The sequence below is a fragment of the Amycolatopsis sp. MEPSY49 genome (genome assembly GCF_051337345.1).
Classification (GTDB): Bacteria; Actinomycetota; Actinomycetes; order Mycobacteriales; family Pseudonocardiaceae; genus Amycolatopsis.
Genome location: NZ_JBDLYJ010000006.1, coordinates 491,419 through 544,672, shown reverse-complemented (window position 1 = coordinate 544,672; position 53,254 = coordinate 491,419). Strand labels below are relative to the sequence as shown.

Below are 53,254 nucleotides of genomic sequence, written 5' to 3'. Positions count from 1 at the left end.
TCTCGACAAAGACCCGAAGTCAGTCATTCACAGGGTCAGACCCCGGCGGGAGGTGCTCACCCACATCCTCTCTGTCATTCACGTCGTTCAGGGCGCGCCGCGGTAGGTGCCGATCGTCCAGGAATTGCCTTCGGGGTCGCGGAGGCTGAAGGTGTGCGAGCCGTACTCGGTGTCCGTCAGTTCGGCCGTGATCTCCGCGCCCGCCGCCCGCACGCGGTCGTGGATCTCGTCCACCTTGTCCGACACCACGTACACCGCGCCCGTGCCCGGCTTCATCGCGTCGTGGACGCCGTCGGGCGGCCGGACGCTGCCCAGCATCACCGCGCCGCCCTCGGGCCAGCGCAGCTCGGCGTGCGCGATCAAGTCGCCTTCGGGCACCACCAGCGTCTCGGTGAAGCCCAGGACGTCGACGAGGAAACGGACCGCCGCCGGGGCGTCGTCGTAGCGGAGGGCGGGCCACACGTTCGGTTCAGGAGTCATGCCCGGGAGTCTTGCCCCGCCGCCACCTCCCCGTCTTGGAGGAACGGGAGCTCCTCGGCGATCCACGTCCCCGGCGTGCACCCCGCCAGCGCGCGCCACTCGTTGGTCAGGTGGGCCTGGTCGTAGTAGCCGCACTCGACGGCCAGCACGGCCAGGTCCGTGCGGCCCCGCCGCAGCAACCGGCCGGCCCGCTCGAACCGCAGGACCCGCGCCGCCTGCTTCGGGGCCAGGCCCAGTTCCGCCCGGAACCGCTCCCCCAGGTGCCGGCGGCTCCAGCCGACCTCGCCCGCCAGGTCCGTGACGCGCACCTGCCCGTCCGCGCCCCGCATCCGGCGCCACGCCTCCCCCAGCTCGGGTGGCGGCGTCACCGGTTCGACGGCCCGCGCGGCCAGGACGTCGTCGAGCAGCGCGAACCGCTCGCCCCATGTCGGCAGCTCACGCAGGCGATCCGGCAGCGACCCGAGGCCGAACTCCGCGAGGTCTGCCACGTCCCCGCTCAGCTCCGCCGCCGTGACGCCGAAGAGCGTGCGCACGCCCAGCGGGTCGAGCTCCAGCTGCAGCCCTTCCTGCGTCCGGTCCTGCCGGATCAGCACCGCGCTCGTGTGCAGGCCACCGATCAGCGCCTGCAGGCTGTGCCCGGCCATCCGCACCGGCCCGGCGAGGCTGATGACGAGCGTCACATGCCGGGACGGCAGCCCGCGGTGGACCGGCAGCGTCACCTCGCTCTGCGCGTACCCGACATAGCGCGTGACCAGGGGCCGCACCACCGGGTGCGGCTCGTGGACGGCCCAGGTCACGCTCACGAATGCCAGCGTAAACGTCACCACCGACAGTTCCCGATCTGCTAACACGGAGAGGCGACCGCAGGGCGGAAGGAACCCCGATGACGATCCAGGAGCAGGCGCAGCAGCTGGAGCTGCTCGCCGACCAGGTGCCCACCGGCATCGCGCTCGCCACCAAGAGCGACCTCGAAGACCTGCAGGCGCAGGTGCTCGGCCTGCTCGGGGAGACGTCGACCGCGACCGCGATCCAGGGCGCCATCCAGCTGGCCTCGCAGCAGATCGACGAGGTCGCCGCCGCGCTGGAGAACGTCCGGCTGCAGATCCGCGACGCCGCCCAGCACCACCTGCAGGGCTGAAGACGCGCTGAAGCCCTCCTCACCTTCGCGGTGAGGAGGGCTTCAGCGGAACAACTCAGCCGGCGGTGACGACCGGCGCGCCCTCGCCGAGGGTCTCGCCCGCCTCTTCGGCGATGCGCATGGCTTCTTCGATGAGGGTCTCGACGATGGCGTGCTCGGGCACGGTCTTGATGACCTCGCCCTTGACGAAGATCTGGCCCTTGCCGTTACCCGACGCCACACCCAGGTCGGCCTCACGGGCCTCCCCCGGACCGTTCACCACGCAACCCATCACGGCCACCCGCAGCGGGATCTCCATGCCCTCGAGCCCGGCGGTGACCTGCTCGGCCAGCGTGTAGACGTCGACCTGCGCGCGCCCGCACGACGGGCAGGAGACGATTTCCAGCTTGCGCGGCCGCAGGTTCAGCGACTGCAGGATCTGCGTGCCGACCTTGACCTCTTCCACCGGCGGCGCGGACAGCGAAACGCGGATCGTGTCGCCGATGCCCTGACGCAGCAACGCACCGAACGCCACCGCCGACTTGATCGTGCCCTGGAACGCCGGGCCCGCCTCGGTCACGCCGAGGTGCAGCGGGTAGTCGCACTGCTCGGCCAGGATCTCGTACGCGCGCACCATGACCACCGGGTCGTTGTGCTTCACCGAGATCTTGATGTCGTGGAAGTCGTGCTCGGCGAACAGCGACGCCTCCCACAGCGCCGACTCGGCCAGCGCTTCCGGGGTCGCCTTGCCGTACTTGTCCATGATCCGCTTGTCCAGCGAACCCGCGTTGACGCCGATCCGGATCGGCGTGCCGTGGTCCTTCGCGGCCTGCGCGATCTCCTTGACCTGGTCGTCGAACTTCCGGATGTTGCCCGGGTTCACCCGCACCGCCGCGCACCCGGCCTCGATCGCCGCGAAGACGTACTTCGGCTGGAAGTGGATGTCCGCGATGACCGGGATCTGCGACTTGCGCGCGATCGCCGGCAGCGCCTCGGCGTCATCGGCCGACGGGCACGCCACGCGGACGATGTCGCAGCCCGCGGCGGTCAGCTCGGCGATCTGCTGCAGGGTCGCGTTGACGTCGGAGGTGAGCGTCGTCGTCATCGACTGGACGGAGATCGGGAAGTCGCTGCCGACGCCGACCGGGCCCACGTGCAGCTGGCGGGTCTTGCGGCGCTCGGAGAGGACGGGCGGGGGCAGGGCTGGCATACCGAGTGCGACGGTCACGCTTCCAGCGTACCTACCCCGACCGGGCCACCTTCACCATGTCAACCGTCACGGTGAGCAGCGTTACGGCCCGTGTGGCGCGCCACGCAGGGGCCGGAACCCCTCCGTGGCGCGTCGCTACTGCAGGCGGATCGGGTTGACGATGTCCGCGGTCACCGTGAGTAGCGTGACCGCGCCGCCGATGAGCACCAGCACCATCGTGATCCCGGACAGCTTCGTGTAGTCCACCGGACCGCCGGCCGCCTTGCCGCGCAGGCCGCGGATCCAGTCGCGGACGCGCTCGTACCAGACCACCGCGATGTGCCCGCCGTCCAGCGGCAGCAGCGGCAGCAGGTTGAACACGCCGATGAAGAAGTTCAGGCTGGCCAGCAGGAAGAAGAACAGCACCCAGATGCCCTGTTCGACGGCTTCGCCGCCGATCCGGCTCGCGCCGACGACGCTGACCGGGGTGTTCGGGTCGCGCTCGCCGCCGAAGATCGCGGTGACGACGGCCGGGATGCGCTCGGGGAACTCGACGAGCCGCTGGGCCGTCTCGGCGAACATCGTGCCGGTGAAGCTGAAGGTGGCGCCGATGGCGGCGACCGGGCCGTACTGCGTGGTCAGCGCGGGCGGCTGGGCCGAGGCGCCGATCATGCCGACGGTCTTGACGCCGGTGCTGGTCCAGCGCTGCACCTTGGGCACGTCGACGGTCAGGTTGAGCGTCTGGCCGTTCCGCAGCACCTGGAACGCCGTCGGGCCGCTGGTGGCCTGCACGGCGGCGAGCATCTCGTCCCAGGTCGCGACCGGCTTGCCGCCGACCGAGAGAACCTTGTCGCCGACCTGCAGGCCCGCGGTCTTCGCCGGGGTCGGCGCGCCCGGCGGGCAGCTGGTGTCCTTGGCCTGCTCCTCGGTCGTCGTCGACCGGGCGCAGGAGGTCGCGGCCAGCACCGGCTCGGTCTGCGTCGGGGCCAGGTTCGGCAGGCCCATCGTGACGGCCATCAGGTAGAGCACGACGAAGCCGAGGATGAAGTGGGTGATCGACCCGGCCGACATCACGACGGTGCGCTTCCAGGTCTTGAACCGCCACATCGCGCGCGGCGACTCCTCCGGCGTGACCTCGTCGAGCGCGGTCATGCCGGCGATGTCGCAGAACCCACCGAGGGGGATCCACTTGAGGCCGTATTCGGTCTCCCCGCGGCGCCACGAGAACACCGTGGGCCCGAAGCCCACGAAGTACCGGCGGACCTTCATGCCGAAGGCCTTGGCGGTGACCATGTGGCCGGCCTCGTGCAGCGCGACGGAGACGCAGATCCCCAGCGCGAAGAGCACCACACCGATGATGTAGGCGAGCACCCGCTACTTCCCCTCGATGATCGAACGGGCCCGCGCACGAGCCCAGCGCTCGGCGGCGAGAACGTCATCGACGTCGCGCGGTTCGCGACGCCACTCGTCGGCGGCTCCCACCACCTCGGAAACAGTGTCCACTATCGACGTGAAGCCGGTGTTCTGCGCCAGGAACGCCGCGACGAGCTCCTCGTTCGCGGCGTTGTAGACGGCGGGTAGGCAGCCGCCCACCGTGCCGCAGTGCCGGGCCAGCTCGACGGCCGGGAAGGCCTCGTCGTCCAGCGGCTCGAACGTCCAGGTCGCGGCCCGGTCCCAGGTGCACGCGGCGGCGGCGCCGGGCACGCGGTCGGGCCAGTGCAGCGCGAGCGCGATCGGCAGCCGCATGTCGGGCGGGCTGGCCTGGGCGATCGTCGAGCCGTCGGTGAAGGTCACCATCGAGTGCACGATCGACTGCGGGTGCACGGTGACGTCGATCCTTTCGGGCGCGATGCCGAACAGCAGCGCCGCTTCGATCAGCTCCAGGCCCTTGTTGACGAGGGTCGAGGAGTTGATCGTGATCAGCGGGCCCATCGACCAGGTCGGGTGCGCCATCGCCTGCTCGACGGTGACGTCCGCCAGTTCGGCGCGCTTGCGGCCGCGGAACGGGCCGCCGGAAGCGGTGAGGACGAGCCGGGCGACCTCGTTGTCCTTGCCCGCCCGCAGCGCTTGGGCGATGGCGGAGTGTTCGGAGTCGACGGGCACGAGCTGCCCGGGCTTCGCGGCGGCGAGCACGAGCGGCCCGCCGGCGATGAGGGACTCCTTGTTCGCGAGGGCGAGGGTGGCGCCGGTGGCGAGCGCTCTGAGCGTCGGCTCGAGGCCGCGGGAGCCGGGCAGGGCGTTGAGGACGGTGTCGACCTGCACCGCGTCGATCAGTTCGGTGACGGCGTCGGAGCCCGCGAAGAGGCGCGGGAGCTTGAACTCGCCCTGGGCGTAGCCGCGCTTCTGGGCCTCGGCGTACAGCGCGAGCTGCACATCTTCGGCGGCGGTGGCCTTGGTCACGGCGACGGCCTCGACACCGTGTGCGAGCGCCTGCGCAGCGAGCGCGGCCGGATCGGCACCGCCCGCCGCGATGCCGGCCACCCGGAAGAGGTGCGGGTTGCGCGCCGCGACGTCCAGGGCCTGCACGCCGATGGACCCGGTGGAGCCGAGCACGAGAACGCTTCGCGAGGTAGTCATCGCGGGTCATTGTCGCGCGGGGCGGTTCCGCAGCGCACCCGGAGGTTCCCTCGGTGACGGGGGCTCTGGCGAGTGGCCGGCACCACGCGGGCCGTCTCCGCGGCGCGCCCGCTGGTGTGGGATCATCGGCGCGTCCGTGGTTCATGGGTCTTGAGGAGTTCATCGTGGCAGGCAAGGCGGTCGAGAAGCGGCGTCCCGAGGTCGACCCGCGCGACGAGCCGTCGGCGGCCTGGGGCTGGCACGGCTCGTTCCCGAAGGCCACCCGGATCGCCGGCTGGGTCAGCGCGATCATCCTGCTGGTGATGATCAAGGGCAACCACGAGAACAACACCGAGAACGTGTGGCTGGTCGGCCTGGCGCTGTTCCTGGTCCTGCTGCTGGTCCTCGACATCCGCAAGCAGCGCACGGCCTGGCGCAAGTAGTTCGTCATTCGCTAACGTCCCCGGCATGAAGCTGCGCTGGGGTCTGGCTCTCGTCGGTGTTCTGGGTGCGCTGCTGGTCGCTCCGGCTACGGCTTCGGCGGCCCCGGTGGTCACGCGGTGCGAGTTCACGCCGACCCCTTCGAACCCGGCGGCTCGCCCGGTGGTGCGTCCACTGCCGTTCGCGTTGACGCGCGGGACGATCGACGTGACGTTCCGCTTCAACTACGGACCGGTGACGGTGCGGCTGAACCGCGCCGGAGCGGCTCCGTGCGCGGTCCACAACATGGTTTCGCTGATCCTGCAGCGGTTCTACGACCGTTCGCAGTGCTGGCGGCTTTCGAACTCTTCCCGGCTCGGGGTGCTCCAGTGCGGGGACATCTACGAGGTCGAAAAGGGCGGGCCGGGGTACAAGTTCCCCGACGAGGTCACCGGCGCGGAGACGTATCCGCGCGGGACCGTGGCCATGGGGAACCAGGGGCCGGGGACCAACGGGTCCGAGTTCTTCATCGTGCATTCGTTCGCGAACATCCCGGCCAATTACTCGGTGCTGGGCCGCGTGGTGCGGGGCATGGAGGCGCTCGACCACATGGTGGCGGACGGGATCATCCCGACCGACCCGAACGGGCCGCTGGACGGGGCACCGGCGCACCCGGTGAAGATCCAGCGCGCGACCGTCGGCTGGTAGCTCACCAGCCGGTTCCACCGAGTACCCCGCGTCCCCCTGCTCGAGGGTTTCGTCGCGTCAAGCAGGCCACCACCGGCCCAAACGTCCGATACGTCACCCCAACGAGTGAATACTCTCCGCGCCCGTTTACATTGAGCGAGCTGTGAGCAGGCTGTGAGGGGGACTCGTGATCACACACGACCAATACCTGGCCACCCGAAGATTCGGCGCCCTCGACGGGGTCCGGGCCATCGCCGCCGTGCTCGTCGTCGTCTTCCACTACGGGGGGCCCAACTGGGTGCGCGCCAACGGCTGGATCGGCGTGCACCTCTTCTTCGTCCTCTCCGGGTTCCTCATCACCACCCTCGCCCTGCGCGAAGAGGCCCGCAACGGCCGCGTCTCGCTGGCCGAGTTCTACATCCGGCGAGCCTTCCGGATCCTGCCCGTCTACTACGTCGTCATCGGCGTGGTCGTCGTCTTCGCCTACTACCGGGGCATGGGGCTGCGGCACAGCGGCATCGTCGACGCGCTGCCGTGGAACCTCGCCTTCCTCGGCGAGTTCCACCAGATGGGCCTGTTCGGCCAAGCCTGGACGCTCGGCGTCGAGCAGAAGTTCTACCTCGTCTGGCCGCTGCTCGCGTTCGGCGTCGGCGCGCTCGGGTTCGTCAAGCGGCTGAGCCTCTCCCTCGGGCTGGTCGTCCTCATGCTCGCGCTGATCCCCTTCATGCCCTACGCCGGCGCGTACTCGCCGATCCTCATCGGCTGCACGCTGGCGATCGTCCTGCACCACCGCAAGGGCTTCGCCGCGCTGCGCGTCTTCACGCACCCCGCCGCCGGCCTGGTGGTCGCCGCCGCGCTGGTGGCAGTCCAGACCATGTTCGGCGAGATCGCCGCGCTGCTGAACGACGAGGGCGGCTCGATCACCGGCACCCTCTACGTCGTGCTCGCGGCGCTGCTGGTGCCGTCGCTGGTCGCCGGCGGCGGGCCGCTGGCCCGGGTGCTGGCGCTGCGGCCGATGCGGTTCATCGGCGAGCGGTCGTACTCGCTTTACCTGATGCAGGGCGTCGTCGCGGTGGCGCTCGCCGGCGCGATCCCGCAGTTCGCCCCGCACCGGACGCTGACCGCGGTCGCCGTAACGGTCGTGGGGCTGCTCGCCGCCGACCTGCTCTACCGCTGGGTCGAGGTGCCGATGATCGACGTCGGCCGCCGGGTCATCGCGCGGCGCCGGGCGAAGAAGACGATGCCGGTGGCCGAGGTCGCCGAACCCGCGCTGGTCACGGCCTGACGCGCACGGCGGCCAGCGCGGCCTCGACGATCGCGACGAGGGGCTCGGTGAAAAGCGGATCCGAACGGCCGCGGTCCAACGCGGCGGTGAGGTACTGGGCGGCGTCCGGCGACGGGAACGACGGCACCAACGCGGCGTACTTCCCGAAGCTCTTCCAGTAACGGGTGGCGAGGTACTTCTCCAGCCCGGCCACGAGACCGGCCGGCACGTCGGCGACGCCCGCCTCGAGCAGCTCGGCGACCTTCTCATGCGGCTCCGGAAGCGTCCCCAGCACGATCGCGTCGAGGCGCGACCACGCCGGTGCGTCCGAGGCCGGGGACGCCTTGGGCCGCGCGACGCCGAAGCAGGCGATGACCCGGCCGAAGTCCGGCGTCAGGAACACCTCGAAGAAGTGGCCGCCGCGCGAGCGGTCGTCGATCTGCGCCCGCGCGAGCACCTCACCCGGGTACGCGCCCAGCGCACGCAAGGCCACTTCGAAGTCGACCGAGCCCTGTCCGGCCCGACGGCTCGAGTTCTCCCGGCGGCCGTAGAGCGTGCGAGTCGTCGACGTCGGCTGGACCTTCTCCCAGACGTCGGTTGCGGCGCCCGCCGCCAGCGCCTCCCGGGCCAGGGCGGACGCCCGCGTGCCGGCCGCGCCCAGCAACTCGGCGATGGCGTCCTCACGAACCATCTCCGCTCCCCCACGACGTGAAAAGCCGGGTGCCGCGCAAGTGCGGCACCCGGCTTCGGAAACTACCGTCAGCGCTCGACGGACGGCGACACCAATTCGCTCGGCCCGCCGCTCGACTCGCCCGCCACGGCGGCCAGTTCCTCGCCCACCGACTCGCGGTCCTTCGGGCGCGCGTCCTTCGTCAGCAGTGACGCCACCGCGCCGATCAAGCACACCGCGATCGCGAAACCGAACGCGACCGCCAATCCCGACTGGAACGGCCCCGAAATCAAGTTCGGGAAGAAGCTGCGGCCCGTCAGGAACGACGCCTGGTCCGGCGGCAGCGCCGCCAGCTGGCCGCCCAGCAGCTGCTGGATCGGGTTGTAGCCCAGGAACGCCGCGAACAGCACCGCCACCGCCGGGAGGTTCGCCACCTGGGATGCCGCCGCCTCGGGGACGCCGTGGGCGACCAGGCCGTCGTGCATCGTCGACGGGAGGCTGCTCGACAGGCCCGAAATGATCAGGCTGAAGAAGAAGCCGATCGACAGGACCATCGCCGCGTTCTGGAACGTCGTCATCATGCCCGCGCCGGAGCCACGCGCGTCCGCCGGGAGGCTGTTCATCACCTCGGCGCGGTTGGGCGAGGAGAACATGCCCATGCCGATGCCGTTGATCAGCAGGATCGCCGCGAACGCCCAGTAGTCGAAGTTCACCGGCAGGATGATCAGCAGCAGGAACGTGATCGCCGTGATCAGCAGGCCGCTGGAGGCCAGCAGGCGGCTGCCGATGCGGTCGGCGAGGATGCCCGACGTCGGCGCGGCCACCAGGAACCCGACCGTCATCGGGAGCATGTAGATGCCCGCCCACAGCGGCGTCTGCTCGAACGTGTAGCCGTGCTGCGGCAGCCAGATGCCCTGCAGCCAGATGATCAGGATGAACTGCAGGCCGCCGCGGCCCAGCGACGCCGTCAGGTTCGCGATGTTGCCCCAGGTGAACGAGCGGATCCGGAACAGCGACAGCCGGAACAGCGGGTTGTCGACCTTGGTCTCGATGACCACGAACGCGATCAGCACCGCGACGCCGCCGATCAGGCAGCTGAGCACCATCGGGCTGGTCCAGCCGGTCTGCGACGTCCCGTAGGGCTGGATGCCGTAGGTGATGCCGACCAGCACCGAAATGAGACCCACCGCGAAGGTGATGTTCCCCCACCAGTCCATCCGCGCGTGCTTGCGGACGCCGGTGTCGTGCAGCTTGAGGTACGCCCAGATCGTGCCGATCACGCCGAACGGCACCGAGACGAGGAAGATCAGGTTCCAGTCGACCGGGGCGAGCACGCCGCCGACGACCAGGCCGAGGAACGAGCCCGCGATGGCCGCGACGCCGTTCATGCCGAGCGCGAGGCCGCGCTGGTTGGCCGGGAAGGCGTCGGTGAGGATGGCCGAGGAGTTCGCCATCAGGAAGGCGCCGCCGACGCCCTGCACGATCCGCCAGCCGATCAGCCACAGCGCGGCCGCGTCGCCGTCGAACCAGGTGACGGCCAGCATGATGGAAGAAACGGTGAAGACGGCGAAGCCGAGGTTGTACATCCTCGCGCGGCCGTACATGTCGCCGAGCCGGCCGAAGCTCACCACCAGCACCGCGGTGACCACGAGGAAGCCCATGATCATCCACAGCAGGTAGCTCGTGTTGGCCGGTTCGAGGGGGTTGATGCCGATGCCCTTGAAGATGTCGGGCAGCGCGATCAGCACGATCGAGGAGTTGATCGTGGCGATCAGCATGCCCAGCGTCGTGTTGGACAGCGCGATCCACTTGTACCGCGGCCCCAGTTCCGCGATCGAATACGTCCGGCGTTCCGCCACTGTGCAACCCTTCTGCTCGCAAAGTCCCTTAGCTAGGCTAAGCAAGTTGCTTGCGTATGGCAACCAAGTTCGCGAATCGCCTGCGAGAGCATGATCACACTCGCTTGACTGTCCTTTGTGGAGTCTTTACCCGGGGGCGCGTGTAGTGAATGACTCATTCATGTCGTCTGGTGACCGGGCTGCGGCAAAGTCAGGTCAGCGCAGCCGATCCGGTCGCCCATNGCTTGACTGTCCTTTGTGGAGTCTTTACCCGGGGGCGCGTGTAGTGAATGACTCATTCATGTCGTCTGGTGACCGGGCTGCGGCAAAGTCAGGTCAGCGCAGCCGATCCGGTCGCCCATATGTCATGAAAGGGTCGTTCACCTCGTCAGACGACATGAACGACCCTTTCATGACATCGCCGCGACGCCGGGCAGACCGCGCGGCCACGACTTTGCCGGAGCCCTGTCGTCGGATGACATGAATGAGTCATTCACGTCGTCCGGGGCCGGGCCGGCGCGCGGAGGCTGTGGACAACTCGGCCGCGCGGGCCCGGAATTGTCGGTGCTCGCCGGTAACGTCGAAACCGGGGGTCCCCCTCACGCGCGCGGGCGCGAAAGGGGGCGGGCGCGAAAGCCGGGGTCAACGAACCAGACGGCCGAGCAGCTCGACCCCTTCCGCGATCTCCGTCGCCGTCCGGGCCGCGTAGCCCAGGACCAGCCCCGGCGGCCCCGGGAGCTGCCGGTGCCACGACAACGGCTGCACCTTCACCCCCTCCGCCAGCGCGGCCGCCGCCACCGCCACGTCGTCGACTTCGAACCCGAACGTGATCGTCAAATGGAGCCCCGCCGCCGCACCGTGGACCTTCGCCGAAGGCAGCGAAGAAGCAACCGCGCGGATCATCGCGTCGCGACGACGGCGGTGCCGCGCCCGGACCACCCGCAGCTGACGCTCCAGCTCGCCGGTCTCCATCAGCCGCGCCAAAACCAGCTGGGCCAGCACCGGGTTGCCCAGGTCCGCGAACCGCTTCGCCGCCACCAGGTCGTCGAAGAACCGCGGCGGCGCCAGCAGCCAGCCCACCCGCAACGCCGGCGCCAGCAGCTTCGAAACGCTCCCCGTGTAACACACCTCCGGCACCATCGACCGGACCGCGGGCACCGGCGCGCGGTCGTAGCGGTGCTCCGCGTCGTAGTCGTCCTCGACCAGGATGCCGCCCTCGGCCACCCAGCGCATCAGGTCACGACGCCGCTCGCCGCCGAGGACCACGCCCATCGGGAACTGGTGCGCCGGCGTCAGCAGCACCGCCGGGGAACCCACGGCGTCGACGCGCAGGCCGTTCTCGTCCACCGGGACCGGCGGGGTCGCCAGGCCGCAGTGGTGCAGGTGCTGGCGCGCGCCCAGCGAACTCGGGTCCTCCACCGCGATCTCCGACAGGCCGTGCTGCCGCAGCACCTCCCCCACCAGCGTCAACGCCTGCGCGACCCCCGCCACCATGATGATCTCGCCCGGGTCGACGCGGATGCCGCGGCTGCGCGCCAGCCAGTGCGACACCGCCAGCCGCATCGCCGGCGCGCCGCGCGGGTCGCCGTAGCCGAAGTGGGCCGGCTCGAGCTCGTCGAAGACCGCGCGCTCGGCCCGCAGCCACGCCGCGCGCGGGAACGCCGTCAGGTCCGGCACGCCCGGGGTCAGGTCGATCCGGGCCGGCGTCGCGCGGACCGCGTCGAAGACCTCGACGCCCGGCATCGGCGTGATCACCTTCGCCGGCGTCCGCGCGGGCGTGGGGTCCGGCGGCAGGACGGGCGCGGCGACCACGACCGTGCCCGCGCGGCCGCGGCCCGCCGCGTGCCCGTCGTCGATCAACCGCTGGTAGGCCTCGGTGACGACACCGCGCGACACACGCAGCTCGGCCGCCAGCACCCGGGACGCGGGCAGCCGGCCGCCCACCGGGAGCCTGCCATCCGCGACCGCGGCACGCAGTTGCCCCGCGAGCCAGTCCGCGAGCCCGCCCGGCGGTGCCTCGCGGACGTCGAGCTGGAGGAAGTCCGACCCTATGGACCCCTCCAGCCGCGGGGTTTTGGCTCTGTCCATCGAGCCATTGTCGCAGCACGCTGGATGTATGGACACCACTTACGTGCACGGGTACGCCGCGCCCGAGGCCCGCCGCCTCGGCGACCAGGCCGACACCCTCGCCGACCTGCTGCACGCCGGGACGGCCTACCCCGCCGGGAGCCGCGTGCTGGAGGTCGGCTGCGGCGTCGGCGCCCAGACCGTCCACCTCGTGGCCCGCAGCCCGGACGCGCGGCTGACCGCGGTCGACGTCTCCGCGGACTCCCTGGAGCAAGCGAGACAACGGGTTCCCGGCGTCGACTTCCGCCGCGCCGACCTCTTCGACCTCGACGGCGAATGGGACCACCTCTTCGTCTGCTTCGTGCTGGAACACCTGCCCGAGCCCGGGAAAGCATTGGTGCACTTGAAAACCCTGTTGCGGCCGGGCGGCACGATCACCGTGATCGAGGGCGACCACGGCTCGGCGTTCTACCACCCGCGCAGCGACCACGCGCAGGCCGCGATCGACTGCCTCGTCCGCCTGCAGGCCGACGCCGGCGGCGACGGGCTCATCGGGCGACGGCTGTACCCCCTCCTCGTCGAAGCCGGCTTCGCCGGGGCGAAAGTCGAACCGCGGACGGTCTACGCGGACGCGTCCCGGCCCGACCTCGTCGCCGGTTTCACCCGCGACACCTTCACCGCGATGGTCGAAGGCGTCGGCGAAACCGCCGTCGCGGAAGGGCTCGTCGACGAGGCCGGGTGGGCGCGCGGAATCCACGACCTTTACCGCACCACCAGGGAATACGGGACCTTCCATTACACGTTCTTCAAGGCAACAGCCCTTCGCACTCCGGGAGGAGCGTCATGATCATCGCCGTTCTCGCCGCCGTTGTCCTGCTCGCCTGGGCGCTCGACCACGCGTACCGCCGCCGTCCGTACCCGCGCAACCGCTTGGCGGGCAGCACGAACGTCTTCGACCGGGACGTCCAGCGTCTCGAAGGCGACCTCGTCGCCGACGAGCGCCACTACTCCGTCAGCCGGTCCCGGACGCGCTTCGCGCCGGGCACGCACTCCCGGGCGTAACAAGCGAGCGCGCGTTCCCAGTGTTCGCGCGCGGCCACCGGATCGCCGAGTCCACTGTGGACGTCTCCGAGCCCGCAGTGGGCCCGGCCCTGTTCGGGACGGCAGCCCGTTTCCTTCGCCACGGCAAGGGCTTCGCGGTGGTATCCGAGCGCTTCCGTCGCCGCGCCGCGTGCCGAAGCCAGCGCGCCAAGACTGTTGAGCACCCGGGACTCCACGCCCCGGTCGCCGCATTCGCGGGCCAGGCCCAGCGCCTCTTCGAGGTGCTGGGCCGCTTCGTCGTGGCGCCCTTGGGCCAGCCGCACGTCGCCGAGGTGCTTGAGCGCGACGCTGCGGTTGGTCGGGCTGCCGGTCTCCTGTGCGATCTCCAGCGCCCGTTCGAGGTGTGCCGCAGCTTCGGCGTACCGGCCGCGGGCGTGTTCGACGTCGCCGAGGATGCCGAGCGCGTAGCCCTCGCTCACCCACACGCCCATGGCGCGGAAGTGTTCCAGCCCCTGCTCCAGCGCCCGCGCGGCTTCGTCGTATCGTCCCAGCGCCGACAGCGCGTCGCCCAAGTTGACCAGCGCGTAGCCCTCGCTGGTGCGGTCGGCGGTGTCGCGGGCGAGGGACCGCGCTTCCTCGAGGTAGCCGATCGCCTCGCCGTAGCGGCCGATGCCGCGGCACGAGCAGCCGAGCACGACCAGCACGAGGCCTTCACTCGTCCGGTCGCCGTTCTTCCGGGCCAGCGACAACGCTTCGGTCGAGTACGTGATCGCCTCGGCGAACCGGCCCAGCGCGCGGCAGACCAGGCCGAGCGTGTTGAGGACGTGGATTTCGGTGCGCCGGTCGCCGGTTTCGCGGACCAGCGCGAGCGCTTCTTCCAGGTACCGCCGCGCTTCCCGGGACCGGCCGACGCGCCAGTGGCCCAGCCCGATCAACGTCAGCGGCTCGGCCTCGGCCACCGGGTCGCCGGCGTCGTGCGCGAGCGCCGACGCGTGCGTGTGCAGCACCAGTGATTCCTCGTGGTAGCCGCCGACGTCCAGGTAGTGCCAGAGGATGCCGGACAGCAGCCGCAGGTGGTCGGCCCAGCCGTGCCGCGTCGCGTGCGCGGCGACGGCCAGCAGGTTGCGGCGCTCGGCCTCCAGCCACGCCGGCGCGTCGAGCACCTTGACGTCGGGGTCGGGCACGTGCGGCCGGAGGTGCCGCTCCTGCGGGAGGACGGCGTCCATGGCCTGCGCGGCCGAGCGGACGTAGAAGTCGAACAGCCGCTCCTGCGCGTCGTGGCTCTCGGTCTCGTCCGCCGCGGCGAGCTCGGCGGCGTAGACGCGCAACAGGTCGTGCTGCTGGACGCGGTCGTCGCCGGTTTCCTGCGCGAGGTGGGCGCGGACGAGCACGGCGATCAGCCGCTCCGCCTCCGGCAGGGGGACGCCGGCGAGCGCGGCGACCGCGGCCGGGGTCAGGTCGCGGCCCGGGTGCAGGCCGCAGAGCCGGAAGACGCGTGCCGCGTCGGGCGCCAGGTGCCGGTAGGACCAGGAGAAGACGGCGCGGACCGCGGTCAGCGGATCGCCGCCGCCGTCCAGGAGGTCGAGCCGGCGGCGTTCGTCGGCCAGCTCCTCCGCGAGGGCCGCGAGCCGCTCCCCCGGCCGGCTCAGCGCCAGCTCCGCCACCAGCCGCAGGGCCAGCGGCAGCCGGGCCGAGTAGCCGATCAGCGCCTCGGCCGCGTCCGGCTCGGCGTCGACGCGCTCGCCGAGCAGCGTGCGCAGCAGGTCGAGGGCTTCGGCGCCGGTGAGCAGGTCGACGAGGACGCGGCGGGCGCCGTGCCGCGCGACCAGCCCGGGCAGCGCGTCACGGCTGGTCACCAGCACCAGGCACGACGGCGAGCCGGGCAGCAGCGGGCGGACCTGCCCGACCGAGCCGGCGTTGTCCAGCAGCAGCACCATCCGGCGGCCGGTGAGCGCGGTGCGGAACTTCGCCGCGCGCTCCTCCGGCTCGGCGGGGATGTCCGCGCCGTCGACGCCGAGGGCGCGCAGGAACCCCGACAGCGCGTCGCCCGGCTCGACCGGCCGGACCGTGCCGTAGCCGTGCAGGTCGAGGTACAGCTGGCCGTCCGGGAACTCGGCCAGGGACCGCTGGGCCCAGTGCACGGCGAGGGCGGTCTTGCCGACGCCCCCGGTGCCGGTCAGCACGGCGATGCGCGCGCCCGTGCCGTCGCCGGCCGCGACGGCGTCCAGCTCCGCCAGCTGCGCGGTGCGGCCGCGGAAGCCGGCGACGTCCGCGGGCAGCTGGGCGGGGACGCGGGAGGGCGGCAGCGGGAAGTCCTGCCGCAGCACCTGGCGCTGGGCGGCACGCAGCTCGGGCCCGGGCTCGATGCCCAGTTCCGCGTCCAGCCGCCGGCGGACGTCCTCGAACACCGACAGGGCGGCCGCCTGCCGGCCGGACGCGGCGAGCGCCAGCATCAGCCGGGCGTGCGCGGACTCGTTGAGGGGCTCTTCGGCGGTCAACGAGCGGAGCTGCACCGACGCGTCCTCGGGGTCGGCGATCTCGGCGTACGCCATGACCGTCTTCGCGCGCTTCATCGCCAGGGCCAGCCGCAGGGGATGCTGCTGAAGGCGTTCGACGTCGGCGAGCGCGGGACCGCGCCAGAGTTCGAGGGCTTCGCGGTAGGCGCCGGCATCGAGGAGCGCTTCGAAACGCAGGAGGTCGAGGTCGTCCGCACCGGCGGTGAGCCGGTAGCCGCCCTTGTCGGTGGCGATCGGGTCGGCGGGCCGCAGCGCGCGCCGCAGCCGGGCGACGTAGGTGTGGAGCAGGTCCAGGCAGGACGGCGGCGGCTCGTCCCAGATGACGTCGACGAGGTCCTCGCGCCGGACCGTCCGGTTCGGCTGCAGGGCCAGCAGCGCGAGCAGGAGGCGCTGCTTTTCGGCGCCGATCTCGACCGCGGAATCCCCGCGCAGCACGGTGAGCGGACCCAGGACGCCGATCCGGACCGGCTCGGGCGGGGCCTCGGCAAGCGCTTCCCGCAACCGCCGTTCGGTCTCCGGCCGCGGCCGGCGGACGCTGCCGAGCTCGGCGTTGCGCACGGCGCGCAGGCTCAGCCCGGCGCGGTCGGCCAGCTGGGCCTGGGTGAGGCCGGCGAGCACGCGCCGCTCCCGCAGCCATCCGGCGAACGGCAGGCCTTCGTCCACAGGCGTCCTCTCCCCGCGTGCCCCGCAGCGGAACGTACCCCTCCAGCATTCCGATCGTGCCGCTTCCGATGTACCACCGAACGGCGAAGATAACCGTTTCCGCAGGTACCGAGGGTGACGACGATCGGGCAGGCCGGTACAGCCGTTCGTCCACCGCCGTTTCCTAGGCTTGCCGGGTCCGGTGGTGGCGAGGGGTTCGGAGCAGCCGTCGCGTGGGGTACGACGGCTGCCCCCGAGCCTTCAGACGTCGAAGCGGTCCAGCAGGGCGCGCACGGCGGCTGGGTCCTCGACGTGGGCGTTGTGCCCGAGGCCGGCGAGGGTGACCGCGTCCGGGTCCAGCGCGCGCAGCTGGTCCGGACGGCTCATGGGGTCGTGCTCGCCCGCCGCCAGCACGACCGGGCACCGCGCCGCGGCGAGCAGCGCCGGCATGTCCGGCGCGCCGACGCCGAACGCGGCCGGGTCCATCGCGAGACGCCAACCTCCCTCGGTCTCGCGAAGCCCGGCCGGGTCCGCGGGCGCGATGCCGAGCAGCCCGGACACCTTCAGGTAGGCCTGCTCGGCGTCCACGCGCGATTCGAAGACGCGGGCCGGGCGGGCGGCGAGCGTCGCGACGCGGCCCAGGTCGTCCTGGGTCCACTCGATCTTCACCCCGAGCGCGAGCACGCCCGCGACCTCGACGTCGTACTTCCCGGACGCCAGTTCGAGGGCCAGCACCCCGCCGAGGGAATGGCCGACGACGACGTAGGGGCCCTTCCCCGGCAGCGCCCGCGCGACGGCCGCGGTGAACGTCTCGAAGCTGTAGTGCGGCAGCGGCGCGGACAGGCCGTGGCCGGGCAGGTCGGGCACCAGGACGCGCCGGGTGAGCGGCGGGGCGAAGTGGTTCCACACGGCGCCGGTCGCGCCGAGGCCGTGCAGCAGGAGGACGGCCGGTTCGCCATCGCCGCCGGTACGCATGTTCAGGGTGTCCATCCGCGCAGCCTCCCAAACTGTCGGTGGCCGCGGCTAGGGTCGGGCTCGTGACGATCACCGATCCGGACACCTACGTGCGAGGGGTCCCGTACGACGAGCTGGCGCGGCTGCGGCGCGCCGGCCCGGTGGTGTGCGTCGACGACTTCTGGGCCGTCCTCGGGCACGCCGAGGTCCGGCGCGTCCTGCGCGACCCCGGGGTGTTCTCGTCGCAGCTGGGCGGGACGCAGATCCGCGACGCGGCCGACCTCGCCTACGTGCGCCGGATGATGCTCAACATGGACCCGCCGGAGCACGGCCGGCTGCGCGGGCTGCTCACGAAGGCGTTCACACCGCGCGCTGTCGCGAAGCTGACTTCGCAGATCGAGAGCCGGGCGCGGGACCTCGTCGCCGGTGTCGCTTCGCAGGGTTCGTGCGACTTCGCCGCCTTGGCGGCCGATCTGCCCCTGCAGACGCTGGCCGCGGTGTTCGGCGTGCCGGAACAGGACCGGCGGCTGATGTACGACTGGAGCAACCGCGTCATCGGCTACCAGGACGCCGAATACGCGGTCAGCTCGACGGTTTCGGTCTCGGAGGTGAGCGACCTGGCCCGGGCCGCACTCGCCGTCCGCCCGTCGCCGGGGCCGGACGGGTCGATGCCGGACCCGCGCACGCGCGCGGGCATGCCGGATCTCTACGCGTACGCGAACGCGCTGGGCGAGTACAAGCGTTCGCACCCGGGCGACGACGTCATGAGCAACCTGATGCGGCACGTCGGGGACGACGGCGGCCGCGTCTCGCTGGCGGAGTTCGAGAACCTCTTCTGGCTGTTTTCCGTGGCGGGCAACGAAACCCTGCGCAACGGGCTGCCCGGCGGGCTGCTGGCGCTGCTCACGCACCCCGCGCAGTACCGGCGGCTGCTGGCCGACCGGTCGCTGCTGCCGTCGGCGGTCGAGGAGATGCTCCGGTGGTGGACGCCGGTCATGCACTTCCGGCGCACGGCCACCTCGGACGTCCGGCTGTCCGATGTGGACATCCGGGCCGGGGACAAGGTCGTGGTGTGGTTCTCTTCGGCCAACCGGGATCCCGCGGTGTTCGAGGACCCGGACACCTTCGACGTCGGCCGGACGCCGAACGACCACCTGACCTTCGGCCACGGCCCGCACTTCTGCCTCGGCGCCCACCTGGCGCGGGTGCAGCTGCGGGCGATGTTCGACGCGGTGCTCGACCAGCTCGGGTTCGTCTCCCTGGCGGGTGAGCCGGTCCGGCTGCGGTCGAACTTCCAGAACGGCCTGAAGTCGCTGCCGATCCGGTGGGGTCGCTGATGGAGATCCGTGAGATGCGGGCGTTCGTCGCGGTCGTCGAGGCGGGCACGATGTCGAAGGCGGCGCGGCAGCTGCACGTGAGCCAGCCCGCGCTGTCCCAGACGATCACCGCGCTCGAACGCCGGCTCGGCGTCCAGCTGCTGGTCCGCACCAGCACCGGTGTCCAGGCGACCGACGCCGGAACGACGTTGCTGGGCGAAGCACGCGCGGTGCTGGCGCGGCACGAGCAGGCCATCGCCGCGTTGGCACGGCACACGACGACCGGTGTGCTGCGCGTCGGCGTCCCCCTGGAGCTGCCGCCCGAGCTGCTGCCGTCGGCGCTCGCGCGGCTGGCCGAGGAGTACCCGGAGACGCGGGTGCAGGCCCGGCACCTGTCGTCGGTGGCGCAGGTGGCCGCGCTGCGGGCGGGCGAGCTGGACGTCGGGCTGGTGCGCGAGCGGCCACCCGGGCCCGACCTGGACGCGTCGCTCGTCGTCACGGAGGACGTCGGCGTGCTGCTGGCCGCGGACCTCGCCGAGAAGCTGGGCTCGCCGGTCCGGCTGGAGGACCTGGCCGGGCTGGAGTGGTTCGCCTTCGCCCGCGCGGGCAGCCCGGCGTGGTACGACGAGCTGGCGGCGATCCTGCGCAGCCACGGCCTCACCGTCGGGCCCGAGGTGCCCGAGGAGCAGCGGCTGATCGTCGAGCTGAAGATCCCGGCGGTCAGCTCCGGCGGGGCCTACGCCTTCGCGCCGCCGGAGTGGCCGTATCCGATGCCGGACACCGTGCGGTGGGTGCCCCTCGCCGGCAACCCGATCGTGCGGCGGACGTGGGCGGTGTGGCCGGCGACGTCGCACCGCCGTGACCTCGCCGCGTTCGTCGCCGCCTTGGAGGCCTATCGAGAGGACTGATCGCGGGCATAAGGAGCGCCGAAGGCTTCCCCGGAAGCCCGGTTCGGTCCTCGCGCTTGTACCCGGTGAAGGACAACGGGTACGAGGAGTTGAGTGATGAGTTCGGAACTTTCCGGGACCACGGCGCTGGTGACCGGCGGAACGAGCGGAATCGGCCGGGCGACGGCGGTCGCGCTGGCCGCGCTCGGCGCGCACGTCGTGGTGTCCGGCCGGGACGCCGGGCGCGGGGCGGAGGTCGTCTCGCGGATCCGGGAGTCGGGCGGGAAGGCCGACTTCGTGGCGGCCGACCTGACGGACGCGTCGTCGGCGCGCGAGCTGGCGGCGCGAGCACGTGAGGTAGGCGGGCAGATCGACGTGCTGGTGAACAACGCGGGGATCTTCCCGACCGGGCCGACCGCTTCCCTGTCGGAGGCCGACTTCGACCGCGTGTACGACATCAACGTGAAGGTGCCGTACTTCCTCGTCGCGGAGCTGGCACCCGCGATGGCCGAGCGCGGCCACGGCGCGATCGTCAACGTGTCCACGATGGTCGCGACGCGGGGCATGGCCGGCATGGCACTGTACGGCTCGTCGAAGGCGGCGGTCGAGCTGCTGACGAAGGCGTGGGCGGCGGAGTTCGGGCCGTCCGGCGTCCGGGTCAACGCGATCAGCCCCGGCCCGACGCGCACCGAGGGCACGGCGGTGTTCGGCGACGGCCTGGACGAGCTGGCGTCGGCAGGTCCGGCCGGCCGGGTGGCGGCGCCGGAAGAGATCGCCGCGGCCATCGCGTTCCTCGTGACGGAGGAGTCGAGCTTCGTCCAGGGCGCGATCGTGCCGGTGGACGGTGGCCGGCTGGCGGTGTGAGTCCGGCCGGGACGGCGTCACCGCAGGAAGGTGACGCCGTCCCGGGGGCGCTCGTCCACCGTCAGCGAGAAGACGTCCGGCCGCGCGTAATGCCCCGAGACGTCGAGGCTCTTCCGCGCCGCCACGATCTGCTCCAAGTCGATTTCCGCCTTGATCACGCCTTCGCCGTCGTGAAGGGGCCCCGCGAGGACGTCGCCGAGAGGGCCCACGATCACGCTCCCGCCGCGGAACGGGTCGTCGCCCTCGCTTTCGTACGGGCACGCCGACACCACGAAACACCGGCCCTCGTCGGCGATGTGGCGCATCGAGGCCTGCCAGACGTCGCGGTCGTCCGCCGTCGGGGCGCACCAGATCTGGACGCCCTTCGCGTACATCGCCGCGCGGAACAGCGGCATGTGGTTCTCCCAGCAGATCGCCGCGCCCGCCAGGCCCGCCGCCGTCGGGACCGCCGGAAGCGTCGACCCGTCGCCGCGGCCCCAGACCAGCCGTTCGCGTTCCGTCGGGACCAGCTTGCGGTGCTTCGCCACCAGCCCGAGGTGCGGGTCGAGGAACACCGCCGTGCTGTACAGCGTCGAGCCGTCGCGTTCGATCACGCCGGCCACGACCGTCGCGCCCGTGCGGGCCGCGAGGCCGGCCAGCTCGGCGACCTCGGGCCCGGGGACCGGCACCGCCGCGCCGAAGTACTCCGGGAACGGGCCGCCGCGCGGGTACCCGCCGAGCACGGCTTCGGGCAGCACCACCAGCGAGGCACCGCGGATGTCGTCCTCGAACGCCAGGATCCGGTCGAGCGCGACGCCCGTCCCGACCTGCAGTGCCGCGATGACCGTCACGAGCGGGCCGGCTCACGCCGAGGCGGCCACGGCACCACCGCGGACACCCGGCGCTGGTAGTCGGCGTATTCCGGATAACGCGACTTCGTGATGCTCTCCGTGAACTTCGTCGACCCGACGAACAACAGCGTCAGCAGGACCGCGCCGACGACCGTCCACTGCGGACCGGCGGCGACGATCCCGAACACCGCGATCATCCACCACTGCGCCTGCTCGAAGAAGAAGTTCGGGTGGCGCGAGCAGCGGAACAGCCCCGTCTGGCAGAACCTCGTCGACGCCCGGCCCGCGTGCTTCTCACGGTGGAACACCCACTGCTGCTGGTCGGCGACCGTCTCGCCGACGAGGAAGGCCGCGAAGACCACCGCGGCCACGACGTCCCAGAGCCCGAACGCGCCCTGGTTCTCCAGGGCGGCGTACGCGGGCAGCGTGATCAGCAGCAGGATCGCGTTCTGGTACAGCGAGATGAAGAAGAAGTTGAAGACCTGGAACTGCCACGGCGCCATCCGCTCGCGCAGCACCGCCCACCGGTAGTCCTCGCCGCCGCGGGCGTAACCACCCTTCCGGGCGAAGTTGAACGTCAGCCGGATCCCCCACAGGGTCACCAGCGCGAACATCACGTCCAGCCGCGCGTCGGCGAACCCGGCGGCGCCGGCGAAGATCGCCAGGTACGCGACCGGGACGATCGACCAGATCCGGTCGACCCAGGAGTACTCCCTGGTCAGCACCGACATCAGCCACGTGCCGAGCGTCACCCCGGCGAAGACGTACAGGCAGACCCGCAGCGCGTCCATCCCCTCACAATAGGACCTAGGATCACCTCCATGAACCTGCCGCTGCGGGACCGGAAGATCGACGTCTTCTTCGCGGTGCTGTTCTCGGCCTTCACGGTGACGTCGCTGATCAGCGACCTGCTGCCGACCGTCGGCGTCGACTTCTCGAAGCCCTCGGACAACTTCTTCGTCAACTCGAACCACTGGTACGCCCACGACGCCGACCCGCTGTTCATGCACCCGCCGGACTGGATGCGGATCGTCACCGGGCTCTCGGCGTTCGTCTACATGCCGTTCTACGTCGTGCTCGTCTTCGCGCTGCTGACCGGCCGGAACTGGATCCAGCTGCCGTCGGTGATCTACGCGACGATGATCGTCACGCTGACCGGGATCGTCGTGTTCGGCGTCGAGTTCTTCGGCGACCCCGCCTTCCGCACCGGCAACCCGGCGAAGTTCCTCGCCTTCAACCTGCCCTACGTCCTGGTGCCGCTGCTGCTGCTCGTCCGGATGCGCAAGCCGCTGCCGTTCACCCGCCCGTTCTGACCGGAGGCGCCGTGCCGTACTCGTTCCTCAGCCACCTCGACTGCTCCCGGACGGGCGAGCGCCTCGACGCCGACGTCGTCCAGGGCCTCTCGCCGTCGGGCGCGCCGCTGTTCGCGCGGTACGACCTCGACGGCGTCCGCGAAGCCGTGACGCCGAAGGAGATCGCCGGCCGCGAGCCGACGCTGTGGCGCTACCACGAGGTGCTTCCGGTGCGCTCGCCCGAGCACGTCGTCAGCCTCGGCGAGGGCATGACGCCGATGCTGCGCCTGCCGCGGTACGGCCGTGAGCTGGGGTTGTCGCGGCTGTGGATGAAGGACGAGGGCCTGGTCCCGACCGGCACGTTCAAGGCGCGGGGTGCCGCGGTCGGCGTCTCGCGGGCGGCCGAGCTGGGCGTCGGCGGGATCGCGATGCCGACCAACGGCAACGCGGGCGCGGCGTGGGCGTTGTACGCGGCCCGCGCGGGCCTGACGAGCCTGGTCGCGATGCCCGACGACGCGCCGGCGATCACCATGCGGGAGTGCGTCGCCGCCGATGCCGAGCTGTACCGGGTGGACGGTCTCATCGGCGACGCGGGGAAGCTCGTCGCGGCGGCGGTCGGGCGGCGGCCCGGGGTGCAGGACGTCTCGACGTTGAAGGAGCCGTACCGCATCGAGGGCAAGAAGACGATGGGGTACGAGATCGCGGAGCAGTTCGGCTGGCGGCTGCCCGACGTCATCCTCTACCCCACCGGCGGCGGGGTCGGGATCATCGGGATCCACAAGGCCCTGCTGGAAATGCGGGAGCTGGGCTGGGTTTCCGGGCCGCTTCCGCGGTTGGTGGCGGTGCAGGCGACCGGGTGCGCGCCGATCGTCACGGCGTTCTCACAGGGGGCCCGCGAGAGTGAGCCGTTCCCCGACGCGCGGACTGTCGCCTTCGGCATCACCGTGCCCAAGGCGCTCGGTGATTTCCTGGTGCTCGACGCGGTTTACGCGACCGGCGGCACCGCGGTCGCCGTCACGGACGAGGAACTGCTTGCGGCGCAACGGGAACTGACCACGTTCGAAGGCACGTTCGTCTGCCCGGAAGGTGGGGCGTGCTTTGCCGCGCTCCGCCACCTTCGCGAGTCCGGCTGGCTGGGCGGTGACGAAGACGTCGTCGTGCTGAACACCGGCGCCGGGATCAAATACCCGGAGACGGTGCCGCTGGACGTCCCGCTGCTCGCGAAGGACGGCGTGATTCCTTAAAGGACCGAACGGACCGTTTCGGGGTCACGGGCGACGACCGTGGTGCCATCGTCGGCCGTGATGATCGGGCGCTGGATCAGCTTCGGGTGCGTGACCAGGGCTTCGATCCACTTCGGCCGGTCCGCGTCGGTGCGGCCCCACGACTTGAGGCCGAGCTCCTTCGCGATCGGTTCCGCGGTGCGCGTGATGTCCCACGGCTCGAGGCCGAGGCGTTCGAGCACGGCTTCGAGCTCCGCCGCGGTCGGCGGGTCCTCGAGGTAGCGGCGCACGGTGTACTGCGCGCCGGCTTCGTCCAACAGCGACACGGCGGATCGGCACTTCGAGCACGCCGGGTTGACCCAGATCTCCACGGGCGGCAGCTTACCGCCTGGTTTTGGAGCACGTGTTCTGTTACGGTCGCGGCATGCCCCGCCCCCGTGTGCACGACCTCGACGCGCTGCTCGACGTCGCCGAGCGCCTCGTCGCCTCCTCGGCGGACGTCACCGTGCGTGGTCTTGCCGCGGCGGCGGGGGTCCCGAACGGGACGATCTATCACGCGTTCGGGTCACTGAACGCCTTGCTGGCGCGGGTCTGGCTGCGCGCGGCGACCGAGTTCCTGGACTTGCAGACGTCGCTGGTGGACTCCGCTTCTTCGCCGGTGGAGGCCGTCGTCGCGGCGGCCGACACGCCCGCGGTGTTCGCCTTGCGGCGTCCCGACGGCGCGCGGATGCTGCTGAAGGTGCGCGGCGACCGGCTGTTCGGGCCCGACCTGCCCGACGAGCTGGCGGAAGCCCTGCACGCGGTGGACAAACGGCTGGTCGCGCTGCTCGTGCGGCTCGCGCGGCTGGTGTGGGACCGCGGCGACGGGCTGGCCGTCGAGGTGATCACGACGTGCGTCGTCGACCTGCCGACCGCGTTCTTCCGGCGCGACATCACCGACCCCCTGGTGCGGGAGAGGCTGGCCGCCGCGGTGCGGGCCGTGCTGACCGTGCCCCCACGAGAGAAGGACCGGCCTTGACCGTTTTGCACCTGGGTGACGACGAAAACCGCTTCTCACCGGAGTGGCTGCAGCGCGTCCATTCCACTTTGGACGAAGTGACCGACGTATTGGTGACCACCGGCGGCGGCAAGTTCTACTCGAACGGCCTCGACCTGGAATGGCTGACAGCGAACGGCGACAAGGCATCCGAGTACGTCGCGGACGTGCAGGAGCTCTTCGCGCGGGTGCTGACGCTGCCGGTCCCGACGGTGGCGGCGATCACCGGCCACGCGTTCGGCGCGGGCGCGATGCTGGCGATGGCGCACGACTTCCGCGTGATGCGCGCGGACCGCGGGTACTTCTGCTTCCCGGAGGCGGACATCAACATCCCGTTCACGCCGGGGATGGCGGCGTTGATCCAGGGAAAGCTGACGCCGGCGTCGGCGATCGCGTCGATGACGACCGGGCGGCGGTTCGGCGGTGCCGAGGCTTTGGCGGCGGGCTTGGTGGACGAGATCGCCGCCGAGGGCGAGGTCGTGAAGGTGGCTTCGTCGCGGGTCGAGGCGCTGGCGGGCAAGGACCGCGGGACGCTGGGGGCGATCAAGGCGACGATGTTCGCCCCCGCGGTGGCGGCACTGCGCGCGGCGAGCTGACAGCGGGTGGGCCTCCGGCCCCCGGTTTCCAGCTTACCGGGGGCCACCGACAGTTTCGGCTCGTCACCACGCCCGGCCCAAGTCCGTGAAGGCGCGGACCAACGTCCGTGAATGGCACATTCACGGCTTTGCGCACTCGGTGAGGCGGCGGCGCAGGTGAGCGCGCTCCGGCTCGGTCCCGGCCAGTTCCAGGGCTTCGCGATACGCCGCCGCCGCTTCGGTGTGGCGGCCCAGGCGGACCAGCAAGTCCGCTCGGGCCGCCGGGAACGGGCTGTACCCCCGCAGGCGCGGCTCCTCCGCCAGTGCGTCCAAAAGGGACAGACCCGCCGCCGGGCCGTCGCGCATCGCCACCGCCACCGCTCGGTTCAGCTCCACCACCGGTGATGGCGCCAGCCCGCGCAGCACGTCGTACAGCGCCACGATCTGGGGCCAGTCCGTGCCCGCCACGTCCGCCGGCTCGTCGTGCAGGGCCGCGATCGCCGCCTGGACTCCGTACAGCCCCGGTGGGCCGCCGGTCAAAGCGACCTCCACCAACGCCGTCCCCTCCGCGATCATCGCCCGGTCCCAGCGGGTGCGGTCCTGGTCCTCCAGCAGGACCAGGCCGCCGTCCGGACCCGTGCGCGCGTCGCGGCGGGCGTGGATCAGCAGCATCAACGCCAGCAAGCCCGCCACTTCACGCTCGTCCGGCAGCAGCCGGCGCAGGATCCGGGCCAGCCGGATCGCCTCCTCCGCCAGGTCGAGCCGCTGCAGGTCCGGACCCGAACTCGCCGCGTACCCCTCCGTGAAGATCGAATACACGACCTGGAGCACGCCCGGCAGCCGGCCCGGCAACTCGTCCGCCGACGGCACCCGGAACGGGATCCGGGCCGCGCGGATCCGGTTCTTCGCCCGCACGATCCGCTTGCCCATCGTCGCGCTGGGCACCAGGAACGCGCGCGCCACCTCGTTCGTCGTCAAGCCGGCCAGGCAGCGCAGGGTCAGCGCCGTCCGGTCCTCGGCGGGCAACGCCGGGTGGGCGCACGTGAAGAACAGCTGGAGCCGCTCGTCCGGCAACCCGCCGTCGGACGCCGGGGCGGGCGCCGCGCGGTCGGCCTCGACCTGCAGCACCGCGAGCCGGGCCGCGTAGGCCTGGTCGCGGCGCAGCCGGTCGACCGCCTTGCGCCGGGCCGTCGTCATCAGCCAGGCGCCCGGCTTCGGCGGGACACCCTCGGCCGGCCAGCGCACCAGCGCCGCCTCGATCGCCTCCGACGTCACCTCCTCGGCCAGGTCGAGGTCGCCGAACCGGCGGACGAGCGCGGCGAGCAGCAGCCCGCGCTCCTCCCGGAAAACGGCCGCCAGCGTCAGCCGGGGCTCCGCCCCGGGCCGGGGGCTCCGCCACCCGGAACCCCCGAAAGCCTCATCCGACGCCTCCGCCCGCCCCGGCACTGCCGTCAGTCCCCGTAGGTGGCGAGCGGCCGCACGACGATGTGCCCACCGTCGCGGGCGCCCGGGCAGCGTGCCGCCCAGTCGAGCGCGACGTCGAAGTCCGGCACGTCGACGACGAAGTAGCCGCCGAGCACCTCGCGGGACTCGGCGAACGGCCCGTCGGTGACGATCCGCTCCCCCTGCTCGTCGACCCGGACCGCGGCGGCCGTGGTGAAGTCGGCGAGCGAGTTGCCGCCGACGTAGACGCCGGCTTCCTTCAGGGACTTGTCGAACAGCATCCAGTCGTCCGGCGTGCTGCAGCCGGTGGGCTCGCCGTCCGCGTCGAGCGAGGCGTTGATCAGCATCAGGTACTTCACGGGATCCTCCAGTGGCTCGGTTGCCGTACGGGGGAACTACGAACGGCGGACCGTCCCTTGGACACCCTCGCCGAGAATGTTCTCATGTCAAGAAACTTTGACATGATGTCTGGTTTGTTTTACCTTGACGAAGTGACCCACGAAGAGAAGCGCGCCTGGATCCTCGGGATCGCCGCGATAGCGAGCTACGCGGTGTACCTCGTCCTGCTCCTCGGCCGGGCCGGCGGCCGCCCGCTGGCCGACGTCCCCTACGTCGCGACGCTGCTGTGGACGGTCGGCGCGTCCATCGTCGCGACGATCGTGGCGAGCATCGCCGCGGCGATCGTGTCCCAGGACGGCGGGAAGGACCAGCGCGACCGCGAGATCGGCCGGTTCGGCGAGTACGTCGGCCACTCGTTCGTCGTGATCGGCGCCGTCGCGGCGCTGCTGCTGGCGATGGCCGAGGCGCCGCACTTCTGGATCGCCAACGCCGTCTACCTGTGCTTCACGCTCTCGGCGATCCTCGGGTCGGTCGCCCGGGTCTTCGCTTACCGCCGGGGTTTCCAGCCGTGGTGAAACCGACCCGCGTCACCAACTCGCTCCGTGCCCTCCGGTTCGCGCACGGCCGGATGACCCAGGCCGACCTCGCCACCCGGATCGGCGTCACCCGCCAGACCGTCATCGCGATCGAGCAGGGCCGGTACTCGCCTTCGCTCGAGATGGCGTTCCAGATCGCGCACGTGTTCGGCGTCCCGCTCGAAGAAGTGTTCCAGTACCCGGAGGAGTCATCGTGAAAGCCATCGTCCAGGACCGGTACGGCAACCCGGAGGTCCTCGAATTCCGCGACGCGGACAGACCGTCGCCCGGTGCCGGCGAGGTCCTCGTGCGCGTGCACGCGGCCGGCGTCGACCCGGGCGTCTGGCACTTGACCACCGGGAAGCCGTATCTGCTGCGGCTGCTGGGTTTCGGGCTGCGCCGGCCGAAACAACCCGTGCGGGGCCTCGACTTCGCCGGCACCGTCGAGGAGGCCGGCGACGGCGTCACGCGGGTCCGGCCGGGCGACGAGGTGTTCGGCGTCTGCGAGGGCGCGTTCGCCGAGTACGCCGTCGCGAAGCAGGACCTCGTCGCGGCGAAACCCGCGCGGCTTTCCTTCGAGCAGGCGGCGGCCGTCCTGGTCTCCGGCGGCACCGCCCTGCAGGCACTGCGCGACACCGGGCGTGTCCAGTCCGGGCAGCGGGTCCTGGTCATCGGGGCGGCCGGTGGCATCGGCACCTTCGCCGTCCAGCTGGCCAAGGCCTTCGGCGCGGACGTCACCGGGGTATGCAGCACCGCGAAGACGGACCTGGTCCGCAGGCTCGGCGCCGACCACGTCGTCGACTACAAGCGTGAAGACTTCGCGGCCCGGCGGTACGACCTGATCGTGGACACGGCGGGCCTGCGTTCGCTGTCCACCCTGCGGCGGGCGCTGACCCCGCGCGGCACGCTCGTGATCGTCGGCGGCGAGAACGGCGGCAAGTGGCTCGGCGGCATCCAGCGGGTGTTCCGGGCGGCGCTGCTGAACCCGTTCGTGCGGCAGCGGCTGTGCGGGCTCGTCTCCCGCGTGCGCGGCGCGGACCTCGAAGACCTGCGCGACCTGATCGAGTCCGGCCGGCTCACGCCGGTGCTCGACCGGACCTGCCCCCTGGCCGACGCCGCCGGCGCGATCGGCCACGTCCACGCCGGCCGCGCGGCGGGCAAGACCGTGCTCACAGCCTGACGCCCAGGTCTTTCAGCCGCTTGACCCGGTCGATGTGGGCGGGGTGCCCGGCCATCAGCCGGGACCACAGCCGGCGCTCGTCCCCGCGGTCGCGCAGGTTCCACGCCTTGAGCAGCAGGGCCAGCTCCCGACCGTACCCCAGTCGCGCCGCCATCCGGTCGGCCCGGTACTCGCCGAGCCGCTTCGACCAGGCGAGCACCGGGCCGAGCAGCGGCGTCAGCAGCAGCCACGGGTCGAGGAACGCGAGCGCGGTGAGCACGCCCAGGCCGAGCAGCACGGTGACGAGTACCTCGACCGGCCGGCCGAAGGAGCGGAACGCCCGGCCGACGTGCGGCACGACCCAGGCGATCAGCCGGACCAGGCGGGACAGCACCCGGGCCGGCAGCTCGAGCCAGTGCACCAGCAGGGTGGCCCGCGTGTGCCCGGAAAGGTGGTGGCCCAGCTCGTGGGCGAGGATCGCCTCCAGACCCGGGCGAGGCAGGTCGAGAGCGGCATGGGTCACCGCGACGGTCCGGCCCCCGGCGGCGAAGGCGTTCAGCTCGCGTGACGGCTCCACCCACAAGCGGTACCGGCCGCCGTCCACGCCGGCCGCGTCGCACACGGCCGCCCAGCACGGCGTGAGCCAGGTCAGCTCGCCTTGGCTGGGCTCGCGCATCTTGAGCAGCACGGACAGCACAAGGTGCTCGTAGAGGGGGACGAACGTGATCGCGCCGGCCAGCGCCCACCCGGCCGGGAACACCCAGAAGTACGGCGGCCAGACGAGCTTCCCGAGCAGGCCCAGCACCAGCAGGCTGCTGGCGACCACCGGGACGGCGAGCACCACCCCCAGGACCGCGGAAAGGTCGGCCCGCGCCCGTTTCCCGTCGCTCACGCTTCCCCTCCCGGCCGGCGCCGGGTCCACCTTGGCGTGACCGCCCGGTGGAGCACAACGGCCTGCCGCAACTGTCCGGGACCTGTCAGGAAAACGCGTCCGCGTGCGCCTCGGCCCAGTCGGTGAACGTGCGGGCGGGCCGGCCCGTCACCTCGGCCACCGTCGGGTGCACCGTCGCCTCGTCGAGCGTCCCGCCGACGTAGAAGTCCCAGAACGCTTCGACGTACTCGCGCGGCATGCTCGCTTCCAGTTCGGCGCGCGTCTCCTCGTTCGACAGCCCCACGAACTCGAGGTCCCGGCCGAGCACCTCGGCCAGCACCGCGACCTGGTCGGCGGGGCGCAGCGCCACCGGCCCGGTCAGCTCGTGGATCCGCCCTTCGTGGCCGCCCGCGAGCGCGAGCGCCGCCACCGCGGCGATGTCCGCCGGGTCGACGCACGCGGCCGCCACGTGCGGGAACTGCGCGCGGACGGTGTCGCCCGCGCGCAGCTGCGGCAGCCAGCGCAGCGCGTTCGCCATGAACGCGCGCGGCCGCAGGAACGTCCAGTCCAGGCCCGAGTCCCGCACCGCGCGTTCGGCCAGCGTCATGTACGCCGACACGGCGTTGTCGAGGTTTTCGAGCGCGGCCGAGCCGCCGGACAGCAGCACGATCCGGCGGACGCCCGCGTCGCGCGCCCGCGCCAGCATGCCGGGCATGTCGTGGTAGCCGGGCAGCAGGAAGATCCCGTCGACGCCCTTCAGCGCGTCCTCGAAACTCGCCGGATCGTTGAGATCGCCGATGACGGCTTCGGCGCCGTCCGGCAGCACTGCGTCCGGCCGGCGCACCAGTGCCCGGACCGGCTCGCCGGCTTTCGCCAGTGCCGCGACCACTTCCGCGCCGACGTTGCCGGTGGCGCCGGTGACCAGGAACATCTTTGCCAACCCCCAGAGTCGGTTCCCGGCCAGCCTAGCGCCACCGGCGGCCGTCAGTCCTGCGCCGGGAGGTCGTCGAACTCGACGACCTGGCGGATCTCCACCTCGATCTCGAGGTCGAACAGGTCCACGTACCGCTTGGCGAACTCGACCGCCTCCGCGCGGTCGGCGGCGTTGATCAGCGCGAACCCGCCGATGACCTCCTTGGCCTCGGCGAAGGGCCCGTCGGTGACGCGGATCGCCGCGCCGCGCGGCTTGCGGACCAGCGCGCCCTTGTCGGTCTGGTGCACGCCCTCGGCGGTGATCAGGACGCCCTTCTCGGCCGCCTCCTGGATGAACCCGCCCATCTTCTGCATGAACTCCGGCGTCGGGTTCCACGCCGCCGGGTCGTTCTCGTCGATCCGGTGCATCATGAGGAAACGCATGGCCTTGCTCCCTGGTTCTCGTCGGCCGGGGCCCGGGTCGTCCCGGACGCGCTGTCCGGCCTTCACCCCCGCGTCGATCGGCCGCGCGCGGCGCTCGACATTTTTCCCCGGAGATTTTTCCGGCAGAGTACTGTGACAGCGGTCACGCTGAGGGGAAGGTGCCGGATGCCTGTCGTGCTCGCGATCGGGACACGCAAGGGATTGTGGCTGGCGACCAGCACGGACGGCCGGGCGGACTGGGAGGTGACCGGGCCGCACCACCCGATGACCGAGGTGTACGCGGTCGGCATCGACACGCGCCGGTCCACGCCGCGGCTGCTCGCCGGGGTCACCAGCGAGCACTTCGGGCCGAGCGTCGCCACGAGCGACGACCTGGGCGCGACCTGGGACGAACCCGACCACGCGCCGATCGCGTTCCCGCCCGACACCGCCGAATCGCTGGTCCGGGCCTGGCAGCTGGTGCCCGGGCCGCCGAGCGAGCCGGACGTCGTCTACGCCGGCACCGAGCCGTCCGCGCTGTTCCGCTCGGACGACGGCGGCCGCACGTACGAGCTCGTCCGCGGGCTGTGGGACCACCCGCACCGCGAGCACTGGACGCCCGGCGGTGGCGGCAAGGCCATCCACACGGTGCTCCCGGACCCGGTCGAGCCCGGCCGCGTCACCGTGGCGATGTCGACCGGCGGCGTCTACCGCACCGAGGACGGCGGCGCGACCTGGCGGGCGAGCAACACCGGGATCAAGGCGGTGCACGTGCCCGACCCGTACCCCGAGTACGGCCACTGCGTGCACAAGGTCGCGATGCACCCGAGCGCGCCGGAGCGGCTCTTCGCGCAGGTGCACCACGGCGTCTACCGCAGCGACGACGGCGGGGCGAGCTGGCAGTCCATCGCCGACGGCCTGCCCAGCGACTTCGGCTTCCCGATGGTCGTCCACCCGCACCGGCCCGAGGTGATCTACACGTTCCCGCTGACCGCCGACGTCATGCGGTTCCCGCCGGAAGGCCGGTGCCGGGTGTACCGCAGCGAAGACGCCGGGAAGTCGTGGGAGGCCGTGGGTTCCGGCCTGCCGGACGGGTACTGGGCCGGGGTGATGCGCGACGCGATGTGCGCCGACGACGCCGACCCGGCCGGGATCTACTTCGGGTCCCGGACCGGCGACGTCTACGCCAGCCGGGACGACGGCGACAGCTGGCAGCTGGTCGTCTCGCACCTGCCGGACGTGCTGAGCGTCCGCGCCGCGACGGTGTGACCGTGCGGATCACGGTGCTGGTGCCCGGTCCGCTGCGGGCGAAGACGGGCGGCGAGTCCCGGCTGGAGGTCGAGCTCGACGGCGCGGCCACGCTCGGGGCGCTGCTCGACGAGCTCGCGCGGCGGTACCCGGCGCTGGAACGGCGGTTGCGCGACGAGCAGGCGGGGCTGCGCCGGTACGTCAACTTCTACGTCGACGGCGAGGAGTGCCGCCGGCTCGACGGCCCGTCGACGGCGTTGCGCGACCGCGGCGAGGTGCAGATCATCCCGTCGGTCGCGGGAGGTTGACCGGGCCGCCTTCCACCTCGGCGAACAGGTCTGCCGCCCGGCGGCCGGTGGCGGCCGCCCGCTCGCCCGTGCTGACGAGCGCGAGGGCGAGGACACCGGCGCCGAGGGCGGCGACCAGCCACCACCCGCCGGGGCCCGCGCCGACCGTCCCGGCGAGCGCGACGCCGAGGGTCGTGCCGGTCTGGCGGCCGGCCGAGGCCAGCGACCCGGCCACCCCGGCCATCGAGCCCGGCATCCCGGAGATGGCGGTGTTGGTGATCGGCGGGTTGACCGTGCCGAGGAAGACGCCGAACAGCAGGTAGACCGTCAGGACGAGGGGCAGCGGCGTGGCCGGGCCGAGCCACGCCGACGTCACGCCGCCGAGGGCGAGCGCGATCCCGGCGACGACCAGCGGCAGCCGCGGGCCGCGGGTGCCGACCAGCCGTCCGGTCCGCGGGGACAGGACCAGGACGAGCACGCCGACCGGGAGCAGGCAGAGCCCGGCCGTCAGCGCTGTCAGGCCGCGGACGTCCTGCAGGTACTGCGTGGTGACGAAGAGGAAGACGCCGAACCCGCAGAGCGCGAACAGCGCCGTGACGATCGCGCCGCTGAACGCCACGCTGCGGAAGAGGCGCAGTTCGAGCAGCGGGTCGGCGCGGCGCGGCTCGTGGCGCAGGAGCGCGGCCACGGCGAGCGCGGCGACGGCCAGCAGGCCGAGGATCACCGGCGACGTCCAGCCCAGCGCGCGGGCCTCGATGATGGCGGCCACGACGCAGCCGAGCACGAGGACCACGAGCACCTGGCCAAGCGGGTCGAACCGGCGCGCGCGGGCCGCACGGGACTCGGGGACCCACTTGAGAGTGGCCGCGATGGCGACGACGACGATCGGAACGTTCACCCAGAAGACGGCCCGCCAGCCGAGCCCGTCGACGAGGGCGCCGCCGAGGATCGGGCCGAGCGCCAGTGCCAGCCCGGACATCGACCCGAACACGCCGATCGCGCGGGCGCGTTCGGCCGGCGCGGGGTAGACCGTGGTGACGATGGCGAGCGCGACCGGGTTGAGCATGGTGCCGCCGACGGCCTGGAGCGCGCGGGCGGCGACGAGCCAGCCGATGCCGGGGGCGACGCTGCAGAGCAGGGAGCCGAGGCCGAAGACGGTGAGCCCGGTGAGGAAGACGCGTTTGCGCCCGAACCGGTCGGCGGTCGACCCGGCGAGCACGAGGAACCCGGCGAGCACGAGCGTGTAGGCGTCGACCGTCCACTGCAGACCGGAGACGGACGCGCCGAGGTCCCGCCGGATCGACGGCAGGGCGACGGTGACGATGGAGATGTCCATCACCGCGACGACGATGCTGGCGCAGCAGATGGCCAGCACGAGCGCGGGATGGCGCGAGGTCGGAACGTTCATGGGATCGACGCTAGGATTTAGAGCGTGCTCGAAGTCAAATCGATCCCCGAGGCTGGGCTGACGATCGCGGAGGCGGCCCGCCGCACCGGCGTCAGCGCGCACACGCTGCGGTATTACGAACGAGCGGGCCTGGTGGTCACGCGGGTGGACCGCACGTCGGGCGGCCGTCGCCGGTACCGGAAGCTGGATCTGGACTGGATCAAGATCTGCACCAAGCTCCGGGCGACGGGCATGCCGATCAAGCTGATCCGGCGGTACGCGGAGCTGGTTTCCGCTGGTCGGGGGAATGAGCAGGAGCGGCTGGCGTTGCTGGAAGCGCACCGGGCGGACGTGCTGGACCGGTTGGCGGAGCTGCAGGAGAACTTGAAGCTGATCGACCGGAAGATCGGCGTGTACCGGGGGCGTTTGGAGGCCGGGGACGCCGACGGCCTCTGGGCGCCGGGCTCTTCCGGCAGCGGCATGACGCGGTAACAGCACTCCCGCGCGAAACGACTAGGTGCCGAACGGTTGCCTCGTGGCGGGAGAGCGGATGAGCACGAGTACCTGGGCCGAGCTTTCGGTCCTGACCAAGGTCGAAGAAGTACTTCGGCAAGTGCCGACCGGCAACCACCACTTCGGACGACCGTGGGTGACCGCCTACCAGCTGGCCATCATGCTGGACCACCGATATTCCGACGTTCGTGCCGCGCTGAAGACAGGCCTCGGCGGGGCCGGGACGGGAAGCCACACCAGCTTGGCGCAGTACGTCGCGCGTCAGCTTTCCGGCCGGATCAAGAGCGAAGGCGACACGTTCCCCATCGAGGGGGCTTTCCTGTCGAACGACCATGTCGCATCGCTGAACTTCGTGGGCCCCCGCGGGGAGGCTGTGACCAGCAGCCTCACCGATAGCGGCTACAACCTCTCGATGTTCCGCGTCCGAGCGGATTGATCAGAACAGCGTCGCCTGGGTGGGTTCCGGCGCCGGAGGCCGGCCGCGCCGGCCGTTCAACGCGAACTTGTCCTCGATCTCCCTACTCGGCTCCGGAAACCCGTACTTCGCGATCAACGGCCGGATCCGCGCCCCGATCTCGTGCCGGTACCCCGTCTCCGATCCCGACGAATACAGCCTCACGTACGAGTCCACCAACGACGGGTGCGCCTGCCGCAGCCACGCGAAGAACACGTCCTTGACCCCCGAAGACAAGAACAACGGGTGGTACAGCACATCCGTCGCCCCCGCCGAAGCCACGGCCGACACCAAAGACTCCAGCTGCGAAACGGAATCCGACAAGTGCGGCAGGATCGGCGACAGGAACACCGTGCACTCCAACCCGGCGTCCCGGATCGCGCGCACCGTCGCCAGCCGGGCCGAGGTCGTCGCCGTGCCGAACTCCACCGACTGCTGGAGCTCCTCGTCCAGCATCGACAGCGACACACCCAAATGCACCGTCGTCGCCTGGGACGCGCGCACCAGCAGCGGCAGGTCCCGGCGGATCAACGGCCCCTTCGTCAAGATCGAGAACGGCACCCGGTGCCCGGACAGCGCGCTGATGATGCCCGGCATCAGCTCGTATCGGCCCTCCGCGCGCTGGTACACGTCCGTGTTCGTGCCGAACGCCACCCGCGGCGGCAGCTTTCGCTTGCGCGCCAGCTCGCCCCGCAGCACCTCCACGATGTTCGTCTTGACGATCACCTCGTTGTCGAAGTCACCGGCGACGTTCAGCCCCAGACGCGTGTGCGTCGGCCTCGCGAAGCAGTACTGACAAGCGTGCGTACAACCCCGGTACGGGTTGATCGTGTACTCGTCCGGCAGCATCCGCGCGTCCGCCGGGACGTGGTTCAACGCGCTCTTCGCCAGCACCTCGTGGAACGTCACGCCGCGGAACTCCGGCGTCCGGACGCTGCGCACGAACCCCGTCAGGCGGGCCAGGCCCGGCAGCGTCCCCTCGTCGACCCGGTCCGTGCGCTGGCCGCTCCAGCGCAGCACGTCTTCGTTCACCCGGCCGAGCATGCCCGAGCCGCCGGAGCCCGGGCTAGCCAGATTCGGACATGACCCGTCAGAGCGCTTCGCCCCACTGTCCCGGCCCCGAAACGTGCCGCGGGTCGGTGACCGAGTGGTAGCCGCCGTGCACGAACACCAGCGCCGGCGCGTGCCGGTCGTGGCCCGTCGCCAGCACCTCGCCGACCACCAGCGTGTGGTCGCCCAGGTCGAACTTCTCGGCCAGCGCGCATTCCAGCCAGCTCGCGCCGTCGAGCACGAGCGCGCCCGTCCGCTCCCCCGGTTTCGCCGCCAAACCGGCAACAACCCGAGTAGCGCGCGGGCCGGCGAACCGGCGGGCGACGTCGCGCGCGTCCGCCGGCAGGATCGACACCACCCAGCGGCCGGTCGCCAGGAGGTCCCCGAGGAACGCGGATTCGCGCCGGAACGCCAGCGAAACCAGGGGCGGGTCCAGGGAAATCGACCCGAGGGAGTTGACGGTGACGGCGTCGTGCCGCCGGCCGCCGGGGGTGTCGCGGTACGTCGTGGCGACGCACACGCCGGTCGCGAAGGCGCGCATCGCGCCGCGGAGATCGGGAGCCATCACAACTCCTGCGGGGACGAGAAGAACCGGCCGGGGTCGTACCGGTGCTTGACCTCGGCGAGCCGGGCGGCGTTCGGCCCGTAGTAGGCGCCGCGCCAGTCCTCGAGGTCCGGATCGGTGAAGTTGACGTAGGAGGCGTCCGGCGCGAACTCGCCCGTCTCGGCGTGCAGCGCGTGCAGCCAGTCCAGGTTCGCCGCGACGACGCCGGGCGCGTCCCGCTCGGTCCACGACGTGTCCAGGCTCAGCAGGAACTTCGTGTCCCGGTGCGGGAACGCGGTGTCCGCGACGGGCACGCGCGAGATTTCCCCGCCCCACGCGAACAACGCGGCCCCGGCGCCGTCGGGGTTGCCGCTGCCCGGCCACTTTTCGACGGCCCGGACGAGTGCCTCCAAACCTTCGTCGGCGAGCGCGTGCGGCGTGCACCGCGTGCGGACGGCGAACGCGCCGCCTTCGCTGCTGTGGTGCAGGAACCTTGCCGCGTCCCAGAAATCGCGGTCCTCGATGGCGGCGCGATCCGGGGCCGCCACGGCGAACGCGGGAGCCAGCAGCTCACGCAGTTCCGAGGCCGGGCCGAGGTGGTGGCCGACGACGGAGACGACGCCGTCGTCGCCCGCCGAGCGCGCGATGCCGATCCGCGCCGAGAACTCCGCCGGCGCGGCCAGCATGATCTCCTGCATCGCGGCCAGGACCTCGACCGCGTGCGGCCACGCCCAAAACACCACGCACGTCGAGCCCGCCGGCGCCGGGCGCGCCTGGAACGTGAAGCTCGTGTTGACGCCGAAGTGGCCGCCCCCGCCGCCGCGGCACGCCCAGAACAGGTCCGGGTTCTCGGTGGCGGACGCCGTGACGACTTCCCCGGACGCGAGGGCGACGTCGGTCGAGACCAGCGCGTCGCACGTCAGGCCGTGCGCGCGGGAGATCGTCGTGACGCCGCCGCCGAGGGTCAGGCCGCCGATGCCGACGGTGTCGGAGTTGCCGAGCGGGAACGTGAGGTCCCACGGCCGCAACCCCGCGTACAGCGCCTTCATCGGCGTCGCGCCGCCGACGGTGACCAGCCCGGTGCCGCGGTCGACGCGGATGCCGGACAGCCGCCGCAGGTCCAGCACCAGGCCGGGGCCCGTCGAGTGGCCCGCGTAGCTGTGCCCGCCGCCGCGGACCGTGAGCGGCACCGACTCCGTCCGGGCCCACTCGATCGCCCGGGCGACGTCCTCGGCGCGGGACACGGCGAGCACCGCCGCCGGGCGGGTGGCGGCGAACCGCCGGTTCACCGGCGCCGCGGCCGCGAAGCCGGGGTCGCCGGGGAACCGGAGTTCACCCAGGCCGCGCAGCGCGTCCCAGCTGGTCATGACGCGCTCATCTCCAGCGAAACCTCTTCGAGGTAGGAGACGCCGGTGGCCGCGTGCTCGCCGTAGCGCTCCCAGACTTCGCGCAGCACGAGCGTGCCGCCGTGCCACTGCGGGGTGTTGGTGCTGTGCCCGGCGATCACCTCGCCGCCGCGCAGCACCATCGTGTAGGCCAGCCGCAGGACCCCGGCGGGGTCGCAGGTGCCGGTCACCGTGCCGCGCAGGACGTGCCCGCCCTCGAACTCGGCCCACACCAGGTCTCCCTGCTGGCGGTACTCCGCGTACGTGCCGTCGCCGCCGCCGAGGCTCTGGAACCGGCGGCCGTCGTAGGAGATGCTCATTCGTCCACGTCCAGGAGTCCGGCCGGCATCGCCAGGGTGGTGCCGGTGGGCGGGGGCTCGATCTCGACCGCGGCCACCTCGACGAGCGAGGCCGCGTGCGCCAGCCGCTGCCGGCACGTCTCGGCGTCGTTCGCCTGGCACACGACGAACGAGTGGCGCGCGATGTACCCGCCCGGTGGCAGCCGCAGCGTGGTGCCCGGCTCGACCATCGGCGACGCGGTGACCAGGCCGGGCGCGTCCCACGGCACCTCGACCGAATGCACGACGCAGTCGTGGTCCGGGTAGCCGAAGCGGATGCCCGCTACGCCGGCGCGCGTCGGGGTGACGTCCGGGCGCTGACCGGTGGCGACGTCGAACAGCACGCTGCCAGGGTCGATGCCGGCGGCCGTCTTGCCGAGGAACGGGATCAGGTCGCCGCCGAGCCGGCCGTTGACCTCGATGATCACCGGGCCGCGACCGGTCAGCCGGACCTCGGTGTGGGTGATCCCGTTCTCGATGCCGAGCACGCGGTGGGCGTCGGCCAGGACGCGCAGCAGCTCTTCGTCGTGCAGCAGCGGGTCGCCGGCGTCGACGACGTGGCCGGTCTCCTCGAAAAACGGCGGCATCCCGGTGCTCTTGCGGGCGATGAACATCGGCAGGTACTCGCCCTTGTGGACGGCGCCGTCGATGCTGATCTCCGGGCCGTCGGCGAAGCCTTCGATGATCGCGCCGCCGCGGTAGGGCTCGTCGCCGACGAGGCTGGCCTCGTGGGCGACGCGGTAGGCGGCGTCGAACTCGGCCGCGTCCCGGGCGAGGGAGACGCCCATGCTGGCGCCCAGCGCGCGCGGCTTGACGACCACCGGGAAGCCGATGCGGGCGACCGCCGCGCGGGCGTCGTCGAGGTCGACGGCGAGGTGGAAGCCGGGCTGCGGCAGACCGGCGGCGGTGAGCCGGACGCGGCAGCTGTGCTTGTCGCGGCAGCCGTGCACGCCGGGGATGCTCAAGCCCGGCACGCCGAACTCGGCGGCCAGCTCGGCCGCGGGCATGACCAGCGGCTCGTCCCAGCAGAGCACGCCGGCCACGGAGTAGTTCCCGGCCAGCCCACGGGCGGTTTCGGCGAGCAGCGCGTGGTCGAAGACGTTGACGACGGTGATGTCGTCGAAGTACTCGTGCTGCCAGGTCGGCTTGAGGTTGTTGATCAGGACGAGCCGCAGGCCGGCTTCGCGGGCCCGCTCGGCGACGGACTTGACGAGGTATTCGCGGTAGAGCTTGAGGCCGCTGCCGATGACGAGCAGCGCGCCCGGGGTCGTGGTCATCGAAGATCCCTTCGGGTCGAAGATGCGAGAGCGGCGACGACCGCGTCCGCGGCGAGCGGGGCGGTGCGGAAGCCGTCGGGGCCGCTGGCCGGCCGGGCCCACACGGCGGGACCGACGCGGACGAAACCGGTGTCGCCGCCTTCGGCGGTGGCGTAGTGGCAGTGCTTGACGCGGACGACGTCGTAACCGTCCACATCGGACACGACCCCGGCGGCGAGGACGCGCGCCGCCCAGCCCGCGTCGTCGTCGGAGCCGGCCAAGGTGGTCACCTCGCGCCGGACGGCGTCGGTGCTCACCTTGAGCAGGGTCCCCGCGACCGACGGCAGCAGCCACGCGCGGCCGTCGGCGCCGAGGCCGCCCGCGGTGGGCGTCGCCGCCCAGGCGTGGGCGAGCGCGGCGGGCGGGCGCAGGTACACCATGGTCTGGCGGTGCAGCGCGACCGGCGCGTCGACCAGGGCCCCGGTCCACGGACCGGTGGCGACGAGCACGACGTCACCGGCCACGGAGGTGCCGTCGGCCAGGTGGACTTCCGCCCGGTCCGCGTCGACGCCGACCGCTTCCCGGCCGGGCCGCAGCTCGGCGTCCGGGTGGTGGCGCAGCCAGCGCGCGGCCGCGTGCAAGACGCGGTCGGCGAGCAGCGTCCCGGCGTGCGGTTCGAACACCGCGCCGCTGCCCCGCGGGAACCCGAGGAGCGGGTAGGCGGAGGGGTGCACGATCCGGATCGGCACCCCGGCGGCGCTCGCGGTGCCGACGGCGGCGGGGACCTGCCCGGGCGGCAGCGCCTGGAGGACGCCGACGCGCCGGTAGAGGCCGGCCCCGGGCAGGTGATCGCAGAGCAGGGCGTCGAGTTCCCGCCACCGCCGGTGCAGCTCGGCGGCTTTCCGCGTGGCGACGCGGTCCCCGACGACCAGGGCCCGCAGCGCCCGGTGCTGGTCGAAGGAGGTGGCGCCGGGGTGCGGAACGGGCCCGCGTTCGAGCAGGACGACGCGGTGCCCGGCGAGGACGCCGCGGATGGCGGTGAGCAAGCCGGTGATCCCGGCCCCGACGACCACGACGCGAAGGGCGCCGCGGCGGGTGCGAGGGGGCCGGCCGGTGCGGGACGCGGTGCCCAGGCTGGGCGTGGAAGCGGCACCCAGCAGGACATCGACGCCGGGCGACGCTTGGCCGGCGTTGAGACCGGCGGTGGGCGCGGCGAGGCTCGCCCGGGCCTGGCCCAGGTCACCCCGGCCCGCGCTGGCGGCGCTCATCGCCTGGGCAGGACCGGTCATGCCCATCCGCCGCTCCTGCTGCGGCCGGGCAGCCGCCGCCTCGCCCGACCGAGCAACCTGCTCCACCCCGGCCTCGGCTTCCTCCTCCCGCGGGCTGCCCACGAGCGGCGCTTTCCCGTGAAGGCTCCGTCCCAGGTCCGCACTTTCACGTGAAAGCGCGACGCCGGCCCCGGCGTCCTCCTCCCGCGGGCTGTCCGCGAGCGGAGCCTTCACCCGAAAGCTCCGTCCCAGGTCCGCACTTTCACGTGAAAGTGCGGCATTCTCCTGCCGGGTGGCGGCGGTCATCGGCCGGCCTCCGCTTCCCGAAGCCGCGGCAGGGGCGCCGGGGTGAACGACTCCGCGTCCACCCCCGCGTCCTCCCGCAGCACCCGCTCCGCCAGATCCACCAGGATCGGTGCGGCACCGCGGACCAGCCGGTCGACCTCGAAGCAGAAGTCACCCGCGTCCGCGCCCGTCACCGGGCGGGCGGCCAACCGGGCCAGCTGCTCCGTGATCGTCTCCGCCGCGCGGTTCAGGCTGAACCCGTCCAGCTCGTACGACTCGGCGAACCGCGACGCCATCCGCGAAGCCGCCCGCCGGGACCGCGACGACACCGGCAACGGGCCGAGTCCGACCCACCGGTTCACCTTGTCCGCCACCCGGTTCCACGGCTCGACGAGCCGCGCGGAAGTCACCCGCGTCAACGCGTCCCGGCTGAAGCTCGTCCGCTGGTGCTCGGGACTCGTCGCCGCCAGGTGGAAGCGGATCAGGTCCCGCGGCACCTCGGCCGCCAGCTCGCGGCTCCACACCACGTGCCCGCGGCTGGTCGAGAACTTGCGGTGGTCCAGCTCGTAGAACTCGTTGGTCAGGTACCGCGCCGGCAGGTCGTAGCGGCCGTCCAGCGCCAGCAGCATCGCCGGCCCGGCGATCGCGAACGGGTAGATGTTGTCGAACCCGAGGAAGTACACGACCTCCGAACCCGCGCCGGCCAGCCACAGCTCGTCTTCCGACGACGAGCCCGCCGACAACGCCGTGGCGTGCATGCTCCACGCCATCGGCTCGGCGTTGGGGTTGACGCGCTGCCCGGCGACCTCCGGGAACGGCACCGCGATGCCCCACGACGTCGGGTACGTCACCGGGAAGTCCGGCAGCGGCCGCGCCAGCATCGCCGCCATCGCCTGCGCCATGTGCGGCCGCATCCCCGACGCGTGCGCCGCGAAATGCGCCCGCAGCCCGGCCCGGTACTTCTCGACCGGCAGCACGAGCACGTCGGCCTCGCGCAGCTCCACCGGATCCGCCGGGTCCAAAGTGGACCGGACGTCCAGCAGATCCCCCGCGGCCACCAGCTGACCGCAGCTTTCGCAGAGCCCCGCGCAGCAGTCGGCCAGGCACTCCGGGCAGCTGCCGGACGCGAAGCCGTCCACGAGGAACTGCCCCGACTTCGGCGAGTACGGGAACTTCATCGTGCGCAGTTCCAGCTTCCCCGCCGAGTGCAGCCGGGCGACGAAGTCGACGACCCACTTGGTGAACCGGTCGTCGTCGCCGGTGTAGCCGTCGACGGCGATGCCCATCGCCTCCAGGCTCGCGGCGATCTGCGCCGCCGACGTGGCCACCAGTTCCTCCGGGGTGACGCCCCGGCGGGAAGCGGTCGTCACCACGAAGGTCGACGTGTCCTGGAAACCGGTGCCCAGCAACACTTCCCGGCCCACGGACCGGGCGTAGCGGGTGTGGACGTCGGCGGCCAGGAACGGGCCGGCGATGTGCCCGAGGTGCAGGTCGCCGTTCGCCGTCGGGGCGGGCGAGATGACGACAGTCCGGGCGCTCATGACACGCCTGCTTCGTGGCGGGCGGTGAACTGCGCCGACATCTCGGTGTCCCACCAGACGCCGTAGTACTCGAAGTCCTGGTCGCCTTCGTTGGTGACGCAGTGCGTCGAGCCGGGCGGCAGCCGGACGATGTCGCCGGCGGAGAACGGGTGCCGCACGCCGTCGACGACCAGCGTGGCGACGCCGGACAGGGCGATGAAGATCTCGTACTCGTGGTGGGAGTGCGCGGTGGACGTGGTGTGCGGGCGCAGGACGCACCAGGCGCCTTCGAACGGCGCGTTCAGCTCCGGCCACGGCAGGAGCCGCTGGGAGTCGAGCCCGTACGCGCGTTCCAGGTTGGTGCGGTCGAGGGGGCGGACGTCGATCATACCGCCACCACCACGGACTCGCCGGAACGGCGGCGGTCCTCGCCGGGACCGGTGCCGCGCCGTTCGACGATGTCGCCGGCGATCTCGGCCGACCGCTGGGCCAGCACGCTGATCAGCGAGTCGGAGATGCCGTGCGTCGCCTCGTTGACGCCCTGCAGGTACAGCGCGCCGTGGGCGCCGGCGCCGAGGTCGGCGCGGTACTGCCGGTTGACCGAGATCCCGTCGAGGCCGATCGCGTCGGCCAGGCCGCGGACCATGGCCGGCATCCGCGGGTCGAAGCCCGTACCGAGGAACACCGCGTCGCAGCGGATCCGCTCGACGGTGTCGTGCTTGAGGTCGCGGACGTCGAGGACGAGCTCGTCGCCGTCGGCCCGGGCGCCGACGACGTCGGCGGAGCCGCGGATCGTCGAAACCGGCTTCCCGAGCATCTTCTGCTTGTAGATCATGGTGTACAGCTCTTCGAGGAACGGCGCGGCCAGGCCGCCGTAGTTGGTCAGGTGCATCTCCGCGAGCACCCGCTCCCGCGCCACGTCGGACATCGTGAAGAACTCGTCCACAAAGGACGGGAAGAACAGCTCGTTGACGAACTTGCTCGTCTGGTAGTCCTTGAGGGCGATCGCGCGCAGCAGCAGCGTCGGGGATGAGCCCGGCGCTTCCTGGTGCAGCGCCATGAACATCTCGGCCGCGCTCTGGGCACCGCCGACGACGACCGGGCGCAGCGGCTTGCCCGGACGGGCCAGTCCGACCGTCGAAGCGACGCGGCTGCTGAACTGGGTGCTGTGCACGACCCGCTCGGCCGGCAGCCCGCGGAACACCTCGGGCACGTGGGCGTCCCGGCCGCCGCCGACGACCAGGTCGCGGCAGAGGATCGTGTCGCCGTCCGACAGCGGGACGGTGAATCCGAGCACCTGACCCGATTCCGAGTGGATCGGCAGCACGCGCTCGGCGCGGGCGTTGTAGCGAACCTGTACCCGCTCCAGCGAGTCGGCGACCCACTGCAGGTAAGCCGAGATCTGCCAGCGGAACGGGTTGAAGGTGCCGAGGTTGACGAACTCGTCGAGCTCGCCGCGCTCGTGCATGAAGTTGAGGAAGGAGAAGCGGCTGCGCGGGTTGCGCAGGGTCACCAGGTCCTTCACATAGGACACCTGGCTGCGCGCCCACGGCAGCATCAGGTTCCGCTGCCACTTCACGTCTTCGTGCTGTTCGAGGATCATCGCGCCGCCGGCCACACCGGACCGGCCGCACTCCTCGAGGGCGACGGCCAGCGCGAGGTTCGCCGGGCCGGCCCCGATCATCAGGACATCCACTTCGTGGACAGTCATCTCTGTTTCCTCCGGATCGACCCGCGGCGCGCCGGGTCGCGGCGCGCCGCGGGGAGCTACTTGCTGACGGTGACGCTGAAGAGGTCGAGCTCGCGGAACTGGGTGGGCTGGACGTTGTGCAGCCGGGACGCCCAGGCGGCGGTGCCGGACTGCCACCAGATCGGGATGGTCGGCATGTCCTGCAGGACGAGCTTCTCGGCCTGCTGGTAGAGCGCCTGGCCCTGCTGCTGCGACGGCGCGGCGTCGGCCTGCTGGAGCAGGGCGTCGACCTTCGCGTTCGAGTACTGGCCGACGTTCGAGGCGGCACCGGTGCGGAACAGCGGGTTCAGGAAGTTCTCGATCGACGGGTAGTCCGCGACCCACGCCGAGCGGTAGATGCCCGTGACCGTCCGGCTGTTGAGCTGCTTGCGGAAGTCGCCGAGCGTCGTCTGCGGGGTGAACTTGCAGGGGTGGCCCAGCGACGCCTGGATCTGGCGGCAGATGACCTCCATCCACTCCTGGTTGCCGGAGTCGATGTTCGACGTCAGCTCGATGTCGCCGGTGAAGCCGGACGCGTCGAACAGCTGCTTGGCCTTCTGCGGCTGGTAGGTGCACAGCTCGCCGCACTGGTTGTCCAGGTGGCCCTGGACGTTCGGGGCGACCAGGCCGTCGGCCGGGGTGCGGCCGCCGTTGAACACCTGCTGGATCAGGGCCTTCCGGTCGATGGCCATGGAGATCGCCTGGCGGAACCGCGGGCTGTCGTAGCGCTTGTCGAACAGCGGGAACGCGATCGCCTGGTAGCCGAGGTAGGTGTAGGTCTTGCGCCGGTCGTCGGGCAGGTCCTTCTTGATCTTGCCGCCTTGGGTCGACGTCCACGGCGTGAACGACAGGAAGTCGAGCTTGTTCGCGACGACGTCGGCGTACGCCTTGTCGAGGTCGGTGTAGAAGCGGAAGTCGATGCCGCCGATGTTCGGCTTCTGCGCGCCGGCGAAGCCGTCGAACCGCTTGACGACGAGGTCCTTGCCCGGCGCGTACGACTCGAACCGGAACGGCCCGTTGCCGACGGGGTGCGCCTCGAACGCCTTGCGGTCGGCGAAGAAGCTCGCCGGCATCGGGAAGAACGCCGCGTAGCCGAGCTGGACGCCGAACTCCGAGAAGGGCGCGTCGAGGATGACGGTGAACGTCTTGTCGTCGACGACCTTCAGGCCCGACAGCTCCTTGGCGACCGGCAGCGCCGGCGGCTGCTTGCCGTCCGCGGTCGCGTTGTTGACCTGCGCGAAGCCGACGACGTGCGAGAAGTAGCTGGCGCCGGCCATCAGGTTCGGGGAATACGCGGTGTAGTTCCACGCGTCGACGAAGCTCTTGGCCGTGACCGGAGTGCCGTCGTGGAACGTCCAGCCGTCCTTGAGCTTGACCGTCCACACCTTGGAGTCGGTCGTGGTGACCGAGTCCGCGACGGCGTTGCGCGGGGCGGCCGTCTTGGCGTCGTACTCGATCAGGCCGCGGAAGAGCGTGCCCAGCACGCTGATCCCGCCGACCTCGGTCGTGTTGCCCGGCACCAGCGGGTTGGCCGGCTCGGTCTCGCTGTAGCTGATGACCGCGTCGCGGTCGATGTTCGCCGCGGCGGGCGCGGCGGCGCCGTCCGGCGACGGAGCGGCGGTGGTGCCGCCCGGGGTGCTGCACGCGCTGAGCGTCACGGCCAGCACGGCGGCCGCGCACACGGCGGCCCGGAGCTTTCGCATGGGTTGTCTTCCTTCTCTGGGTGGGGTGGGGTCAGCGCCGGCTGGAGGTGATGCCGAGGGCCAGCGGGAACGCGGGCCGGCCGCCCAGGAGGTGGGCGCCGGCGGTCTGCAGGATCCGGTCCTGCGCCACGATGTGCTGGCACATCGTGGTGGTGTCGCGCAGCCAGCGGTCCAGCGGCGAAGGCCGGTAGATCGCGGACGTCTGCACGAGGTCGTAGAGGCGCGTGACGATCGCCCTGGCGGTACGGAACGCGTGCCGCCGCGAGAGCGGGAGCGCGGCCCGCTCGCGCGGGGTCAGGTCGTCGAGGGTGCCGCCCGCGGAGAGAACTTCGTGCTGGCGCCGCAAAGCGCCGTAGACGCCCTCGCGAGCCGCGGTGAAGTCGCCTTCGCACTCGGCGATCGTGGTCTGCGTGCGGTAGTCGTCTTCGCGGCCGGCGGCGACGGCGGTGTCCGTGGCGTGGTCGAGCGCGGCGCGGGTGACGCCGAGCGCGACGCCCGGCATGTTCCGCATGTGGACTTCGGGCTGGGCCAGCGGACCCGAACCGCCGCGGACCTCGGCGAAGGTGAGCGTGTGCTCGGCGGGCACGAACACGTCGGTGATCGCGTAGTCGCAGCTGCCGCTGCCCGCCAGGCCGGTCGTGTGCCAGGTGTCGAGCACCTCGACGTCGGCCTTCGGCACCATGAGCAGGATCGAGTCGTGCTCGGGCTCGCCGTCGCGGTACAGGAACGCCCCGGAGACGACCCAGTCGGCGTGCGTGACCCCGCTGCCGAACTGCCAGCGGCCGGTCAAGCGGTAGCCGCCGGGGACGATTTCCGCGCGGCCGTTGGGGAAGAGCAGGCCCGCCGTCGCCATGTCCAGGCTGGGGAACATCTCTTCGGCGACGGCGTGGTCCAGGAAGGACGCGTAGAGACCGGTGTCCGACCCGATCATCGCGCACCACCCGGCCCCGGCGTCGCCGTAGGCCAGGGCCTCGATCACCTCGGTCTGCTCGATCGAGGTCAGCTCGGGACCGCCGTGCGCTCGACAGAACCCCATCCGGAACACCCCGGTGCCGCGCAGGAGGTCCACGACGTCCGCGGGCAGCCGGCGGGCCCGCTCGATCTCTTCGGCGCGGTCCCGCAGCACCGGGGCCAGGGCCTGCGCCCGGGCGAGGATCTCCGCGGCGGTCTCGGGCGGCCGGACGGGCAGCGGCTCGACTACGGTCATCACATCACTTCCCTCGAGGTCTTCTTCTCGGCTGTGGAAGTGATTGAAGCCAGCGGTTTAATTGATGGAAACGGTTGTCCACCAAGGAAAATCAACGGGGTGCAAAACGAAGTAGACGCCGGCCGCGACGGATTTCCGTCGCGGCCGGCGTCTCCGGGAAAGCCTCAGGCGGTCACCGCGCTGTTGACGGTCCCGAAATCCAGGCCGCCCTCCAGCGCGGTGTACGTCCCGTGCTCCAGCAGTTCGGCCGCCGCGCGCTCGGCGACGGCGTAGGCGGACTGGGCGATCGCGGTGCCGACGCTGATCCGGCGGACGCCGGCCGCTTCCAGCTCCGCGACGGTCGGGGCGCCCGGCCACACCATCACGTTCACCGGCAGCGGGCTCTCCTTGACGAGCACGGTGAGCGTCTCCAGGTCGATCAGCCCCGGCACGAACAGGCTGTCCGCACCGGCCGCCGCGTAGGCGCCCGCGCGGGTCAGGACGTCGTCCAGGCGGCCCTCGGGTTCGCCGATGCCGAAGAGGTAGACGTCGGTGCGGATGTTGATCCACAGCTCCGGCAGGCCGGCCGCGGTCGCCGCGTCGCGGGCCGCGCGGACCCGGCCGACCTGGGCGGGGACGTCGAACAGCGGGCCGCCCGGGGCGGTCGAGTCCTCCAGGTTGATCCCGACCGCGCCGGCGTCGACGATCGCGCGGACGGTCGCCGCGACGTCGTCGGCGGACGGGCCGTAGCCGCCCTCGATGTCGGCGGTCACCGGCACGTCGACGACGCGCACGATCCGCGCGACCAGCTCGGCCATCTCCTCCCGGGTGAGGCCGTGGCCGTCGGGCCGGCCCGCGGACCAGGCGACCCCGCCGCTGGTCGTGGCGATCGCCGGGGCGCCCGCCCGCGCGATGAGGGCCGCGCTGGCGGCGTCCCAGGCGTTCGGCAGCACCAGCGTGCGGTCGGTGTGCAGGGCGCGCAGCCGGTCGGCGCGCTGCTTGGCAGACATCGGTTCTCCTTTTGGGTGGTCAAGCGGCCGGCGTCGGTGTGCCGGCGGCGATCAGGTGGGTGGCGGCGAAGGCGCGCCACGGGTGCCAGGCGGCGGCCATGCGGCCGGCGACGGCGAAGACGTCGTACTCGAGCAGCTTCGTCTCGACCGTGCGCTCGGTGGCCGGGAAGGCGTCGGCGTGCCCCAGCCGCAGCGCGATCTCCTGGGCGGTGCTCTGCTCGAAGCCGGGCAACGCCGTCAGCGCGGCGGTGCAGTCGGCCAGGCTCGCCCCCGGGTCGAGCAGGGTCTCGTCCGCGGCCACGGCGGTGGCGAACGCGCGCAGCGTCCGCTCGGTCGCCGCGGGCAACCGGGCCGCGTCCAGGTCTGCCTGGGCGAGGGTTTCGGCCGACGGGAACAGGTGGGTCAGGCCGTGCTCGAGGCCGGGCACCGGCTGCCCCGCCGCTTCGACGAGCGCGGCCAGCTGCCGCCGCACCCGCGTCCGGACGCTGTACTGGCTCAGCACGGCTTCCACGGCGATTTCGAAGAAGCCCCAGGCACCCGGCACGCGCAGGCCGGGCCGTTTGCGCAGGAGCGGCCCGAGTACGGGGTCGTCGGCGAGGGCGGCTTCGGCGGGCGCGGTGTCGGCGTCCACTCCGAACATCCGCCCGACGCGGTCGACGACGTGGATGAGACCTTCCCAGAACGGCATGTGCGCGGTCAGCAGCAGGTGGTCGTCGCCACCGCGCTCGACCTCGATCACCCCGGCTTCGCCGTCGAGGCTGATCGTGCGCCGGTAGACACCGTCGCGCACCGACTCGACGCCCGGGACCGCACGCTCGGCGAGGAACTCGCTGAGCGCCTCCCAGTGCAGCGGCGCCACGAACGGCAGCCGCATCCGCAGGCCGCCGTCCGCGGCGATCCGGTCGGCCTTGCGGCGCCGGCTGCGCAGCTCGACCGGGGACGCACGGAAGACCAGCTTCATGTCCCGGTTGAACTGGCGCAGGCTGCCGAAGCCGGCGGCAAAGGCCACGTCCGCGACGGTCAGGTCGGAGTCGTCGAGCAGCCGGCGCGCGAAGTGCGCGCGGCGCGAGCGGGCGAGCTGGTCCGGCGTCACGCCGAGGTGGTCGTGGAAGAGCCGGCGCAGGTGCCGCGGGGACACCGCCAGCCGGCGGCCGAGCGCGGCTTCGGTGCCGGTGTCCAGCGCGCCGGCGATGATCAGCTGCACCGCGCGGCAGACGAGCTCGGGCGCGTCCGCGCCGACCGGGCCGGCGACGCGGTAGGGACGGCAGCGCAGGCACGCCCGGAACCCGGCGGCCTCCGCTTCGGCGGCCAGTTCGAACGTCCTCACGTTCTCGGCGAGCGGCTTCGCCCCGCACCCGGGCCGGCAGTAGATGCCGGTGGTGACCACGGCCGAAAAAGTCGTCATGTGCCAGGTGTAGGGGATCGGGCCCGGCGGGCGCTAGCCAGATCCGGACATGAGCGGGGTAGGTGCGCACCTCTGGAGAAGACTTCTTGCGGGGGTCCGGGTGGCGGAGCCCCCGGCTCGGGGCGAAGCCCCGGATGAACAGAGACGTGTCCGGATCTGGCCGGACGCGCCCGGCCGCGCTCGGCACAGTGATCGGCGAAGCAACCACCGCACTACCGAGAGGTTTTCCCATGCTGGCGAAGGTGTTCCCCATCCCCCTCAAGCCGGGCAAGCAGGCCGAGGCCGAAGCGCTCGTCCACGAGTTCGCGCCGCTCGGGCCCGGCCAGGAGGACGGCACCCTGTCCTTCCGCGTGTACCGCGACCCCGCCAAGCCGGACTTCCTGCTGTTCGTGGAGCACTTCGCCGACCAGGCCGCCTACGACGCGCACACCGGCTCCGCGGTCTACAAGGAACTGATCGCCGGCAAGTTCGCCGACCTCATCACCGAGTTCGTGGAAATCGACCACGAACTGATCGTCGGGCTCTGAATTCGGCGTTCACCGGCCGGATGCAGTAAGCACTGCGTCCGGCCGGGCGCGGGTAATGCGAATTCCGCGACAACGGCGTCACGCTCCGGTATTCCGCGTAGCCCACGTCACCCCGGAATTGATTTTCCGGCGGAAACAACTCTGCCGGTCAACCGGCCAGGCCGCTGCAATGAGGAAGCCGGCACCCCGGATCGCGGGTGCGGCACCCCCTTCGCAAGCCACCTGGAGGCTCGGCCGTGACCACCACCGAAAAACCCGCCGGCGTGCTGGCCGTCCTGCGCCGGACGCCCACGCCCGTCCGCTACCTGCTCGGTGGCGTGCTCGTCAACCAGCTCGGCGCGTTCGTCCAGACGTTCATGGTGCTGTACCTGGTCTTCCGCGGCTTCTCCGCGGGACAGGCCGGCGTCGCCATCGCCGCGTACAGCGTCGGTTCGGTCCTCGGCGGGCTCGCCGGCGGCGAACTGGTCCACCGCATCGGCCCGCGCGCGACGATCGCCGCCGCGATGGCGGGTTCGGCCGCGATCCTTTCCGTCATCCCGGTGTTCGGGCGGCCCGGCTTCCACGTCCCGCTGATGGCCGCGCTGCTGCTCGCGGGCCTCGCGACGCAGAGCTACCGGCCCGCCGCCGCCGTCCTGCTCAGCGAGCTGATGCCCGGCGACGACCGCGTGATGGGCTTCTCGATGATGCGGATCGCCCTCAACCTCGGCGCGGCGCTCAGCCCGCTCATCGCGGCCGGGCTCATCCTCCTCGACTGGAACCTCCTGCTGTGGTTCGACGCGGCCACCGCGCTGCTCTACGCGGTCGTCGCGCTGCGGCTGCTGCCCGACCACCGCGTCGAGCGCGAACCGGCGTCCCCGAAGGAGGGCGGAACGCGCACGGCGTACGGGATCCTGCTGCGGGACGGGCGGTTCTGGTTCTTCCTGGCCTCGGTGCTGATCGGGTCGGTCATCTACGTCCAGTACACCGTTTCGCTGCCGCTGAAGATCACCGCCGAGGGGCACTCCGCCGGGCTCTACAGCGTCGTGCTCGTGACCGCGTCGGCCGTGCTGATCCTGTGCGAGCTGAAGATCACCTCGTACGTCACGCGCTGGCCGGGCCACGTCGCCGCCACGGCGGGGACGGTCCTGATGGGGCTGGGGGTCGCCGGGTTCGGGCTCAGCGGCGGGTCGGCGGTCGCGCTCGTCGTCTGCACGGTCGTGTTCGTCTTCGGGATCATGGTCAACGGGCCGACGATGTTCGCCTACCCCTCGACCTTCCCGGCCGCCGTCAAGGCGCGCTACATCAGCGCCCACCAGGCGACTTTCGGCCTCGGCATGGCGCTCGGCCCGCTGTTCGGCGTCGCCGCGTGGGTCGCGCTGGGCAACGGCGTCTGGTGGCTGTGCGGCGCGCTCGGCCTGGTCGCGGCGCTGTGCGCGCTGCTCGGCATGACGGCGCGGCGCCCCGCGACCGCCTGAGACCGGCCCCGACGGCCGTCCGCTGCACGCGGGCGGCCGTCGAGTGTTGCCCCAATTCACCGGAACGACGTAAAAAAGCACCGGGAAATGATCGACCAAGTGTCACGGAAATACCCGAACGGGCTAGCGAGGCCGCCAAAGAGCGGAAGAGACACCCGCCGAGAAGAGCGACTCTGAGTGAACAAGGGGAAGGGATTCACATGGGCAGACCAGAAAAACCCGTCAACACGTCCGGTGGCATCGCCACCCAGTTCGCCCGGGAATTGCGGGAACTGCGCGCGCGGGCCGGGAACCCGACCTACCGGGAAATGGCCAGGTCGGCGATGTTCTCGTCGTCGGTGCTCTCCAGCGCGGCGAGCGGCAACCGGATGCCGTCGCTGCAGGTGACGCTGGCGTTCGTGGCCGCGTGCGGCGGCGACGACGAGGCGTGGCGCCGGCACTGGCACGCCGCGACGAGCGGCTATACGCAGCCCCCGTTCGGGGGCCGCAAGAGAAGACCGACGCTGTTCCAGCGCCGCGGCACGCCGCCGCACCCGGCGCAGCTACCGCCGAGACCCCGGGGGTTCGTCGGGCGGGCGGCCGAGCTGGCCTGGCTGCGCTCCCCGCGCGACACCCCGATGGTGATCAGCGGGCCGGCCGGCGTCGGCAAGACCGACCTGGCCCTGCACCACGCGCACGCGATCGCGGCGGAGGAGAACGACGGGCACCTCTACGCCGACCTCGGCGGCCTGCGCCACGGCGGCGGCGCTCCCCCGGTGCCGGCGACCGCCGACGTCCTCGACGGGTTCCTGCGCGCGCTCGGCGTCGACGACGACCAGCTGGCCGGCACGGTCGACCACCGCGCCGGGCTGTACCGGACGCTGCTGGCCGAACGCCGGCTCGTGGTCGTGCTGGACAACGTCCAGGACGAGCAGCAGGTGCGCCCGCTGCTGGCCGAGACGACCACGAGCACGACCCTGCTGGTGAGCCGCAAACGGCTGCTGGGCCTGCGGGACGTCCAGCGGCTGCAGCTGGCGCCGTTGCCGCGCGGCGACTCGATCGCGATGATCACCGCGGCGCTGCCGCACGTCGCCGTCTCCGCCGGGCCCGACTGCGACCGCCTCGCCGAGCTGTGCGGCGACCTGCCGCTCGCGCTCGACCTGGCGCTGCGCAAGATCGCGTCGCGGCCGCGGCTGACGCTGCGGCGGGTCGTCGAGGAATGGCGGCTCAACGGCAACACCGCGGACTGGCTCAGCGTCGGGGACCTGTCCCTGCGGGATTCCCTGGAGTCCGCGTACCGCACGCTCAGCCCGCCGGCGCGGGAACTGCTGGAGCGGCTGGCGCGGACTTCGCCGGGCGCACCGGACCCGTGGCCGCCGGCGCTGGACGAGCTGGCCGAGGAGATCGCCGACGCCGGCCTGCTCACGCACGCGGACCCGTACCTCGACGGGCGCGGGGTGCCGCCACCGGTACGGGATTTCGTGCTGGGCGCCGTCGAACGCGGCGGACACGACTTCTCCGCCCTCGCCGGGCCCGTGTC

Annotated in this window: 55 protein-coding genes (1 of these 55 cut by a window edge); 23 read left to right on the top strand and 32 right to left on the bottom strand. The window is 71.9% G+C overall.

Annotated features, from left to right (window positions below; all coding sequences use genetic code 11):
* Positions 1–87 precede the first annotated feature (87 nt).
* Together ABFJ78_RS28725 and ABFJ78_RS28720 are read right to left on the bottom strand one after the other, a co-directional pair.
* A complete protein-coding gene (locus ABFJ78_RS28725; protein ID WP_436389696.1) occupies positions 88–480 on the bottom strand; it encodes a VOC family protein in 393 nt (130 codons plus the stop codon).
* Positions 477–1,283 carry a helix-turn-helix domain-containing protein gene (locus ABFJ78_RS28720; protein ID WP_436389695.1) on the bottom strand — a complete coding sequence of 269 codons (807 nt, stop codon included), beginning with the start codon at positions 1,281–1,283 and terminating at the stop codon, positions 477–479. Before ABFJ78_RS28720 ends, ABFJ78_RS28725 begins: the two co-directional genes overlap by 4 nt.
* 80 nt (positions 1,284–1,363) lie before the next feature.
* Between ABFJ78_RS28720 and ABFJ78_RS28715 the strand changes: the two genes are divergently transcribed.
* Entirely contained in the window at positions 1,364–1,618 is a 255-nt protein-coding gene (locus ABFJ78_RS28715; protein ID WP_003057586.1) for a hypothetical protein, read from the top strand.
* Positions 1,619–1,673: 55 nt separating this feature from the next.
* On the opposite strand, the gene ispG is transcribed toward ABFJ78_RS28715, so the two are convergent.
* The 3 genes from ispG to dxr form a co-directional block, all read right to left on the bottom strand.
* Complete coding sequence (gene ispG / locus ABFJ78_RS28710; protein ID WP_436389712.1) at positions 1,674–2,807, bottom strand: flavodoxin-dependent (E)-4-hydroxy-3-methylbut-2-enyl-diphosphate synthase; 1,134 nt, start codon at positions 2,805–2,807, stop codon at positions 1,674–1,676.
* A gap of 135 nt (positions 2,808–2,942) precedes the next feature.
* The gene (locus ABFJ78_RS28705; protein ID WP_436389694.1) at positions 2,943–4,157 is read right to left on the bottom strand and encodes a M50 family metallopeptidase; all 1,215 of its coding nucleotides are present in this window, start codon (positions 4,155–4,157) and stop codon (positions 2,943–2,945) included.
* 3 nt (positions 4,158–4,160) lie between these two features.
* Positions 4,161–5,363 (bottom strand): 1-deoxy-D-xylulose-5-phosphate reductoisomerase, encoded by a 1,203-nt coding sequence (dxr, locus tag ABFJ78_RS28700; RefSeq protein ID WP_436389693.1) that lies wholly within the window; start codon positions 5,361–5,363, stop codon positions 4,161–4,163.
* 164 nt (positions 5,364–5,527) lie between these two features.
* Between dxr and ABFJ78_RS28695 the strand changes: the two genes are divergently transcribed.
* The 3 genes from ABFJ78_RS28695 (at position 5,528) to ABFJ78_RS28685 (ending at position 7,734) form a co-directional block, all read left to right on the top strand.
* Complete coding sequence (locus tag ABFJ78_RS28695; protein WP_013223923.1) at positions 5,528–5,785, top strand: DUF2631 domain-containing protein; 258 nt, start codon at positions 5,528–5,530, stop codon at positions 5,783–5,785.
* A gap of 25 nt (positions 5,786–5,810) precedes the next feature.
* Positions 5,811–6,470, top strand: a complete 660-nt coding sequence (locus tag ABFJ78_RS28690) for a peptidylprolyl isomerase (protein WP_436389692.1) — start codon at positions 5,811–5,813, stop codon at positions 6,468–6,470.
* Between the two features lie 166 nt (positions 6,471–6,636).
* Complete coding sequence (locus ABFJ78_RS28685) at positions 6,637–7,734, top strand: acyltransferase family protein (RefSeq protein ID WP_436389691.1); 1,098 nt, start codon at positions 6,637–6,639, stop codon at positions 7,732–7,734.
* Here the strand turns inward: ABFJ78_RS28685 and ABFJ78_RS28680 are convergent.
* From ABFJ78_RS28680 to ABFJ78_RS28670, 3 genes are all read right to left on the bottom strand, one after another.
* Complete coding sequence (locus tag ABFJ78_RS28680; RefSeq protein WP_436389690.1) at positions 7,724–8,404, bottom strand: hypothetical protein; 681 nt, start codon at positions 8,402–8,404, stop codon at positions 7,724–7,726. The two genes, ABFJ78_RS28685 and ABFJ78_RS28680, sit on opposite strands and share 11 nt — an antisense overlap.
* A gap of 68 nt (positions 8,405–8,472) precedes the next feature.
* On the bottom strand, positions 8,473–10,242 hold the full coding sequence (locus tag ABFJ78_RS28675) for an MFS transporter (RefSeq protein ID WP_436389689.1): 1,770 nt from the start codon (positions 10,240–10,242) through the stop codon (positions 8,473–8,475).
* A gap of 621 nt (positions 10,243–10,863) precedes the next feature.
* Complete coding sequence (locus ABFJ78_RS28670; RefSeq protein WP_436389688.1) at positions 10,864–12,309, bottom strand: PLP-dependent aminotransferase family protein; 1,446 nt, start codon at positions 12,307–12,309, stop codon at positions 10,864–10,866.
* A 28-nt stretch (positions 12,310–12,337) separates the two neighbouring features.
* On the opposite strand from ABFJ78_RS28670, the gene ABFJ78_RS28665 reads away from it, so the two are divergent.
* Both ABFJ78_RS28665 and ABFJ78_RS28660 read left to right on the top strand, forming a co-directional pair.
* Complete coding sequence (locus ABFJ78_RS28665; protein WP_436389687.1) at positions 12,338–13,135, top strand: class I SAM-dependent methyltransferase; 798 nt, start codon at positions 12,338–12,340, stop codon at positions 13,133–13,135.
* Positions 13,132–13,350 (top strand): hypothetical protein, encoded by a 219-nt coding sequence (locus ABFJ78_RS28660; RefSeq protein WP_436389686.1) that lies wholly within the window; start codon positions 13,132–13,134, stop codon positions 13,348–13,350. The genes ABFJ78_RS28665 and ABFJ78_RS28660 overlap by 4 nt, the downstream gene beginning before the upstream one ends.
* On the opposite strand, the gene ABFJ78_RS28655 is transcribed toward ABFJ78_RS28660, so the two are convergent.
* On the bottom strand, positions 13,293–16,508 hold the full coding sequence (locus ABFJ78_RS28655; RefSeq protein WP_436389685.1) for a tetratricopeptide repeat protein: 3,216 nt from the start codon (positions 16,506–16,508) through the stop codon (positions 13,293–13,295). The genes ABFJ78_RS28660 and ABFJ78_RS28655 overlap by 58 nt on opposite strands.
* Before the next feature lie 240 nt (positions 16,509–16,748).
* Positions 16,749–17,477 (bottom strand): alpha/beta fold hydrolase, encoded by a 729-nt coding sequence (locus tag ABFJ78_RS28650; protein ID WP_436389684.1) that lies wholly within the window; start codon positions 17,475–17,477, stop codon positions 16,749–16,751.
* Between the two features lie 47 nt (positions 17,478–17,524).
* On the opposite strand from ABFJ78_RS28650, the gene ABFJ78_RS28645 reads away from it, so the two are divergent.
* The 3 genes from ABFJ78_RS28645 (at position 17,525) to ABFJ78_RS28635 (ending at position 20,508) form a co-directional block, all read left to right on the top strand.
* Positions 17,525–18,778: a cytochrome P450 gene (locus tag ABFJ78_RS28645; protein ID WP_436389683.1), complete on the top strand. Its 1,254-nt coding sequence runs from the start codon at positions 17,525–17,527 to the stop codon at positions 18,776–18,778.
* Positions 18,778–19,665, top strand: a complete 888-nt coding sequence (locus ABFJ78_RS28640; protein ID WP_436389682.1) for a LysR family transcriptional regulator — start codon at positions 18,778–18,780, stop codon at positions 19,663–19,665. Before ABFJ78_RS28645 ends, ABFJ78_RS28640 begins: the two co-directional genes overlap by 1 nt.
* A 96-nt stretch (positions 19,666–19,761) precedes the next feature.
* The gene (locus tag ABFJ78_RS28635; protein WP_436389681.1) at positions 19,762–20,508 is read left to right on the top strand and encodes an SDR family NAD(P)-dependent oxidoreductase; all 747 of its coding nucleotides are present in this window, start codon (positions 19,762–19,764) and stop codon (positions 20,506–20,508) included.
* 17 nt (positions 20,509–20,525) lie between these two features.
* Here the strand turns inward: ABFJ78_RS28635 and ABFJ78_RS28630 are convergent, their stop codons facing one another.
* Positions 20,526–21,338, bottom strand: a complete 813-nt coding sequence (locus tag ABFJ78_RS28630) for a carbon-nitrogen hydrolase family protein (protein ID WP_436389680.1) — start codon at positions 21,336–21,338, stop codon at positions 20,526–20,528.
* The gene (locus ABFJ78_RS28625) at positions 21,335–22,129 is read right to left on the bottom strand and encodes a DUF1295 domain-containing protein (protein ID WP_436389679.1); all 795 of its coding nucleotides are present in this window, start codon (positions 22,127–22,129) and stop codon (positions 21,335–21,337) included. Before ABFJ78_RS28625 ends, ABFJ78_RS28630 begins: the two co-directional genes overlap by 4 nt.
* A 30-nt stretch (positions 22,130–22,159) precedes the next feature.
* Here ABFJ78_RS28625 and ABFJ78_RS28620 point away from each other — a divergent pair, with 30 nt between their 5' ends.
* Both ABFJ78_RS28620 and ABFJ78_RS28615 read left to right on the top strand, forming a co-directional pair.
* Entirely contained in the window at positions 22,160–22,651 is a 492-nt protein-coding gene (locus ABFJ78_RS28620) for an EXPERA domain-containing protein (RefSeq protein WP_436389678.1), read from the top strand.
* 11 nt (positions 22,652–22,662) lie between these two features.
* Complete coding sequence (locus ABFJ78_RS28615) at positions 22,663–23,874, top strand: threonine synthase (RefSeq protein WP_436389677.1); 1,212 nt, start codon at positions 22,663–22,665, stop codon at positions 23,872–23,874.
* On the opposite strand, the gene ABFJ78_RS28610 is transcribed toward ABFJ78_RS28615, so the two are convergent.
* Entirely contained in the window at positions 23,871–24,224 is a 354-nt protein-coding gene (locus ABFJ78_RS28610) for an arsenate reductase family protein (protein WP_436389676.1), read from the bottom strand. The genes ABFJ78_RS28615 and ABFJ78_RS28610 overlap by 4 nt on opposite strands.
* Positions 24,225–24,277: 53 nt before the next feature.
* Between ABFJ78_RS28610 and ABFJ78_RS28605 the strand changes: the two genes are divergently transcribed.
* Positions 24,278–24,871 carry a TetR/AcrR family transcriptional regulator gene (locus ABFJ78_RS28605; protein ID WP_436389675.1) on the top strand — a complete coding sequence of 198 codons (594 nt, stop codon included), beginning with the start codon at positions 24,278–24,280 and terminating at the stop codon, positions 24,869–24,871.
* Complete coding sequence (locus ABFJ78_RS28600; protein ID WP_436389674.1) at positions 24,868–25,485, top strand: enoyl-CoA hydratase/isomerase family protein; 618 nt, start codon at positions 24,868–24,870, stop codon at positions 25,483–25,485. Before ABFJ78_RS28605 ends, ABFJ78_RS28600 begins: the two co-directional genes overlap by 4 nt.
* A gap of 120 nt (positions 25,486–25,605) precedes the next feature.
* On the opposite strand, the gene ABFJ78_RS28595 is transcribed toward ABFJ78_RS28600, so the two are convergent.
* Positions 25,606–26,829 (bottom strand): RNA polymerase sigma factor, encoded by a 1,224-nt coding sequence (locus ABFJ78_RS28595; protein ID WP_436389711.1) that lies wholly within the window; start codon positions 26,827–26,829, stop codon positions 25,606–25,608.
* Between the two features lie 86 nt (positions 26,830–26,915).
* On the bottom strand, positions 26,916–27,266 hold the full coding sequence (locus ABFJ78_RS28590; protein WP_436389673.1) for a YciI family protein: 351 nt from the start codon (positions 27,264–27,266) through the stop codon (positions 26,916–26,918).
* Between the two features lie 102 nt (positions 27,267–27,368).
* Between ABFJ78_RS28590 and ABFJ78_RS28585 the strand changes: the two genes are divergently transcribed.
* From ABFJ78_RS28585 to ABFJ78_RS28575, 3 genes are read left to right on the top strand one after another with little or no spacing between them, the layout of a single operon-like run.
* Positions 27,369–27,821, top strand: coding sequence for a hypothetical protein (locus ABFJ78_RS28585; protein ID WP_436389672.1), 453 nt, complete (start codon positions 27,369–27,371; stop codon positions 27,819–27,821).
* Positions 27,815–28,039, top strand: coding sequence for a helix-turn-helix transcriptional regulator (locus tag ABFJ78_RS28580; RefSeq protein WP_436389671.1), 225 nt, complete (start codon positions 27,815–27,817; stop codon positions 28,037–28,039). The genes ABFJ78_RS28585 and ABFJ78_RS28580 overlap by 7 nt, the downstream gene beginning before the upstream one ends.
* Entirely contained in the window at positions 28,036–29,001 is a 966-nt protein-coding gene (locus tag ABFJ78_RS28575; RefSeq protein WP_436389670.1) for an NAD(P)-dependent alcohol dehydrogenase, read from the top strand. The genes ABFJ78_RS28580 and ABFJ78_RS28575 overlap by 4 nt, the downstream gene beginning before the upstream one ends.
* Here the strand turns inward: ABFJ78_RS28575 and ABFJ78_RS28570 are convergent.
* The 3 genes from ABFJ78_RS28570 to ABFJ78_RS28560 all read right to left on the bottom strand — a co-directional run bounded on the left by ABFJ78_RS28570 (position 28,991) and on the right by ABFJ78_RS28560 (position 31,207).
* On the bottom strand, positions 28,991–29,872 hold the full coding sequence (locus ABFJ78_RS28570; RefSeq protein WP_436389669.1) for a M48 family metalloprotease: 882 nt from the start codon (positions 29,870–29,872) through the stop codon (positions 28,991–28,993). The genes ABFJ78_RS28575 and ABFJ78_RS28570 overlap by 11 nt on opposite strands.
* An 85-nt stretch (positions 29,873–29,957) precedes the next feature.
* A complete protein-coding gene (locus ABFJ78_RS28565; RefSeq protein WP_436389668.1) occupies positions 29,958–30,782 on the bottom strand; it encodes an NAD(P)H-binding protein in 825 nt (274 codons plus the stop codon).
* A gap of 53 nt (positions 30,783–30,835) precedes the next feature.
* Positions 30,836–31,207, bottom strand: a complete 372-nt coding sequence (locus tag ABFJ78_RS28560; RefSeq protein WP_436389667.1) for a YciI family protein — start codon at positions 31,205–31,207, stop codon at positions 30,836–30,838.
* Positions 31,208–31,372: 165 nt separating this feature from the next.
* Here ABFJ78_RS28560 and ABFJ78_RS28555 point away from each other — a divergent pair, with 165 nt between their 5' ends.
* On the top strand, positions 31,373–32,455 hold the full coding sequence (locus ABFJ78_RS28555; RefSeq protein WP_436389666.1) for a WD40/YVTN/BNR-like repeat-containing protein: 1,083 nt from the start codon (positions 31,373–31,375) through the stop codon (positions 32,453–32,455).
* Between the two features lie 2 nt (positions 32,456–32,457).
* On the top strand, positions 32,458–32,742 hold the full coding sequence (locus ABFJ78_RS28550; RefSeq protein WP_436389665.1) for a MoaD/ThiS family protein: 285 nt from the start codon (positions 32,458–32,460) through the stop codon (positions 32,740–32,742).
* Here the strand turns inward: ABFJ78_RS28550 and ABFJ78_RS28545 are convergent.
* A complete protein-coding gene (locus ABFJ78_RS28545; protein WP_436389664.1) occupies positions 32,717–34,129 on the bottom strand; it encodes an MFS transporter in 1,413 nt (470 codons plus the stop codon). The genes ABFJ78_RS28550 and ABFJ78_RS28545 overlap by 26 nt on opposite strands.
* A 24-nt stretch (positions 34,130–34,153) precedes the next feature.
* On the opposite strand from ABFJ78_RS28545, the gene ABFJ78_RS28540 reads away from it, so the two are divergent.
* Positions 34,154–34,600: a MerR family transcriptional regulator gene (locus tag ABFJ78_RS28540; RefSeq protein WP_436389663.1), complete on the top strand. Its 447-nt coding sequence runs from the start codon at positions 34,154–34,156 to the stop codon at positions 34,598–34,600.
* Positions 34,601–34,658: 58 nt separating this feature from the next.
* Entirely contained in the window at positions 34,659–35,057 is a 399-nt protein-coding gene (locus ABFJ78_RS28535; protein WP_436389662.1) for a hypothetical protein, read from the top strand.
* Here ABFJ78_RS28535 and ABFJ78_RS28530 read toward each other — a convergent pair whose 3' ends face one another.
* From ABFJ78_RS28530 to ABFJ78_RS28470, 13 genes are all read right to left on the bottom strand, one after another.
* Complete coding sequence (locus ABFJ78_RS28530; RefSeq protein ID WP_436389661.1) at positions 35,058–36,107, bottom strand: radical SAM protein; 1,050 nt, start codon at positions 36,105–36,107, stop codon at positions 35,058–35,060.
* A 58-nt stretch (positions 36,108–36,165) separates the two neighbouring features.
* On the bottom strand, positions 36,166–36,690 hold the full coding sequence (locus ABFJ78_RS28525) for a flavin reductase family protein (RefSeq protein ID WP_436389660.1): 525 nt from the start codon (positions 36,688–36,690) through the stop codon (positions 36,166–36,168).
* On the bottom strand, positions 36,690–38,036 hold the full coding sequence (locus ABFJ78_RS28520; protein WP_436389659.1) for an FAD-binding oxidoreductase: 1,347 nt from the start codon (positions 38,034–38,036) through the stop codon (positions 36,690–36,692). The genes ABFJ78_RS28525 and ABFJ78_RS28520 overlap by 1 nt, the downstream gene beginning before the upstream one ends.
* Entirely contained in the window at positions 38,033–38,374 is a 342-nt protein-coding gene (locus ABFJ78_RS28515) for a hypothetical protein (protein ID WP_372670686.1), read from the bottom strand. Before ABFJ78_RS28515 ends, ABFJ78_RS28520 begins: the two co-directional genes overlap by 4 nt.
* The gene (locus ABFJ78_RS28510; protein ID WP_436389658.1) at positions 38,371–39,669 is read right to left on the bottom strand and encodes an ATP-grasp domain-containing protein; all 1,299 of its coding nucleotides are present in this window, start codon (positions 39,667–39,669) and stop codon (positions 38,371–38,373) included. Before ABFJ78_RS28510 ends, ABFJ78_RS28515 begins: the two co-directional genes overlap by 4 nt.
* Positions 39,666–41,150: an NAD(P)/FAD-dependent oxidoreductase gene (locus ABFJ78_RS28505; RefSeq protein ID WP_436389657.1), complete on the bottom strand. Its 1,485-nt coding sequence runs from the start codon at positions 41,148–41,150 to the stop codon at positions 39,666–39,668. Before ABFJ78_RS28505 ends, ABFJ78_RS28510 begins: the two co-directional genes overlap by 4 nt.
* 68 nt (positions 41,151–41,218) lie before the next feature.
* Entirely contained in the window at positions 41,219–42,742 is a 1,524-nt protein-coding gene (locus ABFJ78_RS28500; RefSeq protein WP_436389656.1) for a class I tRNA ligase family protein, read from the bottom strand.
* Complete coding sequence (locus ABFJ78_RS28495) at positions 42,739–43,110, bottom strand: cupin domain-containing protein (protein WP_436389655.1); 372 nt, start codon at positions 43,108–43,110, stop codon at positions 42,739–42,741. Before ABFJ78_RS28495 ends, ABFJ78_RS28500 begins: the two co-directional genes overlap by 4 nt.
* Entirely contained in the window at positions 43,107–44,432 is a 1,326-nt protein-coding gene (locus tag ABFJ78_RS28490; RefSeq protein ID WP_436389654.1) for a SidA/IucD/PvdA family monooxygenase, read from the bottom strand. Before ABFJ78_RS28490 ends, ABFJ78_RS28495 begins: the two co-directional genes overlap by 4 nt.
* A gap of 56 nt (positions 44,433–44,488) precedes the next feature.
* Complete coding sequence (locus ABFJ78_RS28485; RefSeq protein WP_436389653.1) at positions 44,489–46,153, bottom strand: peptide ABC transporter substrate-binding protein; 1,665 nt, start codon at positions 46,151–46,153, stop codon at positions 44,489–44,491.
* Positions 46,154–46,184: 31 nt separating this feature from the next.
* Positions 46,185–47,360 carry an acyl-CoA dehydrogenase family protein gene (locus tag ABFJ78_RS28480; RefSeq protein WP_436389652.1) on the bottom strand — a complete coding sequence of 392 codons (1,176 nt, stop codon included), beginning with the start codon at positions 47,358–47,360 and terminating at the stop codon, positions 46,185–46,187.
* 164 nt (positions 47,361–47,524) lie between these two features.
* The gene (locus tag ABFJ78_RS28475) at positions 47,525–48,349 is read right to left on the bottom strand and encodes an isocitrate lyase/PEP mutase family protein (protein ID WP_436389651.1); all 825 of its coding nucleotides are present in this window, start codon (positions 48,347–48,349) and stop codon (positions 47,525–47,527) included.
* Between the two features lie 19 nt (positions 48,350–48,368).
* Positions 48,369–49,754: an AlkA N-terminal domain-containing protein gene (locus tag ABFJ78_RS28470; RefSeq protein ID WP_436389650.1), complete on the bottom strand. Its 1,386-nt coding sequence runs from the start codon at positions 49,752–49,754 to the stop codon at positions 48,369–48,371.
* Positions 49,755–49,984: 230 nt separating this feature from the next.
* Here ABFJ78_RS28470 and ABFJ78_RS28465 point away from each other — a divergent pair, with 230 nt between their 5' ends.
* The 3 genes from ABFJ78_RS28465 to ABFJ78_RS28455 all read left to right on the top strand — a co-directional run.
* The gene (locus ABFJ78_RS28465; RefSeq protein WP_372670671.1) at positions 49,985–50,281 is read left to right on the top strand and encodes a putative quinol monooxygenase; all 297 of its coding nucleotides are present in this window, start codon (positions 49,985–49,987) and stop codon (positions 50,279–50,281) included.
* Between the two features lie 236 nt (positions 50,282–50,517).
* Positions 50,518–51,735, top strand: coding sequence for an MFS transporter (locus ABFJ78_RS28460; RefSeq protein WP_436389649.1), 1,218 nt, complete (start codon positions 50,518–50,520; stop codon positions 51,733–51,735).
* Positions 51,736–51,935: 200 nt separating this feature from the next.
* Positions 51,936–53,254, top strand: the 5' portion of a protein-coding gene (locus tag ABFJ78_RS28455; protein WP_436389648.1) for a helix-turn-helix domain-containing protein. Its footprint extends 7 nt past the window's final position; only the first 1,319 of its 1,326 coding nucleotides appear in the window; it begins with the start codon at positions 51,936–51,938; its stop codon lies beyond the right edge, outside the window.

Bases quoted from the DNA above. Each gene is read 5' to 3' on its own strand.
- ABFJ78_RS28475 (WP_436389651.1), bottom strand. From the start codon at position 48,349: ATGTCTGCCAAGCAGCGCGCCGACCGGCTGCGCGCCCTGCACACCGAC.
- ABFJ78_RS28715 (WP_003057586.1), top strand. From the start codon at position 1,364: ATGACGATCCAGGAGCAGGCGCAGCAGCTGGAGCTGCTCGCCGACCAG.
- ABFJ78_RS28520 (WP_436389659.1), bottom strand. From the start codon at position 38,036: ATGACCAGCTGGGACGCGCTGCGCGGCCTGGGTGAACTCCGGTTCCCC.
- ABFJ78_RS28725 (WP_436389696.1), bottom strand. From the start codon at position 480: ATGACTCCTGAACCGAACGTGTGGCCCGCCCTCCGCTACGACGACGCC.
- ABFJ78_RS28625 (WP_436389679.1), bottom strand. From the start codon at position 22,129: ATGGACGCGCTGCGGGTCTGCCTGTACGTCTTCGCCGGGGTGACGCTC.
- ABFJ78_RS28565 (WP_436389668.1), bottom strand. From the start codon at position 30,782: ATGTTCCTGGTCACCGGCGCCACCGGCAACGTCGGCGCGGAAGTGGTC.
- ABFJ78_RS28650 (WP_436389684.1), bottom strand. From the start codon at position 17,477: ATGGACACCCTGAACATGCGTACCGGCGGCGATGGCGAACCGGCCGTC.
- ABFJ78_RS28545 (WP_436389664.1), bottom strand. From the start codon at position 34,129: ATGAACGTTCCGACCTCGCGCCATCCCGCGCTCGTGCTGGCCATCTGC.
- ABFJ78_RS28525 (WP_436389660.1), bottom strand. From the start codon at position 36,690: ATGGCTCCCGATCTCCGCGGCGCGATGCGCGCCTTCGCGACCGGCGTG.
- dxr (WP_436389693.1), bottom strand. From the start codon at position 5,363: ATGACTACCTCGCGAAGCGTTCTCGTGCTCGGCTCCACCGGGTCCATC.
- ABFJ78_RS28515 (WP_372670686.1), bottom strand. From the start codon at position 38,374: ATGAGCATCTCCTACGACGGCCGCCGGTTCCAGAGCCTCGGCGGCGGC.
- ABFJ78_RS28495 (WP_436389655.1), bottom strand. From the start codon at position 43,110: ATGATCGACGTCCGCCCCCTCGACCGCACCAACCTGGAACGCGCGTAC.
- ABFJ78_RS28485 (WP_436389653.1), bottom strand. From the start codon at position 46,153: ATGCGAAAGCTCCGGGCCGCCGTGTGCGCGGCCGCCGTGCTGGCCGTG.
- ABFJ78_RS28470 (WP_436389650.1), bottom strand. From the start codon at position 49,754: ATGACGACTTTTTCGGCCGTGGTCACCACCGGCATCTACTGCCGGCCC.
- ABFJ78_RS28585 (WP_436389672.1), top strand. From the start codon at position 27,369: ATGATGTCTGGTTTGTTTTACCTTGACGAAGTGACCCACGAAGAGAAG.
- ispG (WP_436389712.1), bottom strand. From the start codon at position 2,807: ATGCCAGCCCTGCCCCCGCCCGTCCTCTCCGAGCGCCGCAAGACCCGC.
- ABFJ78_RS28560 (WP_436389667.1), bottom strand. From the start codon at position 31,207: ATGCGTTTCCTCATGATGCACCGGATCGACGAGAACGACCCGGCGGCG.
- ABFJ78_RS28640 (WP_436389682.1), top strand. From the start codon at position 18,778: ATGGAGATCCGTGAGATGCGGGCGTTCGTCGCGGTCGTCGAGGCGGGC.
- ABFJ78_RS28490 (WP_436389654.1), bottom strand. From the start codon at position 44,432: ATGACTGTCCACGAAGTGGATGTCCTGATGATCGGGGCCGGCCCGGCG.
- ABFJ78_RS28635 (WP_436389681.1), top strand. From the start codon at position 19,762: ATGAGTTCGGAACTTTCCGGGACCACGGCGCTGGTGACCGGCGGAACG.
- ABFJ78_RS28555 (WP_436389666.1), top strand. From the start codon at position 31,373: ATGCCTGTCGTGCTCGCGATCGGGACACGCAAGGGATTGTGGCTGGCG.
- ABFJ78_RS28680 (WP_436389690.1), bottom strand. From the start codon at position 8,404: ATGGTTCGTGAGGACGCCATCGCCGAGTTGCTGGGCGCGGCCGGCACG.
- ABFJ78_RS28690 (WP_436389692.1), top strand. From the start codon at position 5,811: ATGAAGCTGCGCTGGGGTCTGGCTCTCGTCGGTGTTCTGGGTGCGCTG.
- ABFJ78_RS28660 (WP_436389686.1), top strand. From the start codon at position 13,132: ATGATCATCGCCGTTCTCGCCGCCGTTGTCCTGCTCGCCTGGGCGCTC.
- ABFJ78_RS28605 (WP_436389675.1), top strand. From the start codon at position 24,278: ATGCCCCGCCCCCGTGTGCACGACCTCGACGCGCTGCTCGACGTCGCC.
- ABFJ78_RS28500 (WP_436389656.1), bottom strand. From the start codon at position 42,742: ATGAGCGCCCGGACTGTCGTCATCTCGCCCGCCCCGACGGCGAACGGC.
- ABFJ78_RS28620 (WP_436389678.1), top strand. From the start codon at position 22,160: ATGAACCTGCCGCTGCGGGACCGGAAGATCGACGTCTTCTTCGCGGTG.
- ABFJ78_RS28535 (WP_436389662.1), top strand. From the start codon at position 34,659: ATGAGCACGAGTACCTGGGCCGAGCTTTCGGTCCTGACCAAGGTCGAA.
- ABFJ78_RS28665 (WP_436389687.1), top strand. From the start codon at position 12,338: ATGGACACCACTTACGTGCACGGGTACGCCGCGCCCGAGGCCCGCCGC.
- ABFJ78_RS28670 (WP_436389688.1), bottom strand. From the start codon at position 12,309: ATGGACAGAGCCAAAACCCCGCGGCTGGAGGGGTCCATAGGGTCGGAC.
- ABFJ78_RS28510 (WP_436389658.1), bottom strand. From the start codon at position 39,669: ATGACCACGACCCCGGGCGCGCTGCTCGTCATCGGCAGCGGCCTCAAG.
- ABFJ78_RS28465 (WP_372670671.1), top strand. From the start codon at position 49,985: ATGCTGGCGAAGGTGTTCCCCATCCCCCTCAAGCCGGGCAAGCAGGCC.
- ABFJ78_RS28480 (WP_436389652.1), bottom strand. From the start codon at position 47,360: ATGACCGTAGTCGAGCCGCTGCCCGTCCGGCCGCCCGAGACCGCCGCG.